The organism is Microbacterium sp. Au-Mic1, assembly GCF_021341785.1.
Classification (GTDB): domain Bacteria; phylum Actinomycetota; class Actinomycetes; order Actinomycetales; family Microbacteriaceae; genus Microbacterium.
The window spans coordinates 284968-341684 of record NZ_JAJTTF010000004.1 but is presented as its reverse complement, the minus strand read 5'-3'; the positions used below and the strand labels follow the sequence as shown (position 1 = coordinate 341684).

The following is a 56717-nucleotide window of genomic DNA, read 5'->3' as shown; positions in this document are numbered from 1 at the left end:
ATCGGGCGTTTCAGAGCTGGTCCGGACGCGGAGGCGTCAGTTCAGGGCGCGGGTGCTCGCCGGGATGATGCCCCCGGCGTAGATCTCGGCGGCGCTGTCCTGCAGCGCAGTGAGAGCGACCCGCTGCGGCAGCGGACCGAAGGAGATGCGGGCGGCGCCGAGCGCCTCGTACTCGGCGGAGGTGAGCGCGCCGGGCAGGCCGATCACGCTGACCTTGCCGTGTCCGATCCCCTCGACGAGGGCGCGCGTGGTGTCCGCGTCGAGGATGCCGGGCACGAACACCGCGGTGGCGCCGGCGTCCAGGTAGGCCCGACCGCGCTCGATCGCGTCGGCGACGGACTCGGAGACCGGGCGGCCGCCCCCACGGACGAAGGCGTCGGTGCGCGCGTTCAGCACGAACGGCACGCCTTCGGCCTCGCCCGCGCGGATCATCGCCTCGACGTCCGCCGCAGCCTCGGCGAGGGGGCGCAGCCGGTCCTCGACATTGGCGCCGACCACGCCTGCGCCGATCGCGAGACGCACGGTCTCCCCCGCGTCGCCGTAGCCGTCGTCGAGATCGGCGGTCACCGGCAGCTCGACGGCAGCGGCGATGCGGCCGACCATGTCGAGCATGAGCTCGCGCGGGATCGCGCCATCGGCGTAGCCGTAGGACGACGCGATCGAATGTCCGGCCGTCGCGATGGCCGTGGTCTCGGGGAGGGCGGCGATCGCCTGTGCGGAGACGACGTCCCACACGTTCACGACGCGAAGGATCTCGGGGGCCGCGTAGAGCGCGGCGAGGGTGCGGGCCTTGTCGGCAGAGGTGGTCATGGACACCACGCTAATACCCGGCTCCGACCGGAAGCGCGGCCTAGGCTGAACCCATGCTGCAGCGCCGACCGCACATCGCCCCGTCCGCCGCACAGAGCGAGCTCGCCACCGCGCTTGCGGCTCTGCGCACCGAGATCGATGCGCCTGCAGGGTTCCCGCCCGAGGCACTGGCGGAAGCCGCATCGGCCACCGCACCGACGCCGGATCTGGACTTGCGCGACATCCCGTTCGCGACGCTGGATCCCGCGGGGTCGATGGATCTCGACCAGGCCTTCCAGATCGAGCGGAACGGATCCGGCTACACCGTGCGTTACGCGATCGCGGACGTCCCGTCGTTCGTCGCGCCGGGCGGCGCGCTCGACGAGGCGGCCCGCGCCCGCGGCGAGACGCTGTACGCGGCGGATGGGACGATTCCGCTGCATCCGCCCGTGCTCAGCGAGGACCACGCCTCACTGCTGCCGGATCAGGACCGCCCGGCCCTGGTGTGGACGTTCGCGCTCGACACCGCCGGATCCGTCATCGACACCCGCCTGGAGCGCGCGCTGATCCGATCACGCGCGAAGCTGGACTACGTCACGACGCAGGCTGACCTCGACGCGGGGCGCGACACGCCGGCCGCACTCCTCCCCGAGGTCGGGCGGCTGCGACTGGCGCAGGAGGCGCAACGGGGCGGGGCGAGCCTGAACCTGCCCGACGACGAGGTGGTCCGCCGCGACGACGGCACCTACGCGATCGAGCGCCGTACCCCGCTGCCGATCGAGGACTGGAACGCGCAGCTGTCGCTCATGACGGGCATGGCGGCTGCTCAGCTCATGCTGCAGGCGAAGGTCGGGATCCTGCGGACCATGCCACAGCCCGACGACGCCGCATTCGAGACGTTCCGGCGGCAGACCGCCGCGCTCGGCGTGGCGTGGACGACCGGGCGATACGGCGACTATCTGCGTGGGCTGGATCGCGAAGATCCGCGCACCCTGCCGATCCTGGAGGCCGCGTCGGCTCTGTTCCGCGGCGCCGGGTACGTCGCCTTCGACGGCGAGGTGCCCGCGGAGACGACGCAGGCGGCGATCGCCGCACCCTACGCGCACGCGACCGCGCCGCTGCGGCGTCTCGTGGACCGCTGGTCGCTCGCGATCTCGCTCGCCGTGAGCCGGGGCGAGGAGATCCCGGCCTGGGTGCACGACAGCCTCGCGCAGGTTCCGGATCTGATGCGCGCGTCTGCCCAGCGCTCGTCGACGCTGAACTCGCGCACGCTCGACCTCGTGGAGGCGGCGCTGCTGGCGCCGCACGTGGGCGAGCCCTTCGACGCGGTCGTGATCCGGCGCAACGGCGCTCGCGGAACCGTGCAGATCGCGGATCCGCCCGTGACCGCATCGCTGGGGCTGCCGGACTCGGCGGCCGCGGGGGCGACCATCCGGGTGATCCTGAACGCGGTCGATGTCGCGAAGGGGCAGGTCTCCTTTGCCGTCGCCTGACGACGCCTCGGCGGAGCTCTCGGCGTGGCTGCGCACCCACGCGCACCGCCTGCGCACGCTCGACCCCGACGACGAGGACGACGCGGACCTCGAGCCGCTTCTGAACATCGTGGGCGATGCGCGCGTCGTCGCGATCGGCGAATCCATGCACCGCGTGCACGAGTTCTTCGCGCTGCGCCATCGTGTGTTCCGGTTCCTGCATCGCCGCGCCGGCTTCACAGCGCTGGTGACCGAGAGCGGCCTGCCCGAGGGGCGCCACGTCGACGACTGGATCCGCACCGGCCGCGGCCGCCTGCGGGACGCCCTGCGAGAGGGGATCTCCTACCGGTTCGGCGCATGCCAGGAGATGCTCGACCAGGTCACCTGGATGCGCGAGCGCACCGCCACCGGACATCCCGCACCGCGCTGGTACGGGATGGACCTGCCCGATTCCTCGGCGAGTGCCCTGCCGGGCATCGCGGCCGCGCTCGCGGTGCTCGACGAGACCGATCCGCATTACGCCGCACACCTGCGCGCGACGCTGCTGCCGCGGTTCGCGTACCTGCCCGACGACCGGACGGGTTTGGCGCAGGCGGCGCCGACCATCCAGGCTCATCTGGCGCTGCCCGACTCCGAGCGCGCGGCGATCACCGTCGGCATCGCCGACCTCTCGGCGCGGATCCGCGCACGCCGACGCGAGCAGATCGCCGCGCTCGGCGGCGATGCCGGCGCCGAGGCACGGGTGGACTTCGCGATCCGCGCCGCGGACGGCGCCCGTGCGGCGGACGCGTTCCTGCAGGCAATGGCCGCGGGCCCCACCCGAACCTGGCCGCCCGCGAACATCCGCGACGAGTGGATGGCCGACACCGTCGAGTGGATCCTGCGGCGCGAGCCTCGCATCGTCGTCGCCGCCGCGAACGGTCATGTGCAGCGCACCCCGTTCTCCGCTCCCCCGTTCGTGCCGGATCCGATGACGACCATGGGTGCGCATCTCAGCGATCGGATCGGCGACGACCTCGTGGTGATCGGCACGGCGTTCGGCGGCGGCGAGCAATGGCTGCACCGCCCTGACCCCGCGGATCCACCAGGGCACTCCCGCCCGTTCGTCTCACGGCTCGCACCGCTCGCGGAGTCGAGCCTGGACGCGGTGCTGAAGCGCTCCGGCATCGGCGACGCCGTGGTGGACCTGCGTATCCTTCCCCCGGGGGCCGCCTCCGCGCTAGACGCGACCGCAGGCTGGCACAACGGCGACGTGGTCCAGCCCGGCCACGCGCGCGACGCGTTCGACGCCGTGGCCTTCATCCGGACGGTCTCACCCTGGCAGACGTGGATCGACGAGCGGGGGCTGGACAGGCGCTGAATCGCGCCGACGCGTGTCGCGTCTCGGACGTCGGGATCGCCGGCGCCGAACACGACGATGCAGACGCAGCAGACGGATCCCCTGGTGTCCTCGAGTCTTCGCCACCCAGATCAGAGCGAGCAGCACAAGGATCAGCGGGACGAACTCCGGGGCGAAGAGGAAGGTGCCGAACAGCACCTCCACTCCCTCGAATCCGATCAGAGCTGCGGCGGCGAAGTACATCCAAGTATCGATGCGGACGGTCAGTCGCAGCAGGGCGAGCGAGCTCCTGGCTCGCGCTCGCCGTGCGCGATAGCGAAAGAGACGGATCCACCGGGCCCGGTGGCGCGGCAGACGGCGACAGGGCACACAGAGGCGGGGCAGACGAGGCGTGGGCATGGGGGTCTCCGGGGGTCGGCAGAACGAGGACGCTGTGCGCGTCCTCGAACCGCGGCGACCGCCCGGGTCGTTACCCGATCGGCACTGCAGTGCGGGACGCCGAATCGGCGTTCCCGGGCGCTCGCGCGCCACGAGCCCCGACGGGGCGGCTGCGCCATGTCGTGGACATCGTCTGACGCTCGCGAGTCGGTCGCGACCTCGTCCCGCTGACAGGCGCCCCGTATTCTGTCCCGAAGCGCATGACCACGGCGATCATGACCGCGAGGGCGATCCCCATCACCGCCGCACCGATCGCGACAGCACCCATGGCCACCAGCCAGGCGAGCGGCGCGGCGTGCAGCTGCATCGCGAGCGCGACATCGGCACCGATGATCCATTCATCGAGCACGGCGATCAGGGACATGGTCGAAGCCTATCCCGGCGGATCTTCGGCGAAGGCGACGTCGTCCTGCGCCATCCGATCGGTCGGCGGGCGCGAACCTGTGTCAGCCCCGCCGAGCCGCCCGGGCGACAGTCCTGCCGCGCCGCGTCCGGCAACTTACGCCGGCACCGCCGACGTCGTCATCACCAGCAGCTGCGGATCCGAAAGGTCCAGGGTCACCGTGATCGACGCGAACTCCGCGAGCGATGACGCGTGCGTCCCGCCGCACAGGATCGACGGGGTGCCCTCGGGCAGCTCGCACACCCAGCGGCGGCGATCGACGATCGTCTCGCCCTCCACGTCGATCCGGCTCGGTGCGCCGGACGCGACCCAGGCCGCGAGCTGCGCGTTGATGCGATCCTCGCGCTCGGCCAGAGACGCGGCGAAGCCCTCGGTGTCGAAACCCGCCTTGCGCAGGCTCTTGCCGAGGCGGTACTCGTCCACCGCGCCGTCCTCGTGGATGAAGCTGGTCTGATTCGCGCGCCCCTCGAAGTCAGGGGTGCCGAGTGCGTCGGATCCGGGATCCTTGCGCCACAGGTCTGCGACCGACAGATCCAGAGCCAACGAGGCCAGGTGGCACGCGGTGTGCCCGCGGCTCAGACCCGCGCGGTGCGCAGCGTCGACAGCGGCCTCGGCCGCGGCCCCGGCCGCGAGCACCGAAGGAACCGCCTCGATCCGGTGCCCGACGAGCCAGGTCCAGCCCTCCGCGCCCCGCTTGACGGGGATATCGGCCCCGAACGCGACCTCGCCCTCGTCGCTCACCGCCGCCATGACGGCCTCGGTCACGGCGACCTCGACGTCGTCCACCCGCAGCGAACCCCGATCCCCCGGCTGGTCCGGCCAGGTGTGGTCGACAGGGTGGAAGGGCGTCCGATCCAGGACGACGACGGCGCCGCCATCCGCCGGATGCACGCCCACGACGCGGGCGGACTCGACGAGGGATCCCGACGGGAAGGTGACGATCGTGGCGCTGGTCACGAGGTGACGACCTGCGCGGTGCCGATCGGCGCGCCAGGGCCCATCTCGTCAGCGATGCGGTTCGCCTCCTCGATGAGAGTGGCGACGATGTCCTCCTCGGGCACGGTCTTGATGACCTCGCCCTTGACGAAGATCTGCCCCTTGCCGTTGCCGCTGGCGACGCCGAGGTCGGCCTCGCGGGCCTCACCCGGGCCGTTCACGACGCAGCCCATGACGGCCACGCGCAGCGGCACGGTCATGTCCTTGAGACCCTCGGTGACGTTCTCGGCGAGCGTGTACACGTCGACCTGTGCTCGCCCGCACGACGGGCAGGACACGATCTCGAGCTTGCGCTCGCGCAGGTTCAGCGACTGCAGGATCTGGTGCCCGACCTTGACCTCCTCGGCGGGCGGCGCCGACAGGGAGACGCGGATCGTGTCGCCGATGCCCTCGCCGAGCAGGATGCCGAAGGCCGTGGCCGACTTGATCGTGCCCTGGAACGCAGGACCCGCCTCGGTCACACCGAGGTGCAGCGGCCAGTCGCCCATCGCGGCGAGCAGACGGTACGCCTTCACCATGACGACCGGGTCGTTGTGCTTGACGGAGATCTTGAAGTCGTGGAAGTCGTGCTCCTCGAACAGCGACGCCTCCCAGCGGGCGCTCTCGGCGAGCGCCTCAGGGGTGGCCTTGCCGTATTTCTCGAGCAGCCGTGGGTCCAGGGACCCGGCGTTCACGCCGATGCGCAGCGACACGCCCGCAGCCTTCGCCGCCGCCGCGATCGCGCCGACCTGATCGTCGAACTTGCGGATGTTGCCCGGGTTCACGCGCACGGCCGCGCAGCCGGCGTCGATCGCCTGGAACACGTACTTCGGCTGGAAGTGGATGTCGGCGATGACCGGGATCTGGCTCTTCTTCGCGATGATGTGCAGCACATCGGCGTCGTCCTGCGAGGGCACGGCGACGCGCACGATCTCGCAGCCGGAGGCCGTGAGCCCGGCGATCTGCTGCAGAGTCCCGTTGATGTCGGTGGTCTTCGTGGTCGTCATCGATTGCACGCTGACGGGAGCGCCGCCGCCGACGAGCACCTTGCCCACCTTGATCTGGCGGCTCTTGCGTCGCGGGGCGAGGACGTCGGGGATCTTGGGCATCCCCAGGTTCACAGCTGGCACGTCTCCCAGGGTACCCGTGCACGGCTGGACGGGATCCGCGCGCGAGCTGAGCGCACGCCGCGAACGTCACGACGTGCTGCCCCGCCGCGCCGGTGTGGTAGTTTCGGCGCATGTCCGCGAACCGCTCTTGGTGGCCCGCCCGTTAGGCGGAGAGTTCGCGACCCACGATCCAGACCGCCTTCCGGGGCGGTCTTGTCGTTTCTGCCGCGTCGGATCCCTCTTTCAGGAGCACTTTCAATGACCACCGCCGACCGGATCCACGCTCTCGATTCGTCGTTCGTCCTGCTCGCCCGCGAGGGCTCGGACAGCGTCGAGCTGCTCACCGGCGAGATCGTCGACGTGACGAACCTCGCCGACATCCCCCTGGGCACCGCCGGCGAGCGCCGCGAGGTGTTCTCGCTGGTCCCGTACCGCCAGGTGCGCGAGCGCGGCTTCGAGGCGCAGGACGACGGCGCCCCGCTGCGCTGCCTGCTCGTGGACGAGCACCTGCACCTGCCGGCGGAAGAGGTGCGTGCGGCGCTGCCCGCGGACCCGATCCCCCTGCACGACGGCGGCTTCGACCTCAGCGACGAGGAGTACGCGGCGATCGTCGAGCGCGTGATCGCCGACGAGATCGGCCGCGGCGAGGGAGCGAACTTCGTGATCCGCCGCGACTACACCGCCCGCATCGATACGACGGCGCCCGACGCGGAGCGCACCGCGGCACTCACCTGGTTCCGGGCGCTGCTCGAGCACGAGCGCGGCGCGTACTGGACGTTCGCGGTCGTCACCCCGGGCGTGGTCGCCGTCGGCGCGAGTCCCGAGGCGCATGTCGTGGCGCAGGGCGGCGTGGTCACCATGAACCCGATCTCCGGCACGTTCCGCCACCCCGCCGGCGGCTCGACCACGGCGGCGCTGGGCGAGTTCCTCTCCTCGACGAAGGAGACCGAGGAGCTGTTCATGGTGGTCGATGAGGAGCTCAAGATGATGAGCGCCGTCTGCTCCGACGGCGGACGGATCACCGGGCCGCACCTCAAGCAGATGTCGCGGCTCACGCACACCGAGTACATGCTGCGCGGCAGCAGCCGGCTGGACCCCCGCGACATCCTGCGCGAGACCATGTTCGCGCCCACCGTGACCGGATCCCCGATGCAGAACGCCTGCACGGTGATCCGCCGGCATGAGCGCAAGCCGCGCGGCTACTACTCCGGCGTGGCGGCGCTCTTCACTCCGAACGACGCCGGCGGGCATGACCTGGACGCGCCGATCCTGATCCGCACCGTGTATCTGAAGGACGGGGAAGTGAGCGTCCCGGTCGGCGCCACCCTTGTGCGCCACTCGGACCCTGCCGGCGAGGTCGGCGAGACCCACGGCAAGGCCGCGGGAGTGCTGGGGGCGATCGGCGCCGTTGCACGGGACACCGCCGCCGAAGCCCGTGAGGACGCGGATGCCCCCGGATCCGGCTCGACCCCTGCCGAGGATCCGGAGATCCAGGCGCTGCTCGCCTCCCGCAACGCCCGCCTCGCCGAGTTCTGGATCAACCCGCAGGACGGCGGCACGGGCACGACGGCCGCGGCGCCCTTCGCCGGGCGCACGGCCGTGGTCGTCGACGCCGAGGACCGGTTCACGACCATGCTCGCGCACCAGTTGCGCCACCTCGGGCTCGACGTGCGGATCCTGCCGTGGGCGGAGGCCGACGACGCCGAGATCGACGCCGCGGATCTGCTCGTGGCGGGTCCCGGCCCCGGCGACCCGCGAGACGACTCCTCACTCCGCATCGCCCGGATGCGTGCGCTCGTCGCTCGGCGTCGCGCCGGCGGACGCCCGCTGCTCGCCGTGTGCCTCAGCCACCAGATCCTCGCGGACTCCCTCGGGATCGAGCTCGCACCGCTCGCCAGCCCGCACCAGGGGCTGCAGAAGTCGGTGCCGGTGTTCGGCGAGGACGCCTCGATCGGCTTCTACAACACGTTCACGGCGCGCGTGACGCCGGGCACGACCGAGGCCGACGTCGCCGAGGTGTCCGCGGATGCGGAGTCCGGGGATGTCTACGCCCTGCGCGGGCCGGCGTTCGCGTCCGTGCAGGGGCACCTGGAGTCGATCCTGTCCCGCGACGGGATGACGACGCTGCAGCGCCTGGTCGGGCACGCCCTGAACGCGCGCTGAGCCGCGCCCAGGAGCGCCGGGAACCTGCTCAGCCGATCGTCACGGGGTGGAACAGGTCGGCGACGAGCAGCAGACCGCCCATGCCGACCAGCAGCGCCGCGACGACGATCGTGAGCGGCACGAGGCGGGTGGCGTCGACGGGCTTGGGCTTCGGACGCCGGAAGACCTTCGCCCACGCCCGCTTCACCCCGTCCCACAGCGCCACCACGATGTGCCCGCCGTCCAGGGGCAGCAGCGGGATCAGGTTGAACACGAACAGGGCGATGTTGAGTGACCCCATGAGGCTCAGCAGCACCGCGAACCGGTTCAACAGCGGAGCGTCGGCCGCGGCCACCTCCCCGGCGATCCGGCCCACGCCGATCACGCTGAGCGGGCCATTGGGGTCACGAGGCGTGTTCGTGACGAGGGAGACACCCACGTCCCACAGCCGCACGGGCAGGTTGCCGATGAGCTGGACGACGGAACCGGTGTTCGCCATCGCCTGCTCGAACCCGGCCGACAGCGGCTGCTGCACGTAGGCGAGCTGCGCACCGACTCCGGCGTAGCCGACCGTGTGCATCACCGCGTTGCCCTTGTCGTCGACGACGGCGCGACCGTTGCCGTCCGCCTCCTGCCGCTGGGCGGCGACCGGGGTCAGCGACAGCGTGAGCCGGGATCCGTCGCGCTCGACGACGAGCGGGATGGTCTTGCCGGGAGAGTCTTGGATGATCGCACTGGCCTCGGCGAAGGTGCTGACGTCCTTCCCGTCGACCGAGACGATCCTGTCCCCCGGCTTGACCCCGGCCTGCGCCGCGGGCGCCACCGGATCCGAGGCGGCGCACGAGGTCTGCGTGGAACCGGCCGGCAGCACGCATTCCGAGACCGAGGCGATCGTGGTCGTACCCTGCTGCAGGCCGATCCCGCTCAGCAGCACTGTGAACGTGACGACCGCGAGCACCAGGTTCATGAACGGCCCGCCGAACATGACGACGACCCGCTTCCACACCGGGAGCAGGTAGAAGACGCGGCTCGCGCGCTCCGGGTCGATGGTCTCGTCGTTCGCAGCCCTCGCGTCCTGGATGAGCGTGCGGAACGCGCCGCGCGACAGGCTCCGCCCGACGTCGTCGCCCTGGTCGCCGGGCGAGGGCGGGTACATGCCGGACATCGAGATGAAGCCGCCGATCGGAAGCGCCTTGACGCCGTACTCGGTCTCGCCGATCTTCTTCGAGAACAGTCGCGGCCCGAAGCCGATCATGTACTGACCGACGTGCACCCCGAACAGCTTGGCGGGAACGAGATGCCCGAGTTCGTGCAGGGCGATCGAGACACCGAGCCCGACCAGCACGAACAGCAGGCCGCCGATGTATAGCAGGATCTCCACCCCGCCACGTTACCGGTGCGGGGCTAGGAAACGGCCGTGCCGGACCTGTGCAGTCGCCAGGATCCTCGGGACCCGACGCGACCTCTCATGCCTGTGCGGCGATCATCCGGTCCGCCGTCGCCCGCGCCCAGGCCTCGGCGTCCGCCAACGACTCGACGGTGAGCTCATCCGGCGGCTCGTGCGCATCGACGACGCGCTGGATGGTGTCGACGATCGCGAGGAAGCTCAGTCGCCCCTCGTGGAACGCGTTCACCGCCTGCTCGTTCGCCGCGTTGTACACCGCGGGGAAGGTGCGCCCGGCTCGGCCGACGTGCTTCGCCAGCGCGACGGACGGGAATGCGGCGTTGTCGAGCGGCTCGAAGGTCCAGCTGGCCGCCTTGGTCCAGTCGATCGGACGCCCGACACCGCCCACGCGGTTCGGCCAGTCCAGGCCCAGCGAGATGGGCAGGCGCATGTCGGGCGGGGACGCCTGCGCGATCGTGGATCCGTCCACGAACTCCACCATCGAGTGCACGATCGACTGCGGGTGCACCACGACCTCGATCCGCTCGTAGTCCACGTCGAAGAGCAGATGCGCCTCGATGACCTCGAGGCCCTTGTTCACGAGCGTCGCCGAGTTGGTGGTGACCATGCGCCCCATGTCCCAGGTGGGGTGGGCGAGCGCCTCGGCCGGCGTGACCGCCGCCATCACCTCGCGGGTCCGGCCGCGGAAGGGCCCTCCGGAGGCGGTGACGACGAGGCGGCGGACCTCCTGCTTCGTGCCGGAGCGCAGCGCCTGCGCGATGGCCGAATGCTCCGAGTCCACGGGCACGATCTGACCGGGCTGCGCGAGTGCGGTGACGAGCGCGCCGCCGACGATCAGCGACTCCTTGTTCGCGAGCGCCAGGGTGCGGCCGGCCTTGAGGGCCGCGAGCGTCGAGCCGAGGCCGATGGATCCGGTGATCGCGTTGAGGACGACATCGGCCTCGATGTCGCGGACCAGCTGCTCGGCCTCAGCGGCGCCGAGTGCCGTGTCGTCCACGCCGAACTCCTCGGCCTGCTGCTCCAGCAGATCCGCCTGCGTGCCCGCGGCGAGCCCGACCAGCTCGAACCGATCCGGGTTCGCCCTGATGACGTCGAGAGCCTGAGTGCCGATGGAGCCGGTGGAGCCGAGGATGAGGACGCGACGCATGGCCTCAGCCTAGGCCGTGTCCTGCCGACGGAAGAGGGCCCGTGCGCATCGTCCAACGCGCACGGGCCCTCGATCGCCTCAGGGGCGGATCACTGCGCGGGGGCTGCCGCCGGCACCGTGCCGAGGATGTCGACCACGAACACCAGCGTCGAGTTCGCGGGGATCGACTGCTGCGCCTGGTCGCCATAGCCCTCGGCGGGCGGGATCACGACCAGCACCTGCGAACCGACCTTCTGACCCTCGAGCGCCTTCTTGAACCCGGTCACCACGCCCGTCGTCTGGAACTGGGCCGGAGCCTTCCGCTTCCAGCTGGAGTCGAACTCCTTGCCGTCGGCCCACGTCACGCCGCGGTACTGCACGATCACGTAGTCGCCGCTCTGCACCGTCGGACCGTCGCCCTGCTTGAGGTTCGCGATGGTCGTCGCCGTGGGCGGGTCGGTCTTCGGGATGGTGATCTCGGGGGCGCCGTCCTTGTCGAGCTTCACCGTCGGCATGCCCTCGACCGGGGCGACCTCCTTGCCCGTCGCGACCGTGGGCAGAGCCTTCGTGGACTGCGCGTAGACCACGATCGCCTTCTGACCCTCGCCCATCACCTTGCCGGGGAGGGCGAGCACGACGGAGGATCCGAGCGGCTGGCACTCCAGCGCCGCGACGAAGAGCGACTGCTGGTTCGGGTCGAGGAGCACGGGAAGCTGGTCGTCCACGCCGCGCGCGCTGGAGTCGAGCAAAGCGCTGTCGGCGGCGTTCACGATGCGGTACTGCACGGAGACCAGGTCTCCGGCGACCACATCCTTGCCGTCGCCCTTCTTGACCACGGTGCGCTCGACCGCGGTGGCGGCGTCGATGTCGGTGCCGGACGGCACGGTGACCTTCAGGTCCTTGCCCTCGCCCTCGACCTTGACCGCGTCGGAGGCCTTGCCCGGCTTGGCATCGAGCAGGCACGACGACGATGCGGACGGCGACGGCGAGGCCGAGGGGTTCGCGGCGCCGGCACAGCCGGAGAGCAGGAGAGCCGTCGCGGCGACGGCGGACAGAGCAGCGGCGATGCGGATGCGCACGGAGGACCTCGAGACGTAGGGACGAACCCGCCTATCCTGCCCTATCGGGCTTTGCCGCCGCTGGGAGGTGGCGTGAATCCGCTTCCCGCATCGCCTCGCGCGCTCATTCCGATCGCGGAATGGATCCTGATCTAGCCTTGTCTGGTGACCCCGCAACCCGAACCCGCAGCGTCTGCGGACCGCGACGAGGCCGTCGCAGAGCAGGATCATCTCGACGACGAGGTGCATCGCGCCGGTGCCACGTATCTGCTCGGCCGGATGATCCTGATCCCGCTCACCCGACTCGTCTATCGCCCTCGCATCGAGGGGCGCGCGAATGTGCCGAAAGACGGCCCGATCATCATCGCGTCGAACCACCTGTCGTTCATCGACTCGATCGCGATCCCGGTCGCGGCTCCCCGGCGCGTGCACTTCCTGGCGAAGTCGAGCTACTTCGAGGGCACGAGCCTGAAGGGTCGCTTCGTCGCGAGCTTCATGCGCGCGGTCGGCGCGATCCCGGTGCGCCGCGGCGCGGGTCAGGCCGCGCTGGACGCCCTGGACGAGCAGCGCAAGCTGCTGGACCGAGGACTCGCGGTCGCGCTGTACCCCGAGGGCACCCGTTCGACCGACGGCCGACTCTACAAGGGACGCACGGGCGTCGCCTTCCTGGCTCTGCAGACGGGTGCGAAGGTCGTGCCGGTCGGCGTGATCGGCACCGACAAGGCGATGCCCGTCGGCGCGAGCATGCCCAGGATCGGGTCGAAGGTCACGATCCGCTTCGGCGAGCCGCTGGATCTCTCGCACCACGGAGCTGCGAGTTCCGGTCGCGCCCGCCGTGGCGCGACCGACGAGATCATGGCCGCGATCCACGCCCTCAGCGAGCAGGAGCTCGCCGGCGTCTACAACGAGGTGCCCGCACACGGCGCGATCGAGAAGATCATGCAGGCGCTGCCGCACGAACGGCGCTGACCCCTTCGTCTCGCGTGCGGCTCGCTCAGGGACCGCCCTTCGTCGAACGTCAGGGGCCGGTCGGAACGACCAGGATCGTTGCCTCGTGGTGCACGGGGAACGACACCGAGTTCGCGATGAAGCACCATGCGTTTGCCTGCGCGTGCGCGGAGGCCGCGGCCTCGCGCATGGACTCCTCGGCGATCGTGACGACGGGATGCAGCGTCACCTCGGTGAACGCCCCACCGCCGCGACCGTCCTCCTGCATCGTGCCGGTGGCCTCGTCGCGGTAATCGACGACGACGACCCCCGCCGTCACGCAGGCATGCAGATAGCTCAGCAGATGGCACTCGCTGAGCGCCGCGAGCAGCAGATCCTCCGGATTCCATCGGGTGGGATCCCCCCGGAACGGCTTGTCGGAGGAGGCCAGCAGTTCCGGCTTGCCCGCCACGGTGAGCGTGCTCGCGCGATCGTAGTCGCGGTATCCCGAGGTGCCCGTCCCCCGGTTGCCGGTCCAGGTCGTCGTGAGGGCGTAACGGTGTGTGCCGAGGCTCATGGGTCCATGGTGCCAGGATCCTGCCGACGCCGGTCGACGTGCCGCCTGTCCGCGGCGTCCGCGCCCACTAGGCTTGCTGTCGTGGTGCAGACTCTGACCGTCCAGGATGCCGTGGAACTCGCCGTCGTCGAACGGAACGGATTCATCGAATCCCGCCACATCGGAGCGGCCGTCGTGCTCTCCCCGGAGGGCGAGGTGGTCGTCCGCCACGGCAACGCCGACGCGCTGGTCCTGCCCCGCTCCAGCATGAAGCCGCTGCAGGCGATCGCCTGCCTGACAGCCGGCGCCCCACTGGAGGGCGAGCAGCTCGGCCTCGCGACCGCCAGTCACATCGGCACCGACCGTCACGTCGCCGTCGTGCGCGAGATGCTCGCCGAGGGCGGGCTCACCGAGGACGACCTGGGCTGCCCCGCGGACTGGCCAGGAGACTCGGCGACCCGAGACGAGCTCGTGCGCGATCACGCCGGCAAGGCGCGCATCCGGATGAACTGCTCCGGCAAGCACGCCACGATGCTGCGCGCCTGCGTCGCGAACGGCTGGCCCACCGCGGGATACCTCGACCTGGACCATCCCCTGCAGGTGCACATCAAGGACGTCGTCGAGCGGCTCAGCGGAGAGCGCGTCGCAGCCACGGCCATCGACGGGTGCGGTGCTCCGGTGCACGCCATCACGCTCACCGGGCTCGCGCGGGCCGTGCACCGCATCGGCTCCGCCTCGGAGCGCTCGCCGTTCGCGCTGCATCGGGTGGCCGGTGCCCTGGTGCGCACGGTGCGCGAGAACCCGTGGACGATCGAGGGCCCTGGACGCCCTGACACCATCGCGATCGAGAAGCTGGGCGTGTTCGCCAAGCACGGCGCCGAGGGCGTGATGGTCATGGTGGCCCCCAACGGCACCACCGTCGCCCTGAAGATGCTCGACGGCTCCGGCCGTGCGGCCACGATCGTGGCCGCCACCCTGCTCGCCCGTGCGGGCGCATTGACCGACGCGCAGGTGGACAGCCTCGCCTCGGCCCTTCCACTTGTCGTCCTCGGAGGCGGCAACGGCGTGGGGGCCATCCGCCCCGGCGCCGGAATCTGAACGCCCCCAGAAGGGGCCGTACCCGTCATAGGGAAGGAAAGGAGCCACGATGAGGATCTCTGTCCCCAGCGAGGTGAAGAACAACGAGTTCCGCGTCGCCCTCACGCCCGCCGGTGTGCACGATCTCGTGCAGGCCGGTCATGAGGTCTTCGTGCAGTCCGGCGCCGGTGCCGGATCCTCGATGTCGGATGCCGATTATCTGGAGGCGGGAGCGACGCTGCTCGATGACGCCGACGAGGTGTGGGCGCGTGCCGAGCTGGTGCTGAAGGTGAAGGAGCCGATCGCCAGCGAGTACCACCGCTTCCGCAGCGACCTGGTGCTGTTCACGTATCTGCACCTCGCTGCCGATCGTCCGCTCACCGACAAGCTCGCGGAGTCGGGAATGACGGCGATCGCCTACGAGACGGTGCAGCTGGCCTCGGGCGCGCTGCCGCTGCTCGCTCCGATGAGCGAGGTCGCGGGTCGTCTCGCCCCGCTGGTCGGCGCGAACACGCTGATGCGCTCGCACGGCGGCCTCGGACTGCTGATGTCGGGCGTTCCCGGCACCCGCCCCGCGACCGTGACCGTGATCGGCGGCGGTGTCGCCGGCGCGAACGCCGCCGTGATCGCCGCGGGCATGGGCGCGGATGTGACGATCTTCGACACGAACATCGCGCGACTGCGGTATCTGGACGACTTCTTCGGCGGCCGGGTGAAGACGGCGGCGTCGAACCCGCTCGACCTGCGCCGCGCCGTCGTGAACTCGGACCTCGTCATCGGATCCGTGCTGATCCCCGGGGCCAAGGCGCCGAAGCTCGTGACGAACGACATGGTCGCCGAGATGCGCCCGGGCAGCGTGCTCGTGGACATCGCGGTGGACCAGGGCGGCTGCTTCGAGGACACCCACCCGACAACGCACGACGACCCCACGTTCCGCGTGCACGACACGGTGTTCTACTGCGTGGCGAACATGCCGGGCGCTGTGCCGAACACGTCCACCTCGGCGCTGACGAATGCGACGCTGCCGTACGTCCGCCAGATCGCGGGTCGCGGCTGGCAGGCGGCGCTGCGCGCCGACGTCGCGCTGGCCGGTGGTCTGAACGTGACCGGCGGGAAGATCGCGAACGCCGGAGTGTCCACCGCGCACGATCTGCCCCTCACGCCGCTGGACGAGCTGCTGAGCTGACGTCGCCCCGCGGGGCGGGAAGGATCACCCGGGACGGACGCCCGTCCCTGTCGATGGTCCACGCCCGCCCCGCGTACGGCGCAGCGTACGGCGGCAACTCGCGCACGCCGGCGAGCATACGCAGCTCCCGGGCCGCCTCGGCGAGCACGAGGACCTCGCCTCCGCGGACGATCCGCTGCCACAGGGCGTACTGCCGCTGCCAGGCCTCCCCGTCGCCGATCAGCAGGACCAGGCCCGGCATCTCCCGGTCGCCGGTCGCTCCGAGCTGCCCCGCAGGGCCGGCGGCACCGTCCGCGCGGATCCGCCTTGATTCGGTCGTCTCACCGCGTCGGTCGACTCCCTCCGGGAGGATCACGGGCGCGCCGTCGACCAGTACCTGCACGGCCGCACGGCCGAAGCGCGCGGCGAGCGTCTCCGCCGTCCGCGCGGGCGCCGTGCTCACCACTCCGACGAGCATCGCGTGCGGCTCCCACAGCGGCGTCGCCGCGGGCATCGCCGTCCCCTCGTTCGGCGTCGGAAGGGACGCTCCCCCGTCGGCCACGGCCTCCGGCAGCGCGAACTGCACCTCGACGCCGCCGAGTCGCGCGCGTCCGGGGAGCCGGTCGGGGTCATAGGAGCCGGGGTCCCCGCCGGCGGTGAGGTGCTCCGTGCGGCTCGCGGTGCGCAGCAGGGCGCGCTCCGGCAGCAGATCGGCGATCGCCGACAGCTGTCCGGTGCATCGTGATGCGCTGAGCAGCACCGTGCTTCCGTGTTCGGCGGCACGACGGACGGCCCGCTGCAGCCGCTCCGCCCAGGCAGAGGCGTACTCGGGCGGGAACGCGGCCAGGTGCCGGTCCACATCGTCGATCGCCAGCAGAGGCGGCACCGGGCGACTGCCGTCCGCGATCCCATCGATCAGCGACCACGCCTGTTCCGGGTCCGGTCCCAGCAGAACCCCGTCGGCCACCTGCACCGCCGCGGCCCGCAGCACACTGCTCTTCCCGGATCCCGGTCCTCCGAACACGGCGAGCCCGCGATCCACACCGATGCGGAGCGTGCGCACCACCTGCTGTTGACGCTCCGGTTCGTCCGCGAGCCCCAGCGTGATCTCCCCCGGCCGAACGGCGCCGAGGTCCATGCGCTGCAGCCGCGCCGGCAGGGCGGGCTGCCAGGGGCTCTGCGCCCGCGGGGAGTCACGCCAGCTCGCCGCGATCGCGGCGAGCTCCTGGGCACCGGTCCGCGCGACGCGGAACGCCGCGGGTGCCGCGTCCTGGGGGCGGCGGAGATAGGCGAGTCCGCGCCCCGCGGCATCGCCGGGCAGTCCCGCCGCCGCATCGCTGCCGATCATGATCCTGCTGTCGGCCGGATCAGTGACGCGCAGGGCGATCCGCAGCGGGCAGTTCGCGGCCAGCGCGTCGCGGATGACCCCGGTCGCGCGCTGCGTGCCGAGGATGAGGTGCATGCCGAGGGCGCGACCGCGCGCGGCGATGTCCGTGAACACCGCCGCCAGATCGGGGTGCTCCTGCAGCAGGGCCGCGAACTCGTCCACGACGATCACCAACCGGCCGAGCGCCCCCCCGCTCTCGAGGACGCTGCGGGCGCCCGTCTTCGCGAGGACGCCCTCCCTGCGCCGGACCTCGGCGCGGAGGCTCCGCACGCCGCGATCCGCCCCCTCGGCGTCGAGATCCGTGATGACTGCGGCGACATGCGGCAGCACCCTCAGCCGCTCGAAGGCTGTGCCGCCCTTGAAGTCGGCGAGCACGAAGCTCACCTGGTCCGCCGAATGCGCGGCGGCGAGCGCCGAGACCCAGGTCACCAGGAGCTCGCTCTTGCCCGCACCGGTGACGCCGGTGACGAGCGCATGCGGCCCGTCCGCGACGAGGTCCGGAATCACCGGCCCTTCCGCGTCCCGCCCGAGCGCCGCTCGCAGGCCCTCGCGCAGCACGGGGTCCGATCCGGCGGTGACGCTGTCCGCGCCGACGGCGTCGACAGCGGACGGAAGCACGTCCTGCAGCGCCACCGCAGCCGGAATCGCCGCCTCTTGACCCTGCTCCCGGATCAGAATCTGCACGATCGCCTCGGCCTGTTCGCGCGAGATCCCTTCGGCGGCGCACTCGCGCGTCCCCTCCGCGGTGCGCAGCCGTGCGGATCCGGGTTCCATGACGTCGAGCACAGCGTGGTAGCCCACCGGTGGTGGCGCCCCCGGGCCGAGAAGGCAGAGCCGCGGGCCGGATGGAGCGCTCCGCTGGCTGCCGAGATGCACGATGCCGGCGTCGTGCGGGGCGAAGCGGGCCTGGGGCAGTCCGTCCAGCCCGAGCGCGGCGACGGCGTCTCCCTCGAGGCGGAAAGCCCCGACGGCGTGCCGCAGGCACAGTTGCAGCACAAGGGCTCTGGCCACGGCTGCGACGATCGGCCCGGATCCTCGCACGCATACGCCGTCGGACAGACGCACCGGCACCGGCACTCCCGACACGACGCCGTGCAGGGCTCGGAAGGCATCGGCGCGTCCACCGGTGCCGCTGAACCGCAGCGGCGAAGGTCCGTCGCCTCGCCCGACCGCGATGTCGACCGCATCCGCGAGAGCGAGGGGACGCGTCGGCGGATCCATGAGGCAGGCGGCGAGATCCGGAGTCCCGCGCAGCCGACGGGCCCTCTCCTGCGTCTCGCGAGCGCCCACGACCTGCTCGACCTGCGCCCAGGCCTCCGCCTCCTCGCCCCGCGCGACGCGGGCGGCGCGGCGCCGCTGACGCAGGCCGTCCAGGAACGAGCCGAGGATCATGACCGGCCCGAGTGCCGCGAAGCAGAGGGACAGCGGCGAGCCGGTGACCGCGAAGAGCACGACTCCGGACACCACCGGCACCGCCGCGGCGAGCAACGGGAGCGAACCGCGCTGCGGGGGTACGGCGACGACGGGGAGGACGATCGTCTCGGCGGGATCCATTCCGCCATCCCATCGCGCACCGTCCCGGCGCGGGGAGCGCTCAGCGCAACCGGTGCACTACTCGACGGCGATCGGCACTGTGGAGGAGGATCCGCCGTCGGCCGAGGTGCGGCTCACGTCCACGACGATGACGGTCACGTTGTCGCGCCCGCCGTTCTCCAGCGCGGCGGCGAGCATCGCATCGACCGCGCCTCCGGCGGTGGGGTTGAGGCCCAGGAAGTGCTGGATCCCGTAGTCGGTGAGCTCCTTGGTGAGCCCGTCCGAGCAGATCACGAACCGATCGCCGTCCTGCACACTGAACTCGCGGTAATCCGGCGGCAGCGCCTCGCTGACCCCGACGGCGCGGGTGATCACGTTGCTGTACGGATGCCCTTCGGCCTCCTCGGGGCTGAGCCGGCCGGCCGTGATGAGCTCCTGCACGACGGAGTGATCCGTCGTGACCTGGCTGAGGGCGCCGTCGCGCAGCAGGTACACCCGGGAGTCGCCGATGTTCAGCGAGATCCAGCGGGCGTCGTCGCCGACGACGGTGAAGAAGACGCCGGTCAGCGTCGTCCCCGTGCCTTCGTCGGTGGTGTCCGGGTGCGCCGTGATGTCCTGCACCGCGGCGACCAGGGCGGTCTCGATGGTCTCGGTCGTGATCTCTCCGGCCGCAACGGCCTCCTCGAGGCGCACGATCGTGCGCTGACTCGCGATCTCACCGCCCGCGTGACCCCCCATGCCGTCCGCCACCACGAACAGGGGGAACTCGGCGAGGAGGGAATCCTGATTGTTCTCGCGGCGGCGACCGGTGTCCGTCGCGCCGGCCCAGGTCAGGACGACCGTGTCGCCGGACGCCAGCGCGACCTCGCGCTCGTGCGAAACCTGGCTCATCGCGGTCCTCCGCATCCTCGTGCGATCGGAACGACCGCTGAAATCTCACACATCGTAATGGATCCCTGGCGCCGACACGCGGCTCAGAGCGCCGGATCCGTGGGCAGCGGGAACAGGGCGTCGATCGCGGCGACGTCCTCCGCGGTGGGATTCCAGGCCGCGCCCGCGCGGGCGTTCGCCTCGACCTGCTCGGCGGAGGTGGCCCCGGCGATCACCGAGGCGACCCCGGGCTGCGCGAGCAGCCAGCCGAAAGTCGCTTCGAGCATCGTGAGGCCGCGCTCGTCGCAGAAGGCGCGATAGGCGTCCAGCGCGTCCCAGGGCGCGTCCTCCCAGAGATGCGACCTGGTGCGCATGATCCGGCTCTGCGACGGTCCGCCGTCGCGGGTGAACTTGCCCGTGAGCAGTCCGTTGTGCAACGGGAAGAAGGGGAAGAACCCGAGTCCGAAGCGGTTGACGGCGGGCAGCACCTCGCGCTCGGCCGCGCGGGACAGCAGCGAATACTGGTTCTGCGACGAGATGAAACGCGCGCTCCTCGTCGCGGTCAGCTCCGCCTCCGCGATCTGCCAGCCGGTGAAGTTGGAGTGGCCGAAGTAGCGGATCTTGCCCTCGCGGACGAGCTCGTCCAGGGCGTCCAGCGTCTCCTCGATCGGGGTGAGCGGATCCGGCCAGTGCAGCTGGTACAGGTCGATCCAGTCGGTGCGCAGGCGACGCAGGGACTCCTCGACGGCCTTGCGCACGTAGCGACGTGAGCCGAGGCCTGCGGGGAAGTCGTATCCCATGTCGGCGGACGCGTAGCCGAACTTGGTCGCGAGCACGACCCGATCGCGTCGACCGTCGAGCGCCTCGCCCATCAGGCTCTCGCTGAGACCGGGATCCTTGCCGTAGATGTCCGCCGTGTCGAGGAACGTCACGCCGTGGTCGATCGCCGCGTCCAGCACCTGGACGGTGCCCTGCAGCGTCTCGGTCGCCGTTCCCGCTCGTCCGAAGTTGTTGCATCCGAGTCCCACGGCGGAGACCAGGAGCCCGGACGATCCGACACGACGTTCAGCGCTCATGCTTCCAAACTACAGGCCGACTCGCGATGCGGATGCCGGGCATGCGGGAAGCCCCGGCCGAAAGACCGAGGCTTCCCACATCGCCGTGCAGTCCGAGGACCACGGCATCAGGACGGCGTCACGCCGGGGGCTGCTCGCCGTTCTCCGGGGCGGCGTCCGGCGCAGCGGCCGGCGGTGCCGGAGGTGCGGGCGGAGCCGGAGGCGCGGCCGGGACGTCCGGTGCGGCCACCGGCGGAGCTGCCGGCGGCTGGAAGGTCGGCTGCGGTGCCTGCGGCGCCGGCGGCTGGAAGCCCTGCTGCGGCTGCTCGGGCTGGGCGCCCGGCTGGCCGAACTGCGGAGCCTGGGGCGCGGCGGGCTGGCCGTAGCCCGGCTGCTGCGGCGGGGCGTAGCCCTGCGCGGCCGGCGGCTGGTAGCCCTGCGGGGCGCCGTAGCCTGCGGCCGGGGCCGCGGCGGACGGCTGCACGGGGATGCCCTGCCACACCGTGCGGTCGCCGAAGAAGCCGTTGCCGGCCCAGGAGGCGGGGGCGATGTTCGGGTTCCAGCGCGACTTGTCGAAGGCGTTGATGCCGAGCCAGATCAGGCTGAGGAAGAAGTACAGCACGGCCCAGCCGGCGCTCTTCTGCAGCTTGAGACCCACGCGCCACGCCGCGATCGTCAGCAGCACCACCGACGCGAGGCCGGTCAGGTAGTTGAGGATCGGGATCAGCGAGGCAGCCATCAGGATCAGGATGAGCCAGGGCGACATGTCACCGAGCTTGACGAAGATCATCTGGTTGTAGACGGGCACCCATGCCCGCCACTTGCCCTGCACGCCCGCCTTTTCGAAGATCTTCATGAGGAAGAGCGAGCCGAGGACGTAGACGATGACGATCGCGATGAAGGCGAACAGGAATGTGATGCCGATGATCGCTGCACTGGCTGCGGAATCGTATCCGTAGTCGTTCATGTGTTCCTCCCGGGAACAGGTTGAGATGCATATGCATCGAGGAGCGCTCCTGGGAAACAGCTGAGCGCTTCGACGCGAAACACCCTACCCTGTCCGAGTGCCGCACTCACGAACTATTTGCGGGCAGTCGGCTGATCCGTCACGAGTTCGAGGATGCCGTGCTCGCCCGTCTCCTGCAGCCGCACGCCCGCGCGGCCGGCCCAGTTCAGAAGCGTGCGACGCGATCCGATCTTCGGCCGCTCGGTCGCTAGGCGACGCACCAGATCGCCCTTGGCGTGCTTGTTGAAGTGGTTCAGCGCCTTGCCCTGCTCCGTGACCACGCGAACGTACGCGGACGGCAGCTCCGCCGGAACCGGCCCCAGGTCCGCGTAGGCCTCGGAGCGCAGGTCCAGCACGAAGGAGGGCGCCGCGACCGCGAGCTGCACCGCCACAGCGTCCGCCCACAGTCTCCGCAGCGGAGGCAGGCCCGGCACGGATGCGCCGGCGCCGAGCCGGTAGGACGGGATCGGATCCAGAGCGCCGACCGGTCCGAAGGGCGCGCTGTGCACGAGCACGTGCGCCCCCAGCCAGCGCCGCGCGTAGCCGTCGAGCGTCGCGGCATCGAGCGCGTCGTACAGCACTCCCGTGTAGCGGTCCACGGCGGGCATCACCGCGGCGGTCCGCAGCCCTGCATTGTCGAGCAGGGCCTCGGCGAGCTGCTTGTCGCTGAGCTTGAGCACCCGGCGTGTCGCCTCCGCGTCGGCGGCCAGCGCCACGAGCGCGTCACGTACCTGCTCGCGCTGCGGCAGCAGTCCCGGCAGCGCCCATCCGGCAGGCTCCGCAGGTGAGCTCTTCCCTCCGGGCCGCTTGGTCTCGCTCGGCGGCAGCAGGATCATCATGCGCACGACTCCTCAGACGGGTGGGGACGCGCAAGCGCCGGACCCCCGAGGGGATCCGGCGCTTGCGTGAGTGGTTCGATCAGGCGACGAGCGCCGCGTTGCCCGCGACGATCGTCAGGGCGTCGCCCTCCATCGAGACGAAGCCGTCCCGGGCGCTGGCGAGCACCTTGGTGCCGTCCAGCTGGGTGATGCGGACCTGGCCCTCTGCGAGGATGGCCAGCACCGGCTCGTGTCCGGCCATGAAGCCGAGCTCGCCCTCGACGGTCTTCGCGACGACGAGGCTGGCCTCACCGGTCCAGACCTCCGCGTCGGCGGAGACGAGGCTGACGTGCAGCGCCATGATCAGGCGTTCTCCTTCTGGATGCGCGCCCAGTTCTCCTCGACGTCCGAGAGGCCGCCCACGTTGAAGAAGGCCTGCTCGGCGACATGGTCCATGTCTCCGCGGCAGATCGCGTCGAACGACTCGATGGTCTCCTTGAGCGGAACCGTGGAGCCCTCGACACCGGTGAACTTCTTCGCCATGTAGGTGTTCTGGGAGAGGAACTGCTGGATGCGGCGGGCGCGTGCGACGACGATCTTGTCCTCTTCGGAGAGCTCGTCGACGCCGAGGATCGCGATGATCTCCTGCAGCTCCTTGTTCTTCTGGAGGATCTGCTTGACCGTGGTGGCCACGCGGTAGTGGTCCTCGCCCAGGTAGCGGGGGTCCATGATCCGGGAGGTCGAGGTCAGCGGGTCGATCGCCGGGTACAGACCCTTCGATGCGATCTCGCGCGAGAGCTCGGTGGTCGCGTCGAGGTGCGCGAACGTCGTGGCGGGGGCCGGGTCGGTGTAGTCGTCGGCCGGCACGTAGATCGCCTGCAGCGAGGTGATCGAGTGACCACGGGTCGAGGTGATGCGCTCCTGGAGCACACCCATCTCATCGGCGAGGTTGGGCTGGTAGCCCACGGCGGACGGCATGCGGCCGAGCAGCGTGGAGACCTCGGATCCGGCCTGCGTGAAGCGGAAGATGTTGTCGATGAAGAGCAGCACGTCCTGCTTCTGCACATCGCGGAAGTACTCCGCCATGGTCAGGGCGGACAGGGCGACGCGCAGACGCGTCCCCGGCGGCTCGTCCATCTGGCCGAAGACGAGGGCGGTCTTGTCGAAGACGCCCGCCTCCTCCATCTCTGCGATGAGGTCGTTGCCCTCACGCGTACGCTCGCCGACACCGGCGAACACCGACACGCCACCGTGATCCTGCGCGACGCGCTGGATCATCTCCTGGATGAGGACGGTCTTGCCGACGCCCGCGCCGCCGAACAGGCCGATCTTCCCACCCTGCACGTACGGCGTGAGGAGGTCGATCGACTTGATGCCGGTCTCGAACATCGTGGTCTTCGACTCGAGCTGGTCGAAGTTCGGGGCCTTGCGGTGGATCGGCCAGCGCTCGGTGATCTCGATCTGCTCGCCGGGCTCGACGTTCAGGACCTCGCCGATCACGTTGAAGACCTTGCCCTTGGTGACGTCGCCGACGGGGACCGAGATGGCCTCGCCGGTGTCGCGCACCTCCTGGCCGCGGACCATGCCGTCGGTGGGCTTGAGCGAGATGGCGCGGACGAGGTCATCGCCGAGGTGCTGCGCGACCTCGAGCGTGATCTCCGTCGACTCCTCGCCGATGGTGATCGTCGTCTTGAGTGCGTTGTAGATGTCGGGGATCGAGTCGTGCGGGAACTCGATGTCGACGACCGGGCCGGTGACGCGAGCAACGCGGCCGACGACCGTCGTAGCGGTGGCAGTCATATTTCGTCTCTCTCCTGAGGGTCTTACTTGCTCGACGCCAGCGCGTCGGCGCCGCCGACGATCTCGGCGATCTGCTGCGTGATCTCCGCCTGGCGCGCGTTGTTGCGCAGGCGGGTGTAGTCGGTGATGAGCTTGTCGGCGTTGTCGCTGGCCGACTTCATCGCCTTCTGCGTCGCGGCCTGCTTGGCGGCGGACGACTGCAGGAGGGCGTTGAAGACGCGGCTCTGGATGTACACCGGCAGGATCGCGTCGAGCACCGTCGCCGCATCCGGCTCGAACTCGTACAGCGGGTAGACGGCGCTCGAGGCGTCGGCCTCGTCCGCCTCCGCGATCTCCAGCGGAAGCAGGCGCACCGTCTCGGGCGACTGCGTCATCATGCTGACGAAGCGGTTGTACACGAGGTGGATCTCATCGACGCCGCCCTGCTCGCCCCCGCGCTCGAACGCCTCCAGCAGAGCGGCGGAGATGGCCTCCGCCGTGTGGAACGACGGCGTGTCGGTGTCGCCGGTCCACTCCGCGGCAGCCTCGAGGCGCCGGAACTGGAAGTAGCCGACAGCCTTGCGGCCGACGAGGTAGAACACCGGCTCGCGTCCTTCCGAACGCAGGAGCTCGGCGAGCTCCATGCCCTCGCGCAGGATCTGCGAGTTGAACGCGCCGGCCAGACCCCGGTCGCTCGAGAAGATCACGACGGCGGAGCGGCGGATCGTCTCGGGCTCACGGGTGAGCGGGTGGTCGACGTTGGAGTGCGTCGCGACGGCGGACACGGCCCTCGTCACGGCTCGCGCGAAGGGCGAGGACGCGTTGACGCGCGCCATCGCCTTCTGGATGCGCGAAGCCGCGATGAGTTCCATCGCCTTCGTGATCTTCTTGGTCGTCTGAGCAGAAGAGATCTTCTGCTTGTAGACCCTGAGTTGTGCGCCCATAGCTCTGAGAATCCCCCGCGATTACGCGCGGCGGCCCTTGACGATCTTCTCCTGGTTCACGTCGTCGACGTCCGCGGCGCTGTGCTCCTCGTGACCGGGAGCGCTGATGCCGTGGCCGGTGCCGCCCTGGAACTCGAGGAGGAAGGCATCGGTGGCCTTCTCCAGCTCCGCAACCGTGTCGTCATCGAGGACGTTCGTCTCGCGGAGGGTGTCGAGCACCTTGGTGTTGCGACGCAGGTGATCCAGCAGCTCGCGCTCGAAGCGCAGCACGTCCTCGACCTCGATCGAGTCGAGCTTGCCCTTGGTGCCGGCCCAGATCGAGACGACCTGCTCCTCGACCGGGTACGGCGAGTACTGCGGCTGCTTGAGCAGCTCGGTCAGGCGCGCACCACGAGCCAGCTGACGGCGCGAAGCCTGGTCGAGGTCGGACGCGAACATCGCGAAGGCCTCGAGCGAGCGGTACTGCGCGAGCTCGAGCTTCAGCGTTCCGGAGACCTTCTTGATCGACTTGACCTGGGCGTCACCGCCGACGCGGGACACCGAGATGCCCACGTCGACCGCCGGACGCTGGTTCGCGTTGAACAGGTCGGACTGCAGGAAGATCTGGCCGTCGGTGATCGAGATCACGTTGGTCGGGATGTACGCCGAGACGTCGTTGGCCTTGGTCTCGATGATGGGCAGACCCGTCATCGAACCGGCGCCGAGCTCGTCGGACAGCTTCGCGCAGCGCTCCAGCAGACGGGAGTGCAGGTAGAAGACGTCGCCCGGGTAGGCCTCGCGGCCCGGCGGACGGCGGAGCAGCAGCGACACGGCACGGTAGGCCTCGGCCTGCTTCGACAGGTCGTCGAAGATGATCAGGACGTGCTTGCCGCCGTACATCCAGTGCTGGCCGATGGCCGAGCCGGTGTAGGGGGCGAGGTACTTGAAGCCCGCCGGGTCGGACGCCGGGGCGGCGACGATGGTGGTGTACTCCAGGGCGCCGGCCTCTTCCAGCGCGCCCTTGACGGAGGCGATGGTCGAGCCCTTCTGGCCGATCGCGACGTAGATGCAGCGGACCTGCTTGTTGACGTCGCCGGACTCCCAGTTGGCCTTCTGGTTGATGATCGTGTCGATCGCGATCGCGGTCTTGCCGGTCTGGCGGTCGCCGATGATCAGCTGACGCTGGCCGCGGCCGACCGGGATCATCGCATCGATGGCCTTGATGCCGGTCTGCATCGGCTCGTGCACGCTCTTGCGCTGCATGACGCCGGGCGCCTGCAGCTCGAGCTCGCGGATGCCCTCGGTCGCGATCTCGCCGAGACCGTCGATCGGGTTGCCGAGCGGGTCGACGACGCGACCGAGGTAGCCGTCGCCGACCGGCACGGAGAGCACCTCACCGGTGCGGGTGACCTCCTGGCCGGCCTCGACACCGGCGAAGTCGCCGAGGACGACCACACCGATCTCGTGCTCGTCCAGGTTCAGCGCGAGACCCTTGGTGCCGTCGGCGAAGGTCACGAGCTCGTTCGCCATGACGCCGGGCAGGCCCTCGACGTGCGCGATGCCATCCGCTGCGTCGATGACGGTGCCGACCTCGGTCGCCGTGCCGGACGTCGGCTCGTACGCGGCGACGAAGTCCTTCAGCGCGTCACGGATGACGTCGGGGCTGATCGAAAGTTCTGCCATTGTCTTCCCTTTGTGTTCGGGGTGCGCGGCTTCCCGCGCGAAGTCGTGTTTCAGCCCGCGAGCTTCTGCCGGAGATCGGCGAGGCGGGCGGCGATGCTGCCGTCGATGACGTCGTCCGCGACCTGCACGCGCAGGCCTCCGACGACGGAGGAGTCGAGCACCTCGTTCAGCGCGATCTGGCGACCGTAGCGACCGGCCAGCACCGTGCGGAGACGGTCGCGCTGAGCGGCGCTGAGCGGTGCCGCGGTGTGCACCGTCGCGACGATCCGATCGCGCTGCGAGGAGACGATCCGCATGGCGCGGCCGAGCAGCCGGCGCACGCGCCGCCCACGCGGCTCGCGCACCAGGGAGGTGACGATCAGCGCGGTCGCAGGATGCACACGGGTGTCGATGAGCTTCTGCACGAGTGCCGCCTTGGCCGCTCCCCCGCCCATGCGACTGCCCAGGGCCAGCTCGAGGTCGGAGTTGTCGGCCACCAGGCGCGACACCGAGAACAGCTCGCCCTCGATGTCCGCGTCCGGGGCGGCGATCGCCACGGCGCGCACGGCCAGCTCCTCGACGCCCTCGACGAGGTCGGCGGAGGAGGACCAGCGCTGCGACACGACCGTGCCGAGCACGCTCTGCGCGGCGGCGGAGGCACCGGCGAAGACGCGCGACGCGAGCGCCGCGCGGGCGTCGGCCGGGGCGGACGCATCGGCGAGCGCGCCGCTCAGCGCGGTCGACTCACCGATCAGACGCGACGCGGAGAACAGGTCTCCGGCGACGTCGAGGGTGATCGGCTGCGCGGCGGTCAGAGCGCTGCTCGACGCCTCGAGGGCCTGAGCGGTCGCGCTGCCCATTACTTCGCCGCCTCGGAGGCTTCGAGGTCCGCCAGGAAGCGGTCCACGACAGCCGTCGCGCGTGCGTCGTCGGAGAGGGTCTCGCCGACCACGCCACCGGCGAGGTCGAGAGCGAGGCCGCCGACCTCACTGCGCAGCGAGACGAACGCCGTCTGACGCTCGGCCTCGATCTGCGCGTGGGCGGCCGTGGTCAGACGCGCGGCCTCGACGGCAGCGGTCTCCTTCGCCTCGGCGACGATCTTCTTGCCGTCCTCGCGGGCGGTCTCGCGGATCGCGCCGGCCTCGGTGCGTGCCTCTGCGAGCTGGCGGGTGTACTCCTCCAGCGCGGCCTCGGCCTGCTTCTGAGCCTCGTCCGCCTTCGCGATGTTGCCCTCGATGGCTGCAGAGCGCTCGTCGAGCATCTTCGTGAAGCGCGGGAGGGCGACCTTCCACACGACGAGGAGGATCACGACGAACCACAGAGCAGACCAGACCAGGTCGTACCATGCGGGCAGGAGCGGGTTGTGCGCCTCACCCTCGGCCGCGAGGTTCGTGACAAGAGCGTTCAGCATCCTGTCTCCTTCGGGACTCGGGGGCGGATTACGGGAAGGGGATGAAGCCGACGGCGATGCCGACGAACGCGAGCGCCTCGGTGAAGGCGATGCCGATCCACATCAGAACCTGCAGGCGACCGGCCAGCTCGGGCTGACGGGCGACACCCTCGATCGTCTTGCCGACGACGATGCCCACGCCGATGGCCGGGCCGATGGCGGCGAGGCCGTAGCCGATCGTCGCGAGGTTGCCGTTGACTGCTGCGAGAACCGTAGTAGCGTCCACGGGTTTTTCCTTTCGTTGTGGGCGGCAGGTTCGCCGCCCGCAGGGGTTGTCAGTGCTCTTCTGCGACCGCGAGCTGGATGTAGACCGCGGTGAGGACGGTGAAGACGTAGGCCTGGAGGACGGCGACCAGGATCTCGAAGACCGAGAAGGCGCCGCCGAAGGCGAGGGTTCCCACACCGAGCGCGGCCCAGCCGCCGCCCGCCGTGAAGAAGAAGAACGCGGTGGCCGAGTAGCACAGCACCAGCAGCATGTGGCCGACGACCATGTTCATCAGAAGTCGCAGGGTGAGCGTCACCGGGCGGACGATGAAGGTCGAGATGAACTCGATCGGCGTGACGATGATGTACACCGGCCACGGCACGCCTGCGGGGAACAGTGCGTTCTTGAAGAAGTTCTTCGGACTCTTCTTGATGCCGGCGTAGATGAACGTGACGTAGCTGATCACGGCGAGCAGCAGCGGGACGCCGATGATGCTCGTGCCGGCGATGTTGAGTCCGGGGATGATGCCCGTGATGTTCATGAACAGCGTCATGAAGAAGATCGTGGTGAGCAGCGGCAGGAAGCGGTCGCCGTCCTTGCGGCCGAGCAGGTCGTGCGCGATGCCGCCGCGGACGAAGCCGAGGCCCATCTCGACGACGCTCTGGAAACGGCCGGGGACGATCTTCATCCGGCGGGTGCCGAGCACCAGGATCAGCACGACCGCGACGACCGACACGAACTGGACCAGGTGGATCCGGTGGATCGGGACGCCGAAGGCGTTGAAGAGGATCTCGGGGAAGAACTCGTCCATCGACGGGCCGTGGAAACCGCTGTCGTTGGCCAGTCGAGGAATCATGGTCGCAGCAAGATTAAACAGCGCGGGCTCCAGCTTCGGGGCACCGGGGGCTACCGGGGCGTCGGTCGATGTGCTTCACAGCGCAGCGCTCGCGTGACGAGCGGGCTCGGATCCCAGCCTATCAGACGTGTGAGTTGCCTGAATCCGCGTCATGATCCTGCCCAGAGGCACTACGCTCCCCTGCCGACGGCGCGACGTCCTCGGGCGCGACGGTCGGAAGCGAGGCGTCGCTGACGACCGGGAGCCGCATCTTCAGGAACACCGCCGCGTCGATCGCGAGCGAGACCAGCACCCCCGCGAGGAGCGCCCAGAAGAACACGACCGGCTCCAGCCAGGGCTGCCCGCGGAGCACCAGGATGAGCACGAAGAACAGCCCGAGCTTGAGGAACCAGCCGCCCATCACGATCGCGAAGAACAGCTGCACGTACAGCTCCTGGCCGAACCAGCGATTCGCGATGAGGATGCTGGCTGCGGTGATCGCCCCGAAGAGAACGGCGATGAGGGCGCCGATCAGGCCGCTCCACACGCCGGGGGCACCCTTGAGCACTCCTCCGATGATCCCGGCGACGATCGCGAGCACGACGGCGGCGATCCCCGACGCGATGAGCGCCGTGCGCAGGACGGGAGTGCTGGTGACGGGGCTCGCGGAGCTCATTTCGTTTCCTTCTGGATGGCGCGCGGGCGCGACGGGATGAGGGTGACGACGAGGCACGCCGCGGCCCCGACGACGCCGAAGACCACACCGGCCGCGTACTCGCCGTACCAGCCCTCGCGCGACCCGATGTACATCAGCAGCACGGCGATCGAGATGATCGCGGTCCACGCGTAGAAGATGAGCACGGCGTCGCGGCCGCGGTGGCCGAGGTCGAGCATGCGGTGATGCAGGTGCTTGCGGTCCGGCGAGAACGGCGACTTGCCCGCGCCCATGCGGCGCAGCACCGCCAGGCCGAAGTCGAGCAGCGGCAGCAGCACCACCACGACGGGCAGCAGGATCGGGATGAACGCTCCGAGCAGCTGGGAGCGTCCGATCTGCGCGTTGGTGAGAACGGCGGGATTCAGCTGGCCGGTGATGGCGACGGCGCTGGTCGCCATGAGAAGGCCGATGACGAGGGCGCCGGAGTCGCCCATGAACAGCTTCGCGGGGTTCCAGTTCATCGGCAGGAACCCGATGCACGCGCCGATCAGCACCGCCGCGATGAACGGGGCGAGGCTGAAGTAGCTCGACTGACCGATGTCGCGGGCGATGATGTACGAGTAGGCGAAGAACACGCCGTTCGCGATGAGGCACACTCCCGCGACCAGTCCGTCGAGGCCGTCGATGAAGTTCACCGCGTTCATGACGATGACGATCGCGAACATGGTGATCACGATGCTCAGCCAATTGGATCCGATCACGGGCTCCGCGAGCGGGAGCGAGGCGATCTGCAGACCGCCCACGATCGTGACCAGGCCCGCGGCCAGGAACTGCGCGCCGAGCTTGATCATCCAGTCCAGATCCCAGAGATCATCGATGACGCCGACGACCGCGATGAGCACGACGGCGCCCAGCACCGACCACATGGTCTGCGGCTGCGCCCAGATGATGTGGAAGAACGGGCTGGCCGCGCTCGCGGCGAAGGCCGCCAGGATGCCGAGCAGCATCGCCACTCCCCCCAGGCGCGGCGTCGGCGTCGTGTGCACATCGCGCTCGCGGATGCCGGGGTACAGCTTGAAGCGCAGGCTCAGCTGCCACACCGCCCACGAACAGGCCAGGGTCACGGCCGCCGTGAGGATCACGGTGAACAGGTACTGCTTCACGGGTCGCTCTCCTCCGCCGGGATCAGGGCTGCTCGTCGAGCAGGTCCCCGAGCACGCGGACGAGTTCCTCGCGCGAGACAGCGCCCTCGCGGAGCACGCGCACCTTCGCGTCCTCGCCACCGGGGCGCACGAGCGACGTCGCGTCGATGATCGTGGAGGCCACGCCCTTCGCCGCCGGTCCCGCGTCGAGGTAGACCTCGATGCTGTCGCCGAGCATGCCCCTGGCCTGCTCGACCTCGACGGCGGCCGGCTCTCCCGTGAGGTTCGCACTGGAGACCGCGAGCGGACCCGTCTCCTCGAGCAGCGCGAGCGCAACCCTGTGGTCCGGCATCCGCACGGCCACCGTGCCATGGGTCTCGCCGAGGTCCCAGACCAGGGATTGCTGCGCGGGCAGCACGATCGTGAGTCCGCCGGGCCAGAACTCGTCGACCAGACGCTGCACGGGCTCGGGCACGGACTCGACGAGCGCGGCCAGGGTGGCGGTGCTGCCGACCAGGACGGGCGGCGGCTGCTGACGCCCTCGCCCCTTCGCGTCGAGCAGGCGCTGCACGGCGGCGGGGCTGAAGGCGTCGGCGCCCACGCCGTACACGGTGTCGGTGGGGAGCACGACCAGCTCGCCGCGGCCGATGGCCAGACGGGCCTGGCGCATACCGGTGAGGATCTGATCCGCGTCGCGGCTATCGAAGAGGGAGGACATGACCGGCCCAGTCTACGGGGCGCGGCACCGTGCGCCCTGAGCAGGCATGCGAGTCGCCCGCGGTCGGCCTCCCGCCCCTGTCGGCGATCGCGGCCGATCGGTGATCCTGTTACGGCCGGATGGCCGTCGTCGCTCGGTCGCGCCGGGTCAGATCCTGGTGCGTCGCCATGGCGCGCCAGCCGTCCGCGGCGAGGAGCTCACGGATGGCCGTGCCCTGTACCTCGGCGTGCTCGAGCACGAGCGTGCCGCCGGAGTGCAGCAGCGCCCAGGCGCGGCGGCTGATCGCGCGCACCACGTCCAGCCCGTCGGGGCCGCCGTACAGCGCGAGCGCCGGGTCGTGCAGGCGCACCTCGGGGTCGCGCGGGATCGCGTCGTCCGGCACGTACGGAGGGTTGGAGATGACCACGTCGACCGTGCCGTCCAGCTCCCCCAGTTCCGACCGGAGATCGCCGAGCACGAGAGAGAGGTTCTCCTGGCCCGCCGTGTTCCGCAGCGCCCAGACGTGCGCCTCGGGCGAGAGCTCGACTGCATGCACCTGCGCGTGCGGCACCTCTGTCGCGAGGGCGAGGGCTATGGCTCCGGATCCGGTGCACAGGTCCACGCCGATCGGCACCGGCGAGGCCGCCGCGAGCAGCGCATCGATCGCGAACTGCGCGACGATCTCGGTCTCCGGCCTCGGCACGAACACGCCGGGCCCCACGGCCAGCTCGAGATGGCGGAAGGGCGCCGTGCCGGTGAGGTGCTGAAGCGGCTCGCGTGCCGCGCGGCGCGTCACCAGCGCGTCCAGCGCCGCCTCGTCCTCAGAGCTCAGCGCATCCCCGCGGATCGTCGCGGCCTGCACGCCGCCGCGGCCGAGCCCCAGGACATGTCCGGCGAGGAGCTCGGCGTCGACGGCGGGATCCGGGACGCCGGCGTCGCCGAGCATCGTGGCGGCACGGCGGAGGGCATCGGAGAGCGGCACGGGCATAGACGTCCAGCGTAATGCGGCCGTCACATTCACCGGGCCCACACCCCGCCGTCCTAGGCTGTGCTCGATCGTGTCCCCGTCGGAAGCGGGATGGGGTCGTCGCAACCGCGAAGAAGTGCGTCCATCGAAAGGTCCCTCATGGCAGGCATCCACTCCGACATCACCAGCACGTTCGGCAACACCCCGCTCGTCAAGCTGAACCACGTGACCGAGGGCCTCGGCGCCACGGTGCTGGTCAAGCTCGAGTCGTTCAACCCGGCCTCGAGCGTCAAGGACCGCATCGGCATCGCCATCGTCGACGCCGCGGAGGCCTCCGGCGAGCTGAAGCCCGGCGGAACGATCGTCGAGGCGACGAGCGGCAACACCGGCATCGCGCTGGCGATGGTGGGCGCCGCGCGCGGCTACCGCGTGATCCTGACGATGCCCGCATCGATGTCGAAGGAGCGCCGGGTCCTGCTGAAGGCGTTCGGTGCCGAGCTCGTGCTCACCGACCCGACGCTCGGCATGAAGGGCGCGATCGAGAAGCTGCAGGAGATCATCGCCGAGACCCCCGGAGCCGTCTGGGCGCGCCAGTTCGAGAACGCCGCGAACCCGCAGATCCACCGGGAGACCACCGCGCAGGAGATCCTGCGCGACACCGACGGCAACGTCGACGTCTTCGTCGCGGGCATCGGGACCGGAGGCACGATCACGGGCACCGGTCAGGCGCTCAAGGCGGCCAACCCCGACGTCAAGGTGATCGCCGTCGAGCCGACCGACTCCCCGCTGCTCAGTGAGGGCCACCCCGGACCGGCGAAGATCCAGGGCATCGGCCCGAACTTCGTCCCCGCGATCCTGGACCGCGAGGTCATCGACGAGATCATCACGGCCGGTTTCGACGAGTCGCTCACCACCGCCCGCGACCTCGCGGCGAAGGAGGGCCTGCTGGTCGGCATCTCCGCCGGCGCCGCCGTGGCCCAGGCGCTGAAGGTCGCCGCCCGCCCCGAGAACGCGGGCAAGACCATCGTCGTGATCGCCCCGGACACCGGCGAGCGCTACCTGTCCACGGCCCTCTTCGAGGACCTGCGCGAGGACTGATGCCGCACTCTGGCATGTCGTGGGTCGGGCGGATGCGCGAGGACATCGCATCCGCCCGGCTCCGTGACCCCGCCGCACGCGGCGGAATCGAGATCGCCCTGCTCTACCCCGGTCTGCACGCCATCTGGGCGCACCGCGTGAATCACGCCCTGTGGACGCGCGGGCTGCGCTTCCCGGCGCGGATGGGCTCGCAGGTCGCCCGCTGGCTCACCGGCGTGGAGATCCACCCCGGAGCCACGATCGGCCGCCGCTTCTTCATCGACCACGGCATGGGGGTCGTGATCGGCGAGACCGCAGAGGTCGGCGACGACGTGATGCTGTATCACGGGGTCACCCTCGGCGGGCGCACCCGCGACGCGGGCAAACGCCACCCCACGCTCCAGGACGGCGTCGTGGTCGGCGCGGGAGCGAAGATCCTCGGCCCTGTCGTCATCGGCGCCCGCTCCGCCATCGGCGCGAACGCCGTCGTGACGAAGGACGCCCCGGCCGACTCCGTTCTGACCGGCGTCCCCGCCCGGGCGCGGCCTCGTCTCGAGGGAGAGAGCACCGCCCGGATCCTGTCCGTGCCGGACTACTCGATCTGAGCGGATCAGCGCTTCTTGGCCGCAGCCTTCAGAGCGGCGGCCTCGCGCACCTCGCGCTTGATCAGCAGCAGCGGCAGCACGACCGTGCACAGCGCCGTGATGATCCAGACGACGACGGGTCCGAGGATCCAGCCGAGCGCGTCGGTGATCCGCAGGCCGCCGATCGGCAGCAGCACGACGATGAGCAGAGCCACGAAGGTGGAGATGATGCCGATCCCGCCCAGCAGCGCGGGAGCGTAGCGGTTGGCCATGGACGTGATCCACGGCGCGAGCAGGCTCTGCAGCACCGTGAAGATGAGCACGCACAGCACGAAACCCCACCACTTGCTCCACTCGATGGTGAAGCCCGTCAGCAGCAGATCGGCCACGATGAGGCCGAGCGCCGACGACGCCAGGAAGATCAGGGTGCGTGTGAAGAAGAGGCCCATGGCCGGAGCATAGCGCGGCCCAGGTGCGCGCCCTGCTCACGCCGCGTACTGTCGGGGGCATGCGCTGGGTGCTCCATGTGGACCTCGACCAGTTCATCGCGGCCGTCGAGGTGCTGCGCCGCCCCGAACTGGCCGGCCTCCCGGTCATCGTGGGCGGCCGAGGGGATCCCACCGAGCGCGCGGTCGTGTCCACGGCCTCGTACGAGGCGCGCGCGTTCGGTGTCGGCTCGGGCATGCCGCTGCGAATCGCCGCCAGGAAGGTGCCGGACGCAGTGATCCTGCCCGTCGACGCCCCCGCCTACCTCGCCGCGTCGGCGGAGGTGATGGAGGAACTGCGCGCCCAGCCCGGCGCAGTGGTGCAGGTCCTGGGCTGGGACGAGGCCTTCGTCGGCGTCGACACGGACGATCCCGAGGCGTACGCGCGCCATCTGCAGCAGGCGATCCTGGACCGCACGCGGCTGCACTGCAGCGTCGGCATCGGCGACACGCTCGTGCGGGCCAAGATCGCGACCGGCTTCGGCAAGCCTCGGGGCGTGTTCCGCCTCACCGCCGAGAACTGGGACGAGGTGATGGGCGCGCGAGCTGTGATCGAGCTGTGGGGAGTCGGATCCAAGGTCTCGAAGCGCCTGCTCACCCTCGGCATCCGCACCGTGGCACAGCTCGCCGCGGCCGGCGAGGACGAGCTCATCTCCGAGTTCGGCCCGCGGATGGGGCTCTGGTACCGGGAGCTCGGACAGGGCGGGAGGTCGGCCGTCGTCGACGACACGCCCTGGGTCCCGCGCGGCCACAGCCGCGAGACGACCTACCAGACCGACCTCTCCGAACGGGCCGAGATCGAGCGCGCGGCCCTGGCGCTGCTCGATCAGGTGCTCGACGACGTCGCCGAAGACGGACGCGGCGTCATCGGCCTCGGACTCAAGGTGCGGTACGTCCCGTTCACGACGAAGACGTTCACGAAGCGGATCCCGGAGACCGCCGACCGCGGCATCGTCCGCGAGAGGGCGCAGGAGCTCATCGCCCGGATCGCCCCGGATCGCGCGGTGCGGCTGCTGGGCATGCGCGCGGAGATGGCGCTGCCGGACGACACCCGGGAAGGACGCACTCCGACACGCGGAGCGTGGTGACCACCCTGTGCCTCGTCGCCGCCGACCGCGCCCGCGCGGACGGCAACCGCGTCGGCTCCCCGATCAGGCCGCGCGCTCGGTCCCGACCGCGACCTCCTGCGGGCGCAGGACGAGATTGCCGACCTTGCGACCGGAGTCGACGCGCGCGTGCGCCTCGGCGAGGCGATCGAGCGGAAGCGTCTCGTCGATGACGACGCGCAGCTCCCCCGATCCGACCAGGTCGAGCAGCGTCGCGAAGTCCTCGGCCCGCTCCGGGGCGGTCCCGGTCTTCACCGGGCCGCGCGCGGTGATCATCTCGCCGAGGCTCGCGACGGCGAGCAGCAGCCGTCCCCCCTCGGCGAGGAGCGACCGGCCGGACTTCGGGTTCAGCGCGCCGACCGTGTCGAACACGACGTCGAAGCGCTCGCCGCGATCCGCGAGCGATCCGATCGGATCGACCCGGTAGTCGATGACCCGGTCGGCGCCGAGCGCGGAGACGAGCCCGGCGTTTCGCGCGCTCGTCATGGCGGTGACCTGCGCTCCGAAATGCTTCGCGAGCTGCACCGCATTCGTGCCGACCGCGCCGGAGGCGCCGATGACCAGCACGTGCTCGCCCGCTCGCACCGCGGCCTTGTCCCTCAGATAGTGCAGCGCCGTCGTACCGCCGAAGAGCACCCCGGCCGCATCGTCGAACGAGATCCCACCGGGGATGCGCACGAGCCGGGAGACGGAGACCGCGGCGAGTTCGGCGTGCGCACCCATGCGCGCGCCCGCCATCCCGCAGACGCGTTCTCCGACGGCGAGCCCGGATGCCGTTGTCTCACCGTCCGCTCGCCCCGCGCCGGCGGCGTCCGCGCCGAGCGCCTCGACCACCCCGGCGAAGACGATTCCGAGCACCGCGACCCGAGGACCCTTCACGCCGAGCGCGAGCCTGCCCGGCAGAGCGAACCCGCGCGGGAAGCGCGCGCCGCGGATGCGGGCGTCGCCCGAGTTCACGGTCGCCGCCATCACCCGGACGAGGGCCTCGCCGCGACCGGCGACCGGATCGGCCACCGTCGCGATCCGCACGACCGACGGAGGCCCATATCCTTCCACCACACCTGCGCGCATTCTGTCCCCTTACGCCTGTAAGTCCGTGACCGCCACGATAGCCTTACACTCGTAAGGGCGCAAGTGTCGCCCGGAACGGAGCCGGCATGACCCCGCGCACACCGCTCAGCCGCGAGCGCATCGTCGATGCCGCGATCGAGGTGGCGGACGACGGCGGTCTCGTCGCCGTGAGCATGCGCAGCGTCGCCAGAGCCCTCGGCGCTGAGGCGATGTCGTTGTACCACCACGTCTCCGGCAAGGAGGAGCTGCTCGACCTGCTCGCCGATGCGGCGTTCACGCAGATCCCGCTGCCGGAGATCGGCACGCCGTGGCGCACGGCGATGACCTCCCGCGCCCAGGCCATGCGCGACGTGCTCAAGAGGCACTCGTGGGCGCTCACGCTGCTCGAGTCACGGGCGAATCCCGGCGAGGTGGTGATGCGCCACCACGACCGGGTGCTCGGGCTGTTGCGCCGGGACGGCTTCGATCTCGCGCTGGCGGCCCACGCCTACTCCGCGCTCGACGCCTACATCTACGGTTTCGTGCTGACCGAGGTCAGTCTGCCGTTCGCGCCCGACACGGGACCTGACGCCTTCGCGGAGGGGCTGGAGCTGCCCGCGGCCGAGTACCCGCACCTCGCCGAGATGCTCGACCAGATGGTCCTCGGACACGACTATCGCTACGGCGACGAGTTCGACTACGGCCTCGGTCTCGTGCTCGACCAGCTCGAGCTGCGGCTGGCAGCCCAGGACTGACAAGGCGGAAGCCGGCGCAATCGCGGAAACGTCCTGCGCCGAACGACTCGGCGCAGGACGTTCGGAGAGCCCGCCGACGAGCGCTATCGCCCGGCCCGGGCGAGCAGGCGCGCACGCTCGTCAGGAGCCGACGCCACCGCGGCCGCCGCCGCCGCCATGCCATAGGCGGCGTCCAGGATCGCCGCGTCCGCCTCGGCAGTCGCGCAGGCCGCCGCGAACTCCGCCGTGTGGTGCACGGCCCCTGCCACCTCGAACCCGATCATCGGGTGGATGCTGGGCACGATGTGCGACACGTTGCCCATGTCGGTCGAACCGACGGCAGGCCCATCGACCTCGATGCGGCGGCCGATCCCGACCAGCGCATCGGCGTAGGCGCGGGACAGCCCTGCATCCTGACGGAGATCCGCGAACGCGTGACCCACCGGCTCGATCGTGAGCGAGCACCCGGTGGCCAGCGCCCCGGCCTCGTAGCAGCGGCGCACCCGATCCCAGAGCGCGTCCAGCTGCTCCTTGCGGGGCGCTCGCAGCTCCACCCGGGCGGTCGCGCGAGCCGGGATGACGTTCGGCGCCGTTCCGCCGTCGACCACGATCGACGACATGACGATGTCATTCGGCAGCTGCTGCCGGGCGAGCGCCGTCGCCGTCTGGGCGATCACGATCGCGTCCAGCGCATTCACGCCCTCGGTCGGGGCTGCGGCGGCATGCGCACCGCGCCCGTGGAACGTCATGTCCCAGCACCCGAGCGCCAACGAGGACGCACCGACGTTATCCTCGCCCGAGGCATGCGCCATCATCGCGATCGCGGCGCCATCGAAGAACCCGGCGTCGATCAGGTCGATCTTCCCTCCCCAGGATTCCTCGGCAGGCGTGCCCAGCACGAGCACGGTGATGTCGAGCTCGTCGGCGAGAGGTGCGAGCGCGAGCGCGGCGCCGACCGCGGAGGCCGCATTCACGTTGTGCCCGCACCCGTGACCGATCTCGGGCAGCGCGTCGTACTCGACGCACACCGCCACGACGAAGTCACCGGTTCCGGCGGTGGCGGCGAAAGCCGTCGGCTGCTCCGGCTGTGCGCCGTCGAAGGCGAAGCCGGCCTCGCGCAGCGCCTCCCGCACCCGCTCCGCCGCGCGGAACTCGTCGCCGCCGAGCTCGGGATCGGCGTGGATCGCATGGCTCAGATCGAGGAGCACGTCGCGGTGCGCCTCCACGGATGCCCGCAGGTCGTCACGGGCTGCGGTCAGGGACGGAGTGGTCATGCGTTCGCCTCCAGAGCCGTCTTGCGGGGGTACCTCAACGCGACGACGCCGGCCAGGGCGGCTGCCACCAGCAGCGTCAGCCAGATGGCGAGGACGCCGCCGAGGGAGATGTGGCCATCGGCCGCCACGAACGCCGTCGAGATGAGCTTGACCGCCGCGGCGCCGATCGCGACCCCGACGGAAAGTGCCAGCTCGTTCAGGCCCGCTGCGGTCGCGGTCTCGTCCACCGGAACGCCCTCGACGCTGAGTGTGCGCGTCGCCGCCTGGTAGGCGCCGATACCCAGGTAGAACACGCTGAACCCGACGATGTAGCCGGCGATGGTGCCGTGCAATGCGGCCATGAGCGCGAAGCCGAGTGCGAGCAGCGCGGCCGCGGTGAACAGCGCGGCCCGCTCGCCGACGCGCCGCATGAAAGGCGGCAGCGCCAACGACGAGGCGAACGCGAGCACCGAGCACGCGGCCAGGATGATCGCGATGTGCAGCGGGTTCATGCCGAAGCCGTACGAGGTGATCGCGGCGTCCGAGTGAAGGAAGATGCCGTTGGTTCCGAAGTAGCTGATCGAGGCGAAGCCGAACAGGAATGTGACGACCGTGACGATGCGCACCCGCGGGATCGACAGCATCCGCAGGTCGATGAATCGCGTGGCGTCCGCGCGGCGGTCCAGGCGCCACCACAGCGCCAGCAGGGCGATCCCGCCGATGCCCGTGATGAGGGTGAGCGGGGAGGCCCATCCCCAATCACCTCCCATCGACATCGCCGTGACGAAGCCGATGAGCCCGAGCGTGCACGACGCCAGAGGCAGCACGGCGAGGGGTTCACGAGTGCCCTCGAGTCCCTTCGGCAGGAAGAGGGATGCCACGAGCGCGATGACCGCGAACGGCACGGCGACCCAGAAGCCGAGGGTCGGGCGCTGCGCGCCGACGACACCGGCGAGGAGGCCGCCGAGCCCGACGGTGATCATCAGCGTCGCGATCATGGCACCCACGCCGCTGCGGGTCGCCGCGGCATCCGTTGCACGCAGGATTCCCATCATCAGCGGGATGAAACCGACCACGCAGGTGAGCATGACGACGCCGATCGTGACGGTCGCCAGCGTCGGCCACAGCGCCATGAGGAACACGCCGAGCGCGACGACGGCGGCAGTGATGCGCAGGACGAGACGGCAGCCCAGGCTGTCACCCAGGCGCGAGATGATCGGCGTCATCACCGCGAATGCGACGGACGAGATGAGGAACAGCCCGTTGATGGTCGGATCGTCGATCTTCAGCTCGGGTCCGAGCGCGGGCAGGATCGGGTTGATGTAGCCCTGGGTGATGCCGGAGAGCGCCTCGATGAGCGCCATCGCGACGATGACGCCGACGATCGGCGCGACGGTGCGCGACCGCGCGGTGGCGGGAGAAGGGGCGGATGACATGGCACGGAGTCCTTCGTTGGAACATCGGGTACGGTCCACGTCTTCGCGGACGACGCCCACCGTATTTTTCGCGGACGTGGTTCATGCCAGAATGCAGCAATCAGACAGATTGGCGTTCAGAATGCCGGAAACCACCGAACCCTCGGAGATCGATCTTGCGCTGCTCGGCGCGCTCGAGATCAACCCGCGAGCCGACTGGACGGCGATCGGCGCGGCACTGGATCTGTCCGCCACCACCGTCGCGCGACGGTGGGCAGTTCTCCGCGCGGCCGGCGACGCGTGGGTGACGCCGTCTCCCGGCCACCTGTTCGTCGCCGAGGCGGGATGCGCGTTCGCGTATCTCGCGATCGATCCAGCACACCTCGAGACGGCGATCGCCGTGCTGGCCGCCTGCCCCACCTTCGCGACGATCTCGCGCGTCACCGGCGAGTACGACCTCATGCTCGACTGCTTCGGCGCTTCTCTGCCCTCGCTGCTCGAGGACATCGGCGCGGCACTGGCCGCCGTACCCGGCATCCTCCGCAAGGAGATCCTGGTCGCGACCCGCCTGCACCGGCACGGAACCCAGTGGCGGTCGGGGACCATCGCGCCCGCCCAGGCGCGCACGCTCCAGCAGGAGCGCACGGCATCGGCCGGACGCCGCCAGGTCGAGGTGCAGCTGGTGGAGGCGCTCACCCGCGACGGGCGCTTGACATGGGAGCAGTTGGGCGCGGTGCTCGAACGATCGGCGCAGACCGCACGGCGCCACACGACCAGCCTGCTCAGCCGAGGCATCCTGACGCTGCGGTGCGACAGGGCACGCCGCTACGACTCGTCACGACGCGAGGCGTCGTTCATCATGAGCGTTCCCGCGCCCCGCCTCGAGGAGGCCGCGCGGTTCTTCGCCGAACAGCCCTCGTGCCGCCTCAGTGTCGAGGTCTTCGGCTCCGCCAACCTCGCCGCGACGCTGTGGGTGCAGGATCTGGTGGAGCTGCAGCGGATCGAGGTGGCTCTGATGTCGCGCATCCCCGAGGTCGCGGTGCGTCAGCGCACACTCTCGATGCGCACCGACAAGCGCCTCGGACACGTGCTCGATCACGAGGGCCGCAGCGTCGCCGTCGTGCCGATGGTGTTCCCGTCGTAAGCCGGCACCAGTGAGTGCCGCAGGGCGAGCGGGACGCTGCGCCCGCGGAGCAGGCGGCCGATCACGAGAACCCGCTCGGCTCAGCCCTCGGCGCCGAGGGCGGCGAGCCTGGCCTCCTCGTCCGCGTGGATCGCGGATTCGATGAGCGGCTCGAGCGCGCCGTCCATCACCTGGTCGAGGTTGTAGGCCTTGAAGCCGGTACGGTGATCCGCGATCCGGTTCTCGGGGAAGTTGTACGTGCGGATCCGCTCGGAGCGGTCCATGCCACGGATCTGCGAGCGACGCGCGTCCGAGGCCGCAGCGTCGAGCTCCTCCTGCTGCTTGGCGAGCAGGCGGGCGCGCAGCACGCGCATGGCCGCCTCGCGGTTCTGCAACTGCGACTTCTCGTTCTGCATGGAGACGACGATCCCGCTCGGCACGTGCGTGATGCGCACCGCGGAGTCGGTCGTGTTCACGGACTGCCCGCCGGGGCCCGAGGAGCGGAACACGTCGATCTTGAGGTCGTTCTGGTTGATCGCGATCTCGTCGGGCTCGTCGACCTCGGGGAACACCAGCACGCCCGTCGTGGACGTGTGGATGCGCCCCTGCGACTCGGTCGCCGGGACGCGCTGCACCCGGTGCACGCCGCCCTCGTACTTGAGGTGCGCCCAGACGCCCTGCGAGGGATCGGTCGAGGATCCCTTGATCGCGACCTGCACGTCCTTGTAGCCGCCGAGATCCGACTCGGTGCGCTCCAGCAGCTCGGTCTTCCAGCCCTTCGAGGCGGCGTACTGCACGTACATGCGCAGCAGATCGGCGGCGAAGAGGGCGGACTCTGCTCCGCCCTCCCCCGCCTTGATCTCCATGATCACGTCGCGCGCGTCGTCCGGATCCCGAGGGATCAGCAGGCGCCGGAGCTTCTCCTGCGCGACCTGCAGCCCCTCCTCCATGCCGGGGATCTCCGCCGCGATGGACTCGTCCTCGCGGGCGAACTCGCGGGCGGTGTCGAGATCCTCGCCGGCGGAGATCCAGTCGTCATGCGCCTTCACGATGCGGCTGAGCTCGGCGTAGCGGCGGTTGACCCGCTTCGCCCGTGCGGCGTCGGCGTGCACCTCGGGGTCGGAGAGCTCCTTCTCCACCCTGCGGTGCTCGTCGCGCAGCGACTCGACCTGCTCGAACATGACGACCGGATCCCTCCCGGATGAGGCAGCGTTCAGGCTGCGCGGATCAGCGGATGCTGTTCTCGGAGGCGTGGCTGTGGCCGGTGCCGGAGGCCGGCTTGCCGAGCTGCGCGTTCTGCATCTGCAGCAGGAACTCGACGTTCGAGTCGGTCTCCTTGAGCTTGCCGAGGACGACCTCGAGGGCCTGCTGCGGGTCGAGCCCGGCGAGGGCGCGGCGCAGCTTCCAGGTGATCTTGACCTCGTCGGGGCTCAGCAGCATCTCCTCGCGGCGGGTCGAGGACGCGTTGACGTCCACGGCCGGGAAGATCCGCTTGTCGGCCAGCGCGCGGCTCAGGCGCAGCTCGCTGTTGCCGGTGCCCTTGAACTCCTCGAAGATGACCTCGTCCATCTTGGATCCGGTCTCCACCAGCGCGGTGGCGAGGATCGTGAGGGATCCGCCGTTCTCGATGTTGCGCGCGGCTCCGAAGAAGCGCTTCGGCGGGTACAGCGCCGAAGCGTCCACGCCACCGGTGAGCACGCGACCGGATGCGGGAGCCGAGATGTTGTACGCGCGGCCGAGGCGGGTGATCGAGTCGAGCAGCACGACCACGTCGCGGCCCAGTTCGACGAGGCGCTTGGCGCGCTCGATCGCGAGCTCGGCGACCGTGGTGTGGTCCTCGGCCGGGCGGTCGAAGGTCGAGGCGATGACCTCGCCCTTCACCGTGCGCTGCATGTCGGTGACCTCTTCGGGGCGCTCGTCGACGAGCACGACCATGAGGTGCACCTCGGGGTTGTTCTGCGCGATCGCATTGGCGATCTGCTGCAGCACGATCGTCTTGCCCGCCTTCGGGGGCGCGACGATGAGGCCGCGCTGGCCCTTGCCGATCGGGGCGACCAGGTCGATGATGCGCTGCGTGAGCTTCTCCGGCGCCGTCTCCAGGCGCAGACGCTCCTGCGGGTAGAGCGGCGTGAGAGCGGAGAACTCGACGCGGTTCGCGGCGTCGTCGGTGCTCAGTCCGTTGACCGAGTCGACCTTCACCAGCGCGTTGTACTTCTGGCGGCCCTGCTGCTCGCCCTCGCGCGGCTGCTTGATCGCTCCGACGACCGCGTCGCCCTTGCGCAGGTTGTACTTCTTGACCTGGCCGAGCGAGACGTACACGTCGCTGGGGCCGGACAGGTAGCCCGTGGTGCGCACGAACGCGTAGTTGTCGAGCACATCGAGGATGCCGGCGATCGGGATGAGGACGTCGTCCTCGCCGATCTCGGTCTCGAACTCGTCGACGTTCTGGTTCTGGCCGCCGCGTCGCTTGTTGCGCTGGCGACCGCGGGCGCTGCCGCCGTCCTCATCGATGTCCTGGGCGCCACCGCGGCCGCCCTGACCGCCCTGGTTGTTGTTCTGGCCGTTGTTGTTCTGGCCGTTGCCCTGGCCGCTGCTCTGGCCGTCCTGGCCGCCGTTGCGGTTGCGGCTGCGCGAGCGGGACCGGCTGCGGCTGCGGCTGGTCGTCTCCTCGCCTCCGTCCGCAGCGGTCTCGGCGGGCTGCGCGTCGGCGGGCGCCGGCTCGGCAGGCACCTCCTTGGCGGCGGGCTCGGATGCGGCCTCGGCCGGTGCCGCGTCGCCGGACTCCGCCGGGGCGTCCTCGGTCTTCTTCGCACGGCTGCGGCGCGGGGCCTTCGCCTTCGGGGCCTCCTCGGCGGGGGCCTCGACGACGGGTGCGGCCTCGGCAGCGGGGGCGGCGTCGGCGCCGCCCGTCTCTGCGGGGGCCTCCTCAGCCTTCTTCGCGCGGCTGCGGCGCGGAGCCTTCGCCTTCGGGGCCTCCTCGGCCGCCGCCTCGGCGGCGGGCGCCTCAGCAGCGGAGGGCGCGGTCTCGGCGGCCTCGGCAGCCTTCGCGGCAGCGGTGGCGGTGGTCGCACGGCGCGGAGCGCGCTTGCGCGGGGCCTTGGGAGCGTCCTGGGCGGACGCCTGCTCGGGCTGCGACGTCGATTCGACGCGTGCCGAGGTTTCGATCTGGGTCTCGGAGATGGTCTCCACGAGTACTCCTCTTGTAAGTCGTGGGAAATTCGACGCGCACACGGCAGATGCCGGGGCGCGACCGCACGATCATGCCGAGAACAGGCTGTCCCCTGCATGCCACCCGGAGAACACGCCCTCAGAGAGCTCGGTGACCGGCTCATGGTGCGGTTTCGGGTGCTGTGCGGTTGACGCGGGAAGTGCGTCGCGGGTCGGGATCACGATTGTGACGAAGAACCCTCCGCTCGTTCCCTCACTGTACCACCTCGCACATCGACGGCGACCATCTGCGGGATCCACGGAGTGTCCGTGACAGCGTCCGCGATCCGCACCGCCTCGAGGCGGCTGCCGGGCCCGTCGCACAGCACGAGCACGCTGGGGCCGGCGCCGGAGACGACCGCCGCGAACCCTTCCGCGCGCAGGGCGCGCACGAGCCGGTTCGTCTCCGGCATCGCGGGCGCGCGGTAGTCCTGGTGCAGGCGGTCGTCGGTGGCGTCCAGCAGCACGTCGGGGCTCTGCGTGAGCGCGGCGATGAGCAGCGCGGAGCGGGAGACGTTGAACACCGCGTCCTCGCTGGGCACCTGCTCGGGCTGCAGGCTGCGCGCCGCCTTGGTGGACATCGTGTAGCCGGGCACCAGCACCAGCGGCGAGACGCCGCGATGCACGAGCAGCTTCTTGTGCTGCGGTCCGCGCTCGGCCGTCCACGCGATCGTCAGACCGCCGAACAGTGCCGGCGCGACGTTGTCCGGGTGCCCCTCGAGCTCCGTCGCGAGGCGCAGCAGCGCGGCGTCGTCGAGCTCGACGACTCCCGCCAGCAGTCCCTGCGCGGCCAGCACGCCCGCGGCGACCGCGGCGCCGGAGGAGCCGAGGCCCCGCCCGTGCGGTACGCCGTTGCGCGCCACGAGACGGATGCCGGGCATCGTGACGCCCGCATCGGCGAAGACGTGCGCGATCGATCGGACGACGAGGTTGGACGCGTCGCGCGCGATCTCCTCGGCGCCGGATCCGGAGACCTCGACCTCGATCAGTCCCGGCTCGAGGGCCGTGACCTCGAGCTCGTCGTACATGCTGAGCGCGAGGCCCAGGGTGTCGAACCCCGGACCGAGGTTGGCGCTCGTGGCGGGGACGCGCACCTCGACGGTGCGCCCCGGCATCGGGCCGCTGGCAGCGTTCACCGTCACTCCCCCTCGACCCGCAGCACCGACACCACACGGGTGACGGCGTCGCTGTCGGCCAGGCGGGCGACGGTGTCGCTGAGCGCCTGCTCGGTGGCGCGGTGGGTGCCGATCACGATGCGGGCGGTGCTGCTCTGCTCGCCTCGCTCGATGGTCTGCAGCGCAGTCGCGATGGAGACGCCGTGGTCGCTGAGTATTCCGGCCACGGTCGCGAGCACGCCCGTGACGTCGGCGACCTCGATGGTGATCTGGTAGCGCGTGGTGATGTGTCCGAACGGCGCGATCGGCAGGCTCTGCCGGGCCGACTCCCCCACGCCGACGCCGCCGGCGATGTGCCGGCGTGCGGCCGAGACGACATCGCCGAGCACGGCCGACGCGGTCTGCACGCCGCCCGCCCCCGCACCATAGAACATGAGCGGACCGGCGGCCTCGGCCTCCACGAACACGGCGTTGTTGCCGCCGTGCACGCTCGCCATCGGATGCTCGCGGTCGATCAGCGCCGGGTACACGCGCACCGAGACCGCGTCGCCGCCGTTCTCGGAGAGGCGCTCGCAGACCGCGAGCAGCTTGATCACGTAGCCCGCGCGGCGGGCGTCCGCGATCATGTCGGCGGTGACGGATTCGATGCCCTGGCGGTGCACGTCATCGATCGAGACCTGCGTGTGGAAGGCGAGGCTGGCCAGGATCGCGGCCTTCTGCGCTGCGTCGTACCCCTCGAGGTCGAGTGTGGGATCCGCCTCCAGATAGCCGAGGTCGGTGGCGATCCGCTGCGCCTCCTCGGCGCTCAGGCCCTGACGGTCCATGGAATCGAGGATGTAGTTCGTGCTTCCGTTGACGATGCCGAAGATCCGCTTGATCCGGTCGCCGGCGAGCGAGTCGCGCAGCGGACGGATGATCGGGATCGCCGCGGCCACAGCCGCCTCGTACGACACGGAGGCGCCGACCTGGTCCGCGGCCTCGAAGATCTCCGCGCCGTGCGTGGCCAGCAGCGCCTTGTTGCCGGTGACGACGTCGGCCCCGCTGCGCAGCGCCTGCAGCACGTAGCCGCGCGCGGGCTCGATCCCGCCCATGAGCTCGATGACGATGTCCGCGCTCTGGATCAGGGCCTCGGCGTCGGTCGTGAGCAGCTCCCGCGGCAGCTCCGCGTCGCGCGGGGCATCGACGTCGCGGACCAGGATCCCCGCGAGCTCGAGCTGCGCGCCGCTGCGCTCGGCGAGATCGCCCTGGTGCTCCAGGAGCAGGCGCGCGACCTGCGATCCCACGGATCCTGCCCCGAGCAGGGCGACGCGGAGGGGGCGGCGGGTGCCGTCGAGTTCCGTCATGCTTCTCCTTCTCCGGTGCGCGCACCGGTGCGCTCCTTCGTCCGCGGAGCGGCGATGCCGGCATCCCTGGAGAGGAGGTCGTCGAGGGTCTCCCCCCGCACGATCACCCGCGCGTGGCCGTCGCGCACGGCGACGACCGCGGGACGCGGGGTGTGGTTGTAGTTGCTGGACAGCGCGTGACAGTACGCGCCGGTCGCCGGCACCGCGAGCAGGTCGCCCGGGGTGACGTCGGAGGGGAGGTACTCGTGATCGACGACGATGTCCCCCGATTCGCAGTGCGAGCCCACGACCCGCGCGAGCGCGGGCGCTCCCGTGCCTTCGCGCGACGCGATGCGCGCCGAGTACTGGGAGCCGTACAGTGCGGGGCGCGCGTTGTCGCTCATGCCGCCGTCGACGCTCACGTAGAGGCGTTCTCCGCGGTCCCCGAGCGAGACCGCCTTAGTGGTTCCGACCTCGTACAGGGTCACCCCCGCCTGTCCGACGACGGCGCGCCCCGGCTCGAACGCGAGCGTCGGGATCGGGATGCCGCGCACCTCGCACTCGCGGGCGACCGCCTCGACGATGGCGGTGGCGAGCTCCTCGATCGGCGTCGGATCGTCGGCGGCGGTGTAGGCGATGCCGAAGCCGCCGCCGAGGTTGAGCAGGGGCAGCTCCCCGCCCTCGCGCAGCTCGGCGTGCAGCTCGACGACCCGCGACGCGGACTCGGCGAAGCCGGCGGATCCGAAGATCTGCGATCCGATGTGGCAGTGCAGACCGCGCAGCCTCAGGCTGGGGATCTCACGGATCCGCTCGACCAGCGCGGGCGCCGCCTCCAGCGGGGTGCCGAACTTCTGGTCCTCGTGCGCGGTGGCGAGGAAGTCGTGGGTCTCCGCGTGCACGCCGCTGTTCACCCGCAGCAGCACACGCTGTACGTACCCGTCCGCACCGGTGCCGCTGCTCTCGGCGCTGCGGCGCTCGGCGATCGCACCGAGGCGCTCGATCTCGATCGCGGAGTCCAGGATGATCGTGCCGACGCCGACCTCGACGGCGCGCTCCAACTCGGCGACGCTCTTGTTGTTGCCGTGGAAGCCGATCCGGGACGGCTTGACACCCGCGGCCAGGGCGATCTCGAGCTCTCCCCCGCTGCAGACGTCGACGCGCAGGCCCTCCTGGGTGACCCAGCGGGCGACCTCGGTGCTGAGGAACGCCTTGCCGGCGTAGTACACGCGCGCCTTGGTGCCGTGGGCGGCAGCCGCAATGTCGAACGCGCTCTTGATCCGGGCGGCGTGCGCGCGGACCTCGGCCTCGTCGAGCACGTAGAGCGGGGTGCCGAAACGGGCACGCAGCTCTGCAACACCCACTCCGCCCAGCTCCAGCTCTCCGTCGGCGTCACGCCGCGCGGAGACCGGCCACACCCCCGGGGCGAGATCGTTCGGATCGGCCGGTTCCTTCAGCCAGTCCGGGGCGAGCGCGTCGTCGGGCGATGCGGAAAGCACAGGGCACCAATCGTCGTGTGTGTCTCGGATATTCGAGCCCGGCCCAGAGCGTGCCGAGTTCTGAGAATTCTAAGGCACCGCGTCGGCCGGGCCCGACGGGTGTGACGCCGCGGGGCGCTCGGACAAGTCGTCTGATTGGATGGCCGGATGCGCGGATTCCATCACGTCGAGCTCTGGGTGCAGGACGTCACACGTTCCGCCCCCGGATGGGACTGGCTGCTCGGACGGATCGGCTTCGCACCGGCGGAGTCCTGGACTGAGGGCCGCTCGTGGCGGAACGGAGACGCCTACCTCACGATCTGCTCGGCCCCTGCCCTGCACGGAACCGGCCACGACCGCCGGCTGCCCGGCCTGAACCACCTGGCCTTCCACGGCGGGTCCCGGAGCGACGTCGACCGGCTGATGGCCGCGGCACCGCAGCACGGCTGGAGCGCCTTGTACGTCGACCGGTACCCGCATGCCGGCGGGCCGGATCACTACGCGGGGTGGCTTGAGAACAGTGAAGGATTCAAGGTCGAGGTCGTCGCGGAATCCTGAACGGGCCCCTCGTCACGGGCTTTCGAACCGGCATCCGCCTCTCGCTACGCTCGGAGGATGGGCACCATGACCGCCTCCGAGCGCACTCCGGCGCAGAAGCCCTGGCTGCCGCGCACGATCGACGCGCTGCTGGGCCGCGTGCTCCGCTGGCGCGTCACACGCGCCTGGCTGCTGTACTCCGAGAAGCACGGGCCGTCCCTGGCCGACGGCATCACCTACCGCGCGCTGTTCAGCCTGTTCGCCGCCGTCCTGTTGGGGTTCTCGGCCGCGGGGCTGTGGCTCACGGGCAATCCCGAGGCCCTCGCCGCTCTCGTCCGGACCGTGGACGCCGCTGTCCCGGGGCTGGTCGGCCACGGCGGCCTCATCGATCCGAACAGGATCGCCGCACCCGCCGGACTGTCCGTCGCGGGTGTCGTCTCGCTCGCGGGACTCGTCGGCGCGGCACTCGGCGCGATCGGGTCGCTGCGCATCGCGCTGCGCATCCTCGCCGGCGCGCTCGCCGACGACGTGCAGTGGTACTGGGTGATCGCTCGCAACCTCGGGCTTGCGCTCGGCATCGGAGTCGGCTTCGCTCTGAGCGCCGCTGCCACGGTGGTCGGCTCGGTCGGCCTGGACCAGATCGCGGAGCTGCTGGGCCTCCGGCACTCGCCCGCGACCGCGTGGATCGAGCGGATCCTGTCGCTCGTCGTCGTGTTCGCGCTCGACACCGCGCTCATCGCCGCGCTGTTCGCGGTGCTCTCCGGAGTGCGCGCGGGCGCCCGCACTCTCTGGGCGGGGTCTGCGCTCGGCGGCCTCGGTCTTCTCGTACTGCAGCAGTTATCCACGCTCTTCGTCGGCGGAGCCGCGTCGAACCCGCTGCTCGCCTCCTTCGCGGCGCTGATCGCGTTGCTGCTGTGGCTGAACCTGTCCGCGCAGGTCGTGCTGCTCGCGAGCGCGTGGATCATCACCGGCGTCGAGGATGCGGAGGACAGGGCGACCGGCAGGCCTCGGTCGTTCGCCGAGCGGCGCCTGGACCGGGCCGAGCGGCTGCTGACCGCGACCACGGCCGAGCGCGACGCAGCGCGCGAGCAGGTCACGACGGAGCACGCCGGATCCTGACTGCTACGACGCGGGACAGGTCCCGTTCTCGAGCAGCTTCGGGTCGGTCGTGATCGCACTGTCCGCGGAGAAGGTCGCCACCAGCGCACCGGCATCCACGCGAAGTCCGCTCAGGTGCACGCCCGCCGGCAGCCGGTCGGCGATGCAGAGCTTCTGCGTCGCGAACAAGGGCTTCAGTGCCGCCCCGAACGGGGTCGATGCGATGGTGTCGGGATCGACGGTGAGCGCGCCGATCGTCGCCGAGGTCGGCGTGAAGGTGAGCTCGCCGCCCGCAGCCCCCGGGGTCAGCGCGAGCGCGAGCGGCACGGTGGCGCCGAAGAGCTTGACGGATCCGGTCGCCTTGACGTCCTCTCCGTCCAGCGTCACGGACTCGATCGGCGTGGATCCGGCAGCCGCCGTGATCGCCTTCTCGAGCTGATCGGCTGTGATGCGGAAGGTGCCCTTCGCGGCGCCGAGCGCGCCGCCGCGGATCGGCACACCGGTCGCATCGACCTGGACGGCACTCGTGATCGGACCGATCGCGACGCTCTTCGAGGAGATGCGGACGTCATCCAGCCGACCCGCCACGAGCTGCGGCAGCACGATCCCGCCCACGTTCACGTCCATCTGCTGGTCGGCGGGGAGTTTCAGCGCCGTGATCACCTGCGAGCGGATCTGCTGCGCGACGACGGCGCGCGCCACGAACTCGCCGCCCACGACGAGGGCCGCGAGCACGACCACGACGATCCCCAGCACCCACGGCCAGCGCGCACGCCGGCGCGGCGGTGGCACGGCGACCGGCGCCGACGGCAGCGGGGGTCGAGGCGGGAGCCCCGCATCGAACGCGGCGCCAGGCGCCGCGCCCCCGACAGCCGCGGTCGCCTGCGACCCGCCGGTCGGCGGCAGCGGCACCGTCGGATGCTCGGAACCGAGGTCCCGCGGATACGGCTCGGTCGGATGCGTGCCCTCCTCCCCGCCGCTCACGTCACATCCGCTCCGGCGCGGACACCCCGAGCAGGTCGAGGCCGTTGCGCAGCACTTGGCCCGTGGCGTCGTTCAGCCACAGGCGGGTGCGGTGCACGTCCTCGATGGGGTCGTCGCCCTGAGGGATCACTCGGCAGTTGTCGTACCAGCGGTGGTACAGACCCGCGAGTTCCTCGAGATAGCGCGCGACGCGATGCGGCTCGCGCACCTCGGCGGCGAACGCCACGATCCGGGGGAACTCCTGCAGCGCGCCCAGCAGCGCGGACTCGGTCTCGTGCGTGAGCAGCTCAGGCGCGAACGCCGAACGGTCCACGCCGGAGTCGGCGGCGTTGCGGGCGACGTTGTGCGTGCGCGCGTGCGCGTACTGCACGTAGAACACCGGGTTGTCGTTCGTGCGCTTCTGCAGCAGCTCCGGATCCAGGGAGAGCGGAGAGTCGGCCGGCGAGCGCTCGAGCGAGTACCGGAGCGCGTCAGTGCCGAGCCACTCGCGCAAGTCGTCCATCTCGATGATGTTGCCCGCGCGCTTGCTGAGCCTCGCGCCTCCCACGGAGACGAGCTGCCCGATGAGCACCTCGACGTCCTTCTCCGGGTCGTCGCCCGCGGCGCCCGCGAGCGCCTTCAGGCGGTGCACGTAGCCGTGGTGGTCGGCGCCGAGCAGGTAGATCTTGTGCTCGAAACCGCGATCGCCCTTGTTCAGGTAGTACGCGGCGTCCGCGGCGAAGTACGTGTACTCGCCGTTGGAACGGCGGATCACGCGGTCCTTGTCGTCGCCGAAGTCGGTCGTGCGCACCCACACCGCGTCGTCCTGGTCGAACACGTGCCCCTGCGCGCGCAGCCGGTCCACGGCCTCGTCCACGAGGCTCGGGGCTCCGCCCTCGCCCTCGGCATGCAGGATCCGCTCGGAGAACCAGACGTCGAACACGACGTTGAACTTCGCGAGCGAGTCCTGCTGCTCGGCCAGCTGGTACTGATAGCCGAGCTCGCGGGCGACGACGAGCTGCACCTCGGGATCGAGCGCGAGGAAATCGGGGCGATCGGCGAGCACGCGCTGGGCGATGTCGGCGATGTAGCTGCCCGCGTAGCCGCCTTCCGGAGTCGGCTCCCCCTTCGCCGACGCGACGATGGATCCGGCGAACCGCTCCATCTGCGCGCCCGCGTCGTTGATGTAGAACTCGCGGGCCACGTTCGCACCGCTCGCGTCGAGCAGGCGCGCGATCGCGTCGCCGAGAGCGGCCCAGCGCGTGTGCCCGATGTGCAGCGGCCCCGTCGGGTTCGCCGAGACGAACTCCACGTTGATCGAGCGTCCTGCCTGCGAGTCGTTGCGCCCATAGGCCTCGCCCGCATCGACGATCACCATGGCGAGGGCGCCGGCCGCGCCTGCCTCGAGACGGACGTTGAGGAAGCCGGGCCCCGCGACCGAGGCCTCGGCGATGCCGTCCACGGCACCGAGTCCGTCGGCGATCTGCTGCGCGAGCTCGCGCGGATTCGTGCCGAGCTGCTTGGCGAGGCGCATGGCGACGTTGGTCGCCCAGTCGCCGTGCTCCCGGTTGCGCGGGCGCTCCAGGACGATGTCTCCTGCGGTGAGCGTGAGGGGCTCGCCGGGTCGTCGCTCGTCCGCGATCGGCGCGAGGACGGACAGGATCGCGGTGGCGAGGGCTTCGGGATTCATAGGGTATCGATTCTAGGGCGTGCCGCCCCGGGGACCGCCGTGCCAGCGGCAGGAGAGACCACGACGGCGCCGGCGCGCATCGCCTCGCCGATCCCCGCCCGCACCCGCGCGAGCGTGTCCTCGTCGACCTCGACCCCCGCATGCCGCAGCGCGAGCATGGTCGCCCCGGCGGCGCCGCTGTCCACGAGCGTGAACGGCTGCTCGCCGAAGCACTCCGCGACGTGCGCGCGCAGCATCTGCTGCGGCTCCCCTGACCGCAGCACGATGCTCCCGCCGACCACGACGGGCCCCGGCGCGGTCTGCACGAGGCCGATCGTGCGCACCAGCTGCTCGCCCGCGTCGCGCAGGATCGCCTCGGCGATCGGATCGTGCTCCTCCGCGGCGTCGAACACGAGCGGGGCGAAGGCCGCCAGCTGCACGGGCCGCTGCCCGTACAGCACCCGGACCAGCTGCTCCAGGGCGGACGGCCGTCCATCGACGCCGCGGCCATGGGCGCCATCACCTGCGATGCCGGCTGCCTGCAGCACCCGCGCCGTGAGCGCGCTCTCCGGCCCGAGGCCGTCCAGCTCCGCCACCGCGGCCGCCGCCGCGCCACGACCGATCCAGAAGCCGCTCCCCCGGTCGCCGAGCAGCCAGCCCAGTCCGTCCGCCGTCGCGACGATGCGGCCGCCCTCCACGCGCACGGCGCTCGCGCCCGTGCCGCACACCACGCCGTAGCCGATGGGGGCGACGGCACCGCTCGCGTACATCGCCAGAAGATCCGACTCGAACCAGAGCTCGCCCGAGAAACCGTCTTCCTTCAGCGGATCGAGAATCCAGTCCGACGTTCCGCCGCGCGCATCATGACCGGCCATCGCGACGACGATCCCCGACACCGCGGACAAGCTCGCACCACCCGCGGCGAGGGCCATCGCGATCGCACCTCGGACCTCGGCAAGAGCGGCAGGAAGGCCAGATGAAGTGGGGTTTCCACTGCCGCCGCGGCCGAAGCCCACGACGCGGCCCTCGCCCGTCGCGAGCACCGCCCTGGTGGACGTCCCACCCGCGTCCACACCGATCACGAGCATGTTGCACCCCAATTTGTTATCTGTCCTACTTGATTTTTCACCCGGGACCTGATGAGAATGTTTTTCACCCGAACCATGTCGATCCACGACGCGTTTTCACCGGAGGCAATGGTGCCACTCATGCAGGACGTCGGCAACGAGTTGTCGATCACGCAGCGAATCTCGCTGCGGCGTCCGGCGATGCCGAAGGCCATGGCGAAGATCGCCGACGTGATCTCGACGCACCCGACGGCACCGGTCGAGCTGACCATCACCGAACTCGCCGACCAGGCGGGCACCTCAGCCGCCACCGTCACCCGCTTCTGCCGCGCGATCGGCTTCGAGGGCTACACGCAGTTCCGCGTCGGCGTCGCCGCCGAGTCGGGACGGGGCGACGCCGGCACCACCTGGCGCACGGACATCGCCGACGACATCGGCCAGGACGACCCGGCCGACCGCGTGCTGCTCACCCTCCTCGGACTGCACACCCGCAGCATGGAGGTCACGACGAGCCTGCTGGACCTCGACGACGTCCAGCTCGTCGCGCGCGCGATCGCCGAGGCACGGCACGTCGACATCTACGGCGTCGGGGGCAGCGGCGTCATCGCCGACGAGTTCCGCGGCCGGCTCTACCGGATCGGCGTGAACGCGCACTCCTGGTCCGACGTGCACGACGGGCTCACCAGTGCGGTGCTGCAGGACGGATCCTCCGTCGCTGTCGGCATCTCCAACACCGGCCGCACCGAGGAGACCATCGAGATGCTCTCGCACGCACGTGCCGCCGGAGCCCTCACCGTCGCCATCACGACCGATGCCGACTCCTGGCTCGCCTCCAGCGCCGATGTGGCCCTGATCACCGCCTCGGAGAACCCGGCTCAGCGCCCCGACGACCTCTCCATCAAGCACGCGCAGCTGCTCGTGGTCGACCTGCTCTACGTCCTCGTGGCGCAGCGCACGCTCGGCGAGGCCGCGACCCGCCTCGCCGCCAGCGCGATGGCCGTCTCCGCGCACCGCCGTTCCTCCGCTCCGCACGAAGAGCCCCGCCCCCACCGAACGAAGGAGTCCACCCGATGAGCGCCTCCCCCCTGGACCTGCTCCGCGAAGCCGAGACGCGCCTCGAGCGCCTCGCCGCCGACGCCGAGAGCGGCGCGCTGGACCCCGCGATCGACCTTCTGGTCGCGGCGCTGCGCGACGGCGGCGTCATCCAGGCGTTCGGCACGGGGCACTCCGAGGCCTTCGCGATGGAGATCGCGGGGCGCGCGGGCGGACTCATCCCGACCAACCGCATCGCCCTGCGCGACATCGTGCTGCACGGCGAGCGCACCGCCGACGTGCTGACCGGTTCCCTCGAACGCGAGCCCTGGGTGGTCGACGAGCTCATGGCGGTCTCCCCCGTGACCGGGAACGACGTCTTCGTGATCGCCTCGAACTCCGGCGTGAACGGATCCATCGTCGGGGTCGCGCTCTGGGCGAAGGAGCACGGCCACAAGGTCATCGCGGTGACCAGCCTCGAGCACACCGCCCGCGTCGAGCCGAAGCACCCGAGCGGCAAGCGGCTCAGCGAGATCGCCGACGTCGTGATCGACAACCTCGCCCCGTACGGCGATTCCACGCTGCAGGTCACCGAGACCATCTCCGCAGGCGCGATCTCCTCGATCACCGCCGCGTTCATCGCCCAGCTGCTCACGCTGGGCGTCGCCCGCACACTCGCCGACGCCGGCGAGGTGCCTCCGATGTACATCTCCGCGAACATCCCCGGCGGAGACGAGCACAACTCCGCGCTCGAAGCGCGCTACCTCGAGCGGCTCCGCCGCGGCGCCTGAGCGCCCCACCGACTCATCCTCTCCCTCACCCACACTAGGAAGGCAAGAATCACATGGAAACCAAAGACGCTTCCATCAGCCGGCGCTCGCTGCTGCGCGGGGCTGCTCTCGCAGCGGTCATGGTGCCGCTCGGCGTCAGCCTGGCGTCCTGCGCGGCCCCGGGCGGCGGTGGCGGCGGCGGCGCAGCCGGCGGCACGAAGTCGGCCGACAACCCGTTCGGCGTCGCGGCGAACTCCAAGGTCGACGCGGTGATCTTCGACGGCGGCTACGGCGTGGACTACGTCGAGAACGCGGCGAAGATCATGGACGGCAACAAGAAGCTCGGCGGCGTGAGCGTCAAGGTCTCGGCCTCGACGAAGATCGCCCAGGAGCTGCAGCCGCGCTTCGTCGGCGGCAACCCGCCGGACCTCATCGACAACTCGGGCGCCAACCAGATCGGCTGGAACACGATCCTCGACCAGCTTGAGACGCTCGACGACATCCTGGACTCGAACAACCTCGAGGGCACCAAGATCAGCGACACGCTCTACGGCGGCGTCAAGGATCCCGGCACCTTCAACGGCAAGTTCGTGGCGCTCAACTACGTCATGACGGTCTACGGCATCTGGTACTCCGACAAGCTCTTCAAGGACAACGGCTTCACCGTCCC

53 protein-coding genes (1 of these 53 running past the window's edge) are annotated in these 56717 nt (G+C 70.6%); 16 read left to right on the top strand and 37 right to left on the bottom strand.

The window, feature by feature from the left end; translation table 11 throughout:
* Positions 1 to 36: 36 nt before the first annotated feature.
* Positions 37 to 810, bottom strand: coding sequence for an isocitrate lyase/phosphoenolpyruvate mutase family protein (locus LXM50_RS07740; RefSeq protein ID WP_233310725.1), 774 nt, complete (start codon positions 808 to 810; stop codon positions 37 to 39).
* A gap of 53 nt (positions 811 to 863) precedes the next feature.
* Here LXM50_RS07740 and LXM50_RS07735 point away from each other — a divergent pair, with 53 nt between their 5' ends.
* The gene (locus LXM50_RS07735) at positions 864 to 2282 is read left to right on the top strand and encodes an RNB domain-containing ribonuclease (protein WP_233310724.1); all 1419 of its coding nucleotides are present in this window, start codon (positions 864 to 866) and stop codon (positions 2280 to 2282) included.
* Complete coding sequence (locus LXM50_RS07730) at positions 2269 to 3621, top strand: erythromycin esterase family protein (protein ID WP_233310723.1); 1353 nt, start codon at positions 2269 to 2271, stop codon at positions 3619 to 3621. The genes LXM50_RS07735 and LXM50_RS07730 overlap by 14 nt, the downstream gene beginning before the upstream one ends.
* A 448-nt stretch (positions 3622 to 4069) precedes the next feature.
* On the opposite strand, the gene LXM50_RS07725 is transcribed toward LXM50_RS07730, so the two are convergent.
* The 3 genes from LXM50_RS07725 to ispG all read right to left on the bottom strand — a co-directional run bounded on the left by LXM50_RS07725 (position 4070) and on the right by ispG (position 6546).
* Positions 4070 to 4402: a hypothetical protein gene (locus LXM50_RS07725; RefSeq protein ID WP_233310722.1), complete on the bottom strand. Its 333-nt coding sequence runs from the start codon at positions 4400 to 4402 to the stop codon at positions 4070 to 4072.
* A 135-nt stretch (positions 4403 to 4537) separates the two neighbouring features.
* Positions 4538 to 5398, bottom strand: coding sequence for a hypothetical protein (locus tag LXM50_RS07720; protein WP_233310721.1), 861 nt, complete (start codon positions 5396 to 5398; stop codon positions 4538 to 4540).
* A complete protein-coding gene (gene ispG, locus LXM50_RS07715) occupies positions 5395 to 6546 on the bottom strand; it encodes a flavodoxin-dependent (E)-4-hydroxy-3-methylbut-2-enyl-diphosphate synthase (protein ID WP_233310720.1) in 1152 nt (383 codons plus the stop codon). Before ispG ends, LXM50_RS07720 begins: the two co-directional genes overlap by 4 nt.
* Positions 6547 to 6783: 237 nt before the next feature.
* On the opposite strand from ispG, the gene LXM50_RS07710 reads away from it, so the two are divergent.
* Positions 6784 to 8688, top strand: a complete 1905-nt coding sequence (locus LXM50_RS07710; RefSeq protein WP_233310719.1) for a chorismate-binding protein — start codon at positions 6784 to 6786, stop codon at positions 8686 to 8688.
* 28 nt (positions 8689 to 8716) lie between these two features.
* On the opposite strand, the gene LXM50_RS07705 is transcribed toward LXM50_RS07710, so the two are convergent.
* The 3 genes from LXM50_RS07705 to LXM50_RS07695 form a co-directional block, all read right to left on the bottom strand.
* Complete coding sequence (locus LXM50_RS07705) at positions 8717 to 10048, bottom strand: RIP metalloprotease (RefSeq protein ID WP_233310718.1); 1332 nt, start codon at positions 10046 to 10048, stop codon at positions 8717 to 8719.
* Between the two features lie 85 nt (positions 10049 to 10133).
* Complete coding sequence (dxr, locus tag LXM50_RS07700; RefSeq protein WP_233310717.1) at positions 10134 to 11219, bottom strand: 1-deoxy-D-xylulose-5-phosphate reductoisomerase; 1086 nt, start codon at positions 11217 to 11219, stop codon at positions 10134 to 10136.
* Between the two features lie 89 nt (positions 11220 to 11308).
* On the bottom strand, positions 11309 to 12277 hold the full coding sequence (locus LXM50_RS07695; protein ID WP_233310716.1) for an FKBP-type peptidyl-prolyl cis-trans isomerase: 969 nt from the start codon (positions 12275 to 12277) through the stop codon (positions 11309 to 11311).
* Positions 12278 to 12535: 258 nt separating this feature from the next.
* Here LXM50_RS07695 and LXM50_RS07690 point away from each other — a divergent pair, with 258 nt between their 5' ends.
* Positions 12536 to 13225, top strand: coding sequence for a 1-acyl-sn-glycerol-3-phosphate acyltransferase (locus tag LXM50_RS07690; RefSeq protein ID WP_233310750.1), 690 nt, complete (start codon positions 12536 to 12538; stop codon positions 13223 to 13225).
* A gap of 49 nt (positions 13226 to 13274) precedes the next feature.
* On the opposite strand, the gene LXM50_RS07685 is transcribed toward LXM50_RS07690, so the two are convergent.
* Positions 13275 to 13760, bottom strand: coding sequence for an OsmC family protein (locus tag LXM50_RS07685; RefSeq protein WP_233310715.1), 486 nt, complete (start codon positions 13758 to 13760; stop codon positions 13275 to 13277).
* 81 nt (positions 13761 to 13841) lie between these two features.
* On the opposite strand from LXM50_RS07685, the gene LXM50_RS07680 reads away from it, so the two are divergent.
* Positions 13842 to 14837: an asparaginase gene (locus LXM50_RS07680; protein ID WP_233310714.1), complete on the top strand. Its 996-nt coding sequence runs from the start codon at positions 13842 to 13844 to the stop codon at positions 14835 to 14837.
* Positions 14838 to 14886: 49 nt separating this feature from the next.
* A complete protein-coding gene (ald, locus tag LXM50_RS07675; RefSeq protein ID WP_233310713.1) occupies positions 14887 to 16002 on the top strand; it encodes an alanine dehydrogenase in 1116 nt (371 codons plus the stop codon).
* Here the strand turns inward: ald and LXM50_RS07670 are convergent.
* The 17 genes from LXM50_RS07670 to prmC all read right to left on the bottom strand — a co-directional run bounded on the left by LXM50_RS07670 (position 15974) and on the right by prmC (position 32986).
* On the bottom strand, positions 15974 to 18922 hold the full coding sequence (locus tag LXM50_RS07670) for an FtsK/SpoIIIE domain-containing protein (protein WP_233310712.1): 2949 nt from the start codon (positions 18920 to 18922) through the stop codon (positions 15974 to 15976). The two genes, ald and LXM50_RS07670, sit on opposite strands and share 29 nt — an antisense overlap.
* Positions 18923 to 18979: 57 nt before the next feature.
* Positions 18980 to 19792: a PP2C family serine/threonine-protein phosphatase gene (locus LXM50_RS07665; protein ID WP_233310711.1), complete on the bottom strand. Its 813-nt coding sequence runs from the start codon at positions 19790 to 19792 to the stop codon at positions 18980 to 18982.
* Positions 19793 to 19875: 83 nt separating this feature from the next.
* Complete coding sequence (locus tag LXM50_RS07660) at positions 19876 to 20847, bottom strand: aldo/keto reductase (protein ID WP_233310710.1); 972 nt, start codon at positions 20845 to 20847, stop codon at positions 19876 to 19878.
* Positions 20848 to 20965: 118 nt separating this feature from the next.
* The gene (locus tag LXM50_RS07655; RefSeq protein ID WP_233310709.1) at positions 20966 to 21793 is read right to left on the bottom strand and encodes a DUF5684 domain-containing protein; all 828 of its coding nucleotides are present in this window, start codon (positions 21791 to 21793) and stop codon (positions 20966 to 20968) included.
* 113 nt (positions 21794 to 21906) lie between these two features.
* On the bottom strand, positions 21907 to 22671 hold the full coding sequence (locus LXM50_RS07650) for a YaaA family protein (protein WP_233310708.1): 765 nt from the start codon (positions 22669 to 22671) through the stop codon (positions 21907 to 21909).
* 79 nt (positions 22672 to 22750) lie between these two features.
* Entirely contained in the window at positions 22751 to 23011 is a 261-nt protein-coding gene (locus LXM50_RS07645; RefSeq protein WP_233310707.1) for a F0F1 ATP synthase subunit epsilon, read from the bottom strand.
* A gap of 2 nt (positions 23012 to 23013) precedes the next feature.
* Positions 23014 to 24450 carry a F0F1 ATP synthase subunit beta gene (gene atpD, locus LXM50_RS07640; protein ID WP_233310706.1) on the bottom strand — a complete coding sequence of 479 codons (1437 nt, stop codon included), beginning with the start codon at positions 24448 to 24450 and terminating at the stop codon, positions 23014 to 23016.
* 23 nt (positions 24451 to 24473) lie between these two features.
* Positions 24474 to 25373, bottom strand: a complete 900-nt coding sequence (locus LXM50_RS07635) for a F0F1 ATP synthase subunit gamma (protein ID WP_233310705.1) — start codon at positions 25371 to 25373, stop codon at positions 24474 to 24476.
* A 21-nt stretch (positions 25374 to 25394) separates the two neighbouring features.
* Positions 25395 to 27035, bottom strand: a complete 1641-nt coding sequence (gene atpA, locus LXM50_RS07630) for a F0F1 ATP synthase subunit alpha (protein WP_233310704.1) — start codon at positions 27033 to 27035, stop codon at positions 25395 to 25397.
* A 50-nt stretch (positions 27036 to 27085) separates the two neighbouring features.
* A complete protein-coding gene (locus tag LXM50_RS07625) occupies positions 27086 to 27874 on the bottom strand; it encodes a F0F1 ATP synthase subunit delta (protein WP_233310703.1) in 789 nt (262 codons plus the stop codon).
* Positions 27874 to 28425: a F0F1 ATP synthase subunit B gene (locus LXM50_RS07620; protein WP_233310702.1), complete on the bottom strand. Its 552-nt coding sequence runs from the start codon at positions 28423 to 28425 to the stop codon at positions 27874 to 27876. Before LXM50_RS07620 ends, LXM50_RS07625 begins: the two co-directional genes overlap by 1 nt.
* A 28-nt stretch (positions 28426 to 28453) precedes the next feature.
* Positions 28454 to 28690 (bottom strand): ATP synthase F0 subunit C, encoded by a 237-nt coding sequence (atpE, locus tag LXM50_RS07615; protein ID WP_233310701.1) that lies wholly within the window; start codon positions 28688 to 28690, stop codon positions 28454 to 28456.
* A gap of 49 nt (positions 28691 to 28739) precedes the next feature.
* The gene (gene atpB, locus LXM50_RS07610) at positions 28740 to 29525 is read right to left on the bottom strand and encodes a F0F1 ATP synthase subunit A (protein ID WP_233310700.1); all 786 of its coding nucleotides are present in this window, start codon (positions 29523 to 29525) and stop codon (positions 28740 to 28742) included.
* Positions 29526 to 29646: 121 nt separating this feature from the next.
* Positions 29647 to 30180 carry a hypothetical protein gene (locus LXM50_RS07605; RefSeq protein WP_233310699.1) on the bottom strand — a complete coding sequence of 178 codons (534 nt, stop codon included), beginning with the start codon at positions 30178 to 30180 and terminating at the stop codon, positions 29647 to 29649.
* Entirely contained in the window at positions 30177 to 31322 is a 1146-nt protein-coding gene (locus LXM50_RS07600; RefSeq protein WP_233310698.1) for an MraY family glycosyltransferase, read from the bottom strand. Before LXM50_RS07600 ends, LXM50_RS07605 begins: the two co-directional genes overlap by 4 nt.
* A 22-nt stretch (positions 31323 to 31344) precedes the next feature.
* A complete protein-coding gene (locus tag LXM50_RS07595; protein WP_233310697.1) occupies positions 31345 to 32019 on the bottom strand; it encodes an L-threonylcarbamoyladenylate synthase in 675 nt (224 codons plus the stop codon).
* 109 nt (positions 32020 to 32128) lie between these two features.
* Positions 32129 to 32986, bottom strand: a complete 858-nt coding sequence (gene prmC / locus LXM50_RS07590; protein WP_233310696.1) for a peptide chain release factor N(5)-glutamine methyltransferase — start codon at positions 32984 to 32986, stop codon at positions 32129 to 32131.
* A 138-nt stretch (positions 32987 to 33124) separates the two neighbouring features.
* Here prmC and cysK point away from each other — a divergent pair, with 138 nt between their 5' ends.
* Positions 33125 to 34063 (top strand): cysteine synthase A, encoded by a 939-nt coding sequence (gene cysK, locus LXM50_RS07585; RefSeq protein ID WP_233310695.1) that lies wholly within the window; start codon positions 33125 to 33127, stop codon positions 34061 to 34063.
* A complete protein-coding gene (epsC, locus tag LXM50_RS07580) occupies positions 34063 to 34647 on the top strand; it encodes a serine O-acetyltransferase EpsC (RefSeq protein WP_233310694.1) in 585 nt (194 codons plus the stop codon). Before cysK ends, epsC begins: the two co-directional genes overlap by 1 nt.
* Positions 34648 to 34652: 5 nt before the next feature.
* Here epsC and LXM50_RS07575 read toward each other — a convergent pair whose 3' ends face one another.
* Entirely contained in the window at positions 34653 to 35075 is a 423-nt protein-coding gene (locus tag LXM50_RS07575; protein ID WP_233310693.1) for a hypothetical protein, read from the bottom strand.
* A 59-nt stretch (positions 35076 to 35134) separates the two neighbouring features.
* On the opposite strand from LXM50_RS07575, the gene LXM50_RS07570 reads away from it, so the two are divergent.
* On the top strand, positions 35135 to 36199 hold the full coding sequence (locus LXM50_RS07570) for a DNA polymerase IV (RefSeq protein ID WP_233310692.1): 1065 nt from the start codon (positions 35135 to 35137) through the stop codon (positions 36197 to 36199).
* 63 nt (positions 36200 to 36262) lie between these two features.
* Here the strand turns inward: LXM50_RS07570 and LXM50_RS07565 are convergent, their stop codons facing one another.
* Entirely contained in the window at positions 36263 to 37231 is a 969-nt protein-coding gene (locus LXM50_RS07565) for an NAD(P)-dependent alcohol dehydrogenase (RefSeq protein WP_233310691.1), read from the bottom strand.
* A 143-nt stretch (positions 37232 to 37374) separates the two neighbouring features.
* Here LXM50_RS07565 and LXM50_RS07560 point away from each other — a divergent pair, with 143 nt between their 5' ends.
* Positions 37375 to 38022 (top strand): TetR/AcrR family transcriptional regulator, encoded by a 648-nt coding sequence (locus tag LXM50_RS07560; protein ID WP_233310690.1) that lies wholly within the window; start codon positions 37375 to 37377, stop codon positions 38020 to 38022.
* Between the two features lie 83 nt (positions 38023 to 38105).
* Here the strand turns inward: LXM50_RS07560 and LXM50_RS07555 are convergent, their stop codons facing one another.
* Positions 38106 to 39275, bottom strand: a complete 1170-nt coding sequence (locus tag LXM50_RS07555; RefSeq protein WP_233310689.1) for an amidohydrolase — start codon at positions 39273 to 39275, stop codon at positions 38106 to 38108.
* Positions 39272 to 40690 carry an MFS transporter gene (locus LXM50_RS07550; RefSeq protein ID WP_233310688.1) on the bottom strand — a complete coding sequence of 473 codons (1419 nt, stop codon included), beginning with the start codon at positions 40688 to 40690 and terminating at the stop codon, positions 39272 to 39274. Before LXM50_RS07550 ends, LXM50_RS07555 begins: the two co-directional genes overlap by 4 nt.
* On the opposite strand from LXM50_RS07550, the gene LXM50_RS07545 reads away from it, so the two are divergent.
* Positions 40608 to 41813 carry an Lrp/AsnC family transcriptional regulator gene (locus LXM50_RS07545; protein WP_233310687.1) on the top strand — a complete coding sequence of 402 codons (1206 nt, stop codon included), beginning with the start codon at positions 40608 to 40610 and terminating at the stop codon, positions 41811 to 41813. The genes LXM50_RS07550 and LXM50_RS07545 overlap by 83 nt on opposite strands.
* A gap of 80 nt (positions 41814 to 41893) precedes the next feature.
* Here LXM50_RS07545 and prfA read toward each other — a convergent pair whose 3' ends face one another.
* From prfA to lysA, 5 genes are all read right to left on the bottom strand, one after another.
* Complete coding sequence (gene prfA, locus LXM50_RS07540) at positions 41894 to 42973, bottom strand: peptide chain release factor 1 (RefSeq protein WP_233310686.1); 1080 nt, start codon at positions 42971 to 42973, stop codon at positions 41894 to 41896.
* A 46-nt stretch (positions 42974 to 43019) separates the two neighbouring features.
* On the bottom strand, positions 43020 to 44981 hold the full coding sequence (gene rho, locus LXM50_RS07535; RefSeq protein WP_233310685.1) for a transcription termination factor Rho: 1962 nt from the start codon (positions 44979 to 44981) through the stop codon (positions 43020 to 43022).
* A gap of 197 nt (positions 44982 to 45178) precedes the next feature.
* The gene (gene thrB / locus LXM50_RS07530; protein WP_233310749.1) at positions 45179 to 46114 is read right to left on the bottom strand and encodes a homoserine kinase; all 936 of its coding nucleotides are present in this window, start codon (positions 46112 to 46114) and stop codon (positions 45179 to 45181) included.
* Between the two features lie 23 nt (positions 46115 to 46137).
* Positions 46138 to 47457 (bottom strand): homoserine dehydrogenase, encoded by a 1320-nt coding sequence (locus tag LXM50_RS07525; protein ID WP_233310684.1) that lies wholly within the window; start codon positions 47455 to 47457, stop codon positions 46138 to 46140.
* Positions 47454 to 48932 carry a diaminopimelate decarboxylase gene (gene lysA, locus LXM50_RS07520; protein WP_233310683.1) on the bottom strand — a complete coding sequence of 493 codons (1479 nt, stop codon included), beginning with the start codon at positions 48930 to 48932 and terminating at the stop codon, positions 47454 to 47456. Before lysA ends, LXM50_RS07525 begins: the two co-directional genes overlap by 4 nt.
* 147 nt (positions 48933 to 49079) lie before the next feature.
* On the opposite strand from lysA, the gene LXM50_RS07515 reads away from it, so the two are divergent.
* Both LXM50_RS07515 and LXM50_RS07510 read left to right on the top strand, forming a co-directional pair.
* Positions 49080 to 49469 (top strand): VOC family protein, encoded by a 390-nt coding sequence (locus LXM50_RS07515; protein WP_233310682.1) that lies wholly within the window; start codon positions 49080 to 49082, stop codon positions 49467 to 49469.
* A gap of 57 nt (positions 49470 to 49526) precedes the next feature.
* On the top strand, positions 49527 to 50567 hold the full coding sequence (locus LXM50_RS07510) for a YhjD/YihY/BrkB family envelope integrity protein (RefSeq protein ID WP_233310681.1): 1041 nt from the start codon (positions 49527 to 49529) through the stop codon (positions 50565 to 50567).
* A gap of 3 nt (positions 50568 to 50570) precedes the next feature.
* Here the strand turns inward: LXM50_RS07510 and LXM50_RS07505 are convergent, their stop codons facing one another.
* The 3 genes from LXM50_RS07505 to LXM50_RS07495 are packed head-to-tail and all read right to left on the bottom strand — an operon-like array spanning position 50571 to position 54266.
* Positions 50571 to 51530: a DUF2993 domain-containing protein gene (locus LXM50_RS07505; protein WP_233310680.1), complete on the bottom strand. Its 960-nt coding sequence runs from the start codon at positions 51528 to 51530 to the stop codon at positions 50571 to 50573.
* Between the two features lies 1 nt (position 51531).
* The gene (gene argS / locus LXM50_RS07500; RefSeq protein WP_233310679.1) at positions 51532 to 53199 is read right to left on the bottom strand and encodes an arginine--tRNA ligase; all 1668 of its coding nucleotides are present in this window, start codon (positions 53197 to 53199) and stop codon (positions 51532 to 51534) included.
* Positions 53196 to 54266, bottom strand: coding sequence for an N-acetylglucosamine kinase (locus LXM50_RS07495; protein WP_233310678.1), 1071 nt, complete (start codon positions 54264 to 54266; stop codon positions 53196 to 53198). Before LXM50_RS07495 ends, argS begins: the two co-directional genes overlap by 4 nt.
* A 120-nt stretch (positions 54267 to 54386) precedes the next feature.
* On the opposite strand from LXM50_RS07495, the gene LXM50_RS07490 reads away from it, so the two are divergent.
* The 3 genes in view from LXM50_RS07490 to ngcE are tightly spaced (at most 53 nt apart) and all read left to right on the top strand, a layout consistent with a single transcriptional unit that may run on beyond the window.
* Positions 54387 to 55319, top strand: a complete 933-nt coding sequence (locus LXM50_RS07490; protein WP_233310748.1) for a MurR/RpiR family transcriptional regulator — start codon at positions 54387 to 54389, stop codon at positions 55317 to 55319.
* Positions 55316 to 56068, top strand: a complete 753-nt coding sequence (locus LXM50_RS07485; RefSeq protein ID WP_233310677.1) for a sugar isomerase domain-containing protein — start codon at positions 55316 to 55318, stop codon at positions 56066 to 56068. The genes LXM50_RS07490 and LXM50_RS07485 overlap by 4 nt, the downstream gene beginning before the upstream one ends.
* A 53-nt stretch (positions 56069 to 56121) precedes the next feature.
* On the top strand, positions 56122 to 56717 hold the beginning of the coding sequence (gene ngcE, locus LXM50_RS07480) for an N-acetylglucosamine/diacetylchitobiose ABC transporter substrate-binding protein (RefSeq protein ID WP_233310676.1). 823 nt of this gene lie beyond the right edge of the window; 596 of the gene's 1419 nt are visible here — the first part of the coding sequence; the start codon lies at positions 56122 to 56124; its stop codon lies beyond the right edge, outside the window.

Bases quoted from the DNA above. Each gene is read 5' to 3' on its own strand.
- LXM50_RS07545 (WP_233310687.1), top strand. From the start codon at position 40,608: ATGAGCGCCATCGCGACGATGACGCCGACGATCGGCGCGACGGTGCGC.
- LXM50_RS07660 (WP_233310710.1), bottom strand. From the start codon at position 20,847: ATGAGCGCTGAACGTCGTGTCGGATCGTCCGGGCTCCTGGTCTCCGCC.
- ald (WP_233310713.1), top strand. From the start codon at position 14,887: ATGAGGATCTCTGTCCCCAGCGAGGTGAAGAACAACGAGTTCCGCGTC.
- atpB (WP_233310700.1), bottom strand. From the start codon at position 29,525: ATGATTCCTCGACTGGCCAACGACAGCGGTTTCCACGGCCCGTCGATG.
- argS (WP_233310679.1), bottom strand. From the start codon at position 53,199: ATGAATCCCGAAGCCCTCGCCACCGCGATCCTGTCCGTCCTCGCGCCG.
- LXM50_RS07690 (WP_233310750.1), top strand. From the start codon at position 12,536: ATGATCCTGATCCCGCTCACCCGACTCGTCTATCGCCCTCGCATCGAG.
- LXM50_RS07725 (WP_233310722.1), bottom strand. From the start codon at position 4,402: ATGTCCCTGATCGCCGTGCTCGATGAATGGATCATCGGTGCCGATGTC.
- LXM50_RS07655 (WP_233310709.1), bottom strand. From the start codon at position 21,793: ATGAACGACTACGGATACGATTCCGCAGCCAGTGCAGCGATCATCGGC.
- epsC (WP_233310694.1), top strand. From the start codon at position 34,063: ATGCCGCACTCTGGCATGTCGTGGGTCGGGCGGATGCGCGAGGACATC.
- LXM50_RS07575 (WP_233310693.1), bottom strand. From the start codon at position 35,075: ATGGGCCTCTTCTTCACACGCACCCTGATCTTCCTGGCGTCGTCGGCG.
- thrB (WP_233310749.1), bottom strand. From the start codon at position 46,114: ATGCCGGGGCGCACCGTCGAGGTGCGCGTCCCCGCCACGAGCGCCAAC.
- LXM50_RS07620 (WP_233310702.1), bottom strand. From the start codon at position 28,425: ATGCTGAACGCTCTTGTCACGAACCTCGCGGCCGAGGGTGAGGCGCAC.
- prfA (WP_233310686.1), bottom strand. From the start codon at position 42,973: ATGTTCGAGCAGGTCGAGTCGCTGCGCGACGAGCACCGCAGGGTGGAG.
- LXM50_RS07740 (WP_233310725.1), bottom strand. From the start codon at position 810: ATGACCACCTCTGCCGACAAGGCCCGCACCCTCGCCGCGCTCTACGCG.
- LXM50_RS07510 (WP_233310681.1), top strand. From the start codon at position 49,527: ATGGGCACCATGACCGCCTCCGAGCGCACTCCGGCGCAGAAGCCCTGG.
- atpA (WP_233310704.1), bottom strand. From the start codon at position 27,035: ATGGCAGAACTTTCGATCAGCCCCGACGTCATCCGTGACGCGCTGAAG.
- LXM50_RS07625 (WP_233310703.1), bottom strand. From the start codon at position 27,874: ATGGGCAGCGCGACCGCTCAGGCCCTCGAGGCGTCGAGCAGCGCTCTG.
- LXM50_RS07515 (WP_233310682.1), top strand. From the start codon at position 49,080: ATGCGCGGATTCCATCACGTCGAGCTCTGGGTGCAGGACGTCACACGT.
- LXM50_RS07605 (WP_233310699.1), bottom strand. From the start codon at position 30,180: ATGAGCTCCGCGAGCCCCGTCACCAGCACTCCCGTCCTGCGCACGGCG.
- LXM50_RS07645 (WP_233310707.1), bottom strand. From the start codon at position 23,011: ATGGCGCTGCACGTCAGCCTCGTCTCCGCCGACGCGGAGGTCTGGACC.
- prmC (WP_233310696.1), bottom strand. From the start codon at position 32,986: ATGCCCGTGCCGCTCTCCGATGCCCTCCGCCGTGCCGCCACGATGCTC.
- LXM50_RS07570 (WP_233310692.1), top strand. From the start codon at position 35,135: ATGCGCTGGGTGCTCCATGTGGACCTCGACCAGTTCATCGCGGCCGTC.
- LXM50_RS07490 (WP_233310748.1), top strand. From the start codon at position 54,387: ATGCAGGACGTCGGCAACGAGTTGTCGATCACGCAGCGAATCTCGCTG.
- cysK (WP_233310695.1), top strand. From the start codon at position 33,125: ATGGCAGGCATCCACTCCGACATCACCAGCACGTTCGGCAACACCCCG.
- LXM50_RS07485 (WP_233310677.1), top strand. From the start codon at position 55,316: ATGAGCGCCTCCCCCCTGGACCTGCTCCGCGAAGCCGAGACGCGCCTC.
- LXM50_RS07650 (WP_233310708.1), bottom strand. From the start codon at position 22,671: ATGATGATCCTGCTGCCGCCGAGCGAGACCAAGCGGCCCGGAGGGAAG.
- LXM50_RS07595 (WP_233310697.1), bottom strand. From the start codon at position 32,019: ATGTCCTCCCTCTTCGATAGCCGCGACGCGGATCAGATCCTCACCGGT.
- atpD (WP_233310706.1), bottom strand. From the start codon at position 24,450: ATGACTGCCACCGCTACGACGGTCGTCGGCCGCGTTGCTCGCGTCACC.
- LXM50_RS07685 (WP_233310715.1), bottom strand. From the start codon at position 13,760: ATGAGCCTCGGCACACACCGTTACGCCCTCACGACGACCTGGACCGGC.
- LXM50_RS07665 (WP_233310711.1), bottom strand. From the start codon at position 19,792: ATGAGCCAGGTTTCGCACGAGCGCGAGGTCGCGCTGGCGTCCGGCGAC.
- LXM50_RS07560 (WP_233310690.1), top strand. From the start codon at position 37,375: ATGACCCCGCGCACACCGCTCAGCCGCGAGCGCATCGTCGATGCCGCG.
- LXM50_RS07635 (WP_233310705.1), bottom strand. From the start codon at position 25,373: ATGGGCGCACAACTCAGGGTCTACAAGCAGAAGATCTCTTCTGCTCAG.
- LXM50_RS07495 (WP_233310678.1), bottom strand. From the start codon at position 54,266: ATGCTCGTGATCGGTGTGGACGCGGGTGGGACGTCCACCAGGGCGGTG.
- LXM50_RS07670 (WP_233310712.1), bottom strand. From the start codon at position 18,922: ATGGATCCCGCCGAGACGATCGTCCTCCCCGTCGTCGCCGTACCCCCG.
- LXM50_RS07525 (WP_233310684.1), bottom strand. From the start codon at position 47,457: ATGACGGAACTCGACGGCACCCGCCGCCCCCTCCGCGTCGCCCTGCTC.
- dxr (WP_233310717.1), bottom strand. From the start codon at position 11,219: ATGCGTCGCGTCCTCATCCTCGGCTCCACCGGCTCCATCGGCACTCAG.
- LXM50_RS07735 (WP_233310724.1), top strand. From the start codon at position 864: ATGCTGCAGCGCCGACCGCACATCGCCCCGTCCGCCGCACAGAGCGAG.
- LXM50_RS07555 (WP_233310689.1), bottom strand. From the start codon at position 39,275: ATGACCACTCCGTCCCTGACCGCAGCCCGTGACGACCTGCGGGCATCC.
- LXM50_RS07550 (WP_233310688.1), bottom strand. From the start codon at position 40,690: ATGTCATCCGCCCCTTCTCCCGCCACCGCGCGGTCGCGCACCGTCGCG.
- LXM50_RS07710 (WP_233310719.1), top strand. From the start codon at position 6,784: ATGACCACCGCCGACCGGATCCACGCTCTCGATTCGTCGTTCGTCCTG.